Annotated in this window: 50 protein-coding genes, 1 pseudogene and 1 other annotated feature (2 of these 52 only partly in view); of the genes and pseudogenes, 29 read left to right on the forward strand and 22 right to left on the reverse strand. The window is 50.1% G+C overall.

Translation table 11 applies throughout. From position 1 onward, the window contains the following. Together VPR01S_RS02000 and VPR01S_RS02005 are read left to right on the forward strand one after the other, a co-directional pair. Positions 1–136 carry the 3' portion of a hypothetical protein gene (locus tag VPR01S_RS02000; RefSeq protein WP_021703624.1) on the forward strand. The gene continues 107 nt to the left of window position 1, outside the view, so only the last 136 of its 243 coding nucleotides appear in the window; its start codon lies off the left edge, out of view; it ends in the stop codon at positions 134–136. A 309-nt stretch (positions 137–445) separates the two neighbouring features. Next, on the forward strand, positions 446–1636 hold the full coding sequence (locus VPR01S_RS02005; RefSeq protein ID WP_021703625.1) for an amino acid aminotransferase: 1191 nt from the start codon (positions 446–448) through the stop codon (positions 1634–1636). A gap of 105 nt (positions 1637–1741) precedes the next feature. Here the strand turns inward: VPR01S_RS02005 and VPR01S_RS02010 are convergent, their stop codons facing one another. From VPR01S_RS02010 to VPR01S_RS02020, 3 genes are all read right to left on the reverse strand, one after another. After that, the gene (locus tag VPR01S_RS02010) at positions 1742–2377 is read right to left on the reverse strand and encodes an outer membrane beta-barrel protein (protein ID WP_021703626.1); all 636 of its coding nucleotides are present in this window, start codon (positions 2375–2377) and stop codon (positions 1742–1744) included. Positions 2378–2523: 146 nt separating this feature from the next. Then, positions 2524–2901, reverse strand: a complete 378-nt coding sequence (locus VPR01S_RS02015) for a hypothetical protein (RefSeq protein WP_021703627.1) — start codon at positions 2899–2901, stop codon at positions 2524–2526. 215 nt (positions 2902–3116) lie between these two features. Continuing rightward, positions 3117–5465: a helicase-related protein gene (locus VPR01S_RS02020; RefSeq protein WP_021703628.1), complete on the reverse strand. Its 2349-nt coding sequence runs from the start codon at positions 5463–5465 to the stop codon at positions 3117–3119. Positions 5466–5622: 157 nt separating this feature from the next. On the opposite strand from VPR01S_RS02020, the gene VPR01S_RS02025 reads away from it, so the two are divergent. The 4 genes from VPR01S_RS02025 to VPR01S_RS02040 all read left to right on the forward strand — a co-directional run bounded on the left by VPR01S_RS02025 (position 5623) and on the right by VPR01S_RS02040 (position 9506). Then, entirely contained in the window at positions 5623–7311 is a 1689-nt protein-coding gene (locus VPR01S_RS02025) for an NAD-dependent malic enzyme (RefSeq protein ID WP_021703629.1), read from the forward strand. Between the two features lie 146 nt (positions 7312–7457). After that, a complete protein-coding gene (locus VPR01S_RS02030; protein ID WP_021703630.1) occupies positions 7458–7781 on the forward strand; it encodes a DUF3392 domain-containing protein in 324 nt (107 codons plus the stop codon). A 47-nt stretch (positions 7782–7828) separates the two neighbouring features. Next, complete coding sequence (locus tag VPR01S_RS02035) at positions 7829–8521, forward strand: SanA/YdcF family protein (RefSeq protein ID WP_040902200.1); 693 nt, start codon at positions 7829–7831, stop codon at positions 8519–8521. A 157-nt stretch (positions 8522–8678) separates the two neighbouring features. After that, the gene (locus VPR01S_RS02040; protein WP_021703632.1) at positions 8679–9506 is read left to right on the forward strand and encodes a DUF2797 domain-containing protein; all 828 of its coding nucleotides are present in this window, start codon (positions 8679–8681) and stop codon (positions 9504–9506) included. A 36-nt stretch (positions 9507–9542) separates the two neighbouring features. Here the strand turns inward: VPR01S_RS02040 and VPR01S_RS02045 are convergent, their stop codons facing one another. Together VPR01S_RS02045 and VPR01S_RS02050 are read right to left on the reverse strand one after the other, a co-directional pair. Continuing rightward, positions 9543–10778: a cysteine desulfurase-like protein gene (locus tag VPR01S_RS02045; RefSeq protein WP_021703633.1), complete on the reverse strand. Its 1236-nt coding sequence runs from the start codon at positions 10776–10778 to the stop codon at positions 9543–9545. Further along, entirely contained in the window at positions 10762–11418 is a 657-nt protein-coding gene (locus VPR01S_RS02050) for a 2OG-Fe dioxygenase family protein (protein ID WP_021703634.1), read from the reverse strand. The genes VPR01S_RS02045 and VPR01S_RS02050 overlap by 17 nt, the downstream gene beginning before the upstream one ends. Before the next feature lie 413 nt (positions 11419–11831). Here VPR01S_RS02050 and trxB point away from each other — a divergent pair, with 413 nt between their 5' ends. The 3 genes from trxB (at position 11832) to cydC (ending at position 16407) form a co-directional block, all read left to right on the forward strand. Further along, positions 11832–12791: a thioredoxin-disulfide reductase gene (trxB, locus tag VPR01S_RS02055; protein WP_021703635.1), complete on the forward strand. Its 960-nt coding sequence runs from the start codon at positions 11832–11834 to the stop codon at positions 12789–12791. Positions 12792–12905: 114 nt separating this feature from the next. Further along, the gene (gene cydD / locus VPR01S_RS02060) at positions 12906–14693 is read left to right on the forward strand and encodes a heme ABC transporter permease/ATP-binding protein CydD (RefSeq protein WP_040902129.1); all 1788 of its coding nucleotides are present in this window, start codon (positions 12906–12908) and stop codon (positions 14691–14693) included. After that, positions 14686–16407, forward strand: a complete 1722-nt coding sequence (gene cydC / locus VPR01S_RS02065) for a heme ABC transporter ATP-binding protein/permease CydC (protein WP_021703637.1) — start codon at positions 14686–14688, stop codon at positions 16405–16407. Before cydD ends, cydC begins: the two co-directional genes overlap by 8 nt. A gap of 102 nt (positions 16408–16509) precedes the next feature. Here the strand turns inward: cydC and VPR01S_RS02070 are convergent, their stop codons facing one another. The 9 genes from VPR01S_RS02070 to VPR01S_RS02110 form a co-directional block, all read right to left on the reverse strand. Continuing rightward, positions 16510–17343, reverse strand: a complete 834-nt coding sequence (locus VPR01S_RS02070; RefSeq protein ID WP_021703638.1) for an N-acetylmuramoyl-L-alanine amidase — start codon at positions 17341–17343, stop codon at positions 16510–16512. A gap of 114 nt (positions 17344–17457) precedes the next feature. Continuing rightward, positions 17458–18390: a 23S rRNA pseudouridine(2605) synthase RluB gene (gene rluB, locus VPR01S_RS02075; protein WP_021703639.1), complete on the reverse strand. Its 933-nt coding sequence runs from the start codon at positions 18388–18390 to the stop codon at positions 17458–17460. Positions 18391–18494: 104 nt separating this feature from the next. Beyond that, a complete protein-coding gene (locus tag VPR01S_RS02080) occupies positions 18495–19115 on the reverse strand; it encodes an L-threonylcarbamoyladenylate synthase (RefSeq protein ID WP_021703640.1) in 621 nt (206 codons plus the stop codon). A 330-nt stretch (positions 19116–19445) separates the two neighbouring features. Beyond that, on the reverse strand, positions 19446–21896 hold the full coding sequence (locus VPR01S_RS02085; protein WP_021703641.1) for a beta-N-acetylhexosaminidase: 2451 nt from the start codon (positions 21894–21896) through the stop codon (positions 19446–19448). 88 nt (positions 21897–21984) lie between these two features. Beyond that, the gene (locus tag VPR01S_RS02090) at positions 21985–22614 is read right to left on the reverse strand and encodes a bifunctional 4-hydroxy-2-oxoglutarate aldolase/2-dehydro-3-deoxy-phosphogluconate aldolase (protein ID WP_021703642.1); all 630 of its coding nucleotides are present in this window, start codon (positions 22612–22614) and stop codon (positions 21985–21987) included. Positions 22615–22630: 16 nt separating this feature from the next. Beyond that, the gene (locus VPR01S_RS02095; protein ID WP_021703643.1) at positions 22631–23575 is read right to left on the reverse strand and encodes a sugar kinase; all 945 of its coding nucleotides are present in this window, start codon (positions 23573–23575) and stop codon (positions 22631–22633) included. A gap of 76 nt (positions 23576–23651) precedes the next feature. Continuing rightward, on the reverse strand, positions 23652–25175 hold the full coding sequence (locus tag VPR01S_RS02100) for a sodium:solute symporter family protein (protein WP_021703644.1): 1524 nt from the start codon (positions 25173–25175) through the stop codon (positions 23652–23654). 234 nt (positions 25176–25409) lie between these two features. Then, the gene (locus tag VPR01S_RS02105) at positions 25410–25802 is read right to left on the reverse strand and encodes a RidA family protein (RefSeq protein WP_021703645.1); all 393 of its coding nucleotides are present in this window, start codon (positions 25800–25802) and stop codon (positions 25410–25412) included. A 51-nt stretch (positions 25803–25853) separates the two neighbouring features. Beyond that, the gene (locus VPR01S_RS02110) at positions 25854–27299 is read right to left on the reverse strand and encodes an N-acyl-D-amino-acid deacylase family protein (protein WP_040902130.1); all 1446 of its coding nucleotides are present in this window, start codon (positions 27297–27299) and stop codon (positions 25854–25856) included. A gap of 178 nt (positions 27300–27477) precedes the next feature. On the opposite strand from VPR01S_RS02110, the gene VPR01S_RS02115 reads away from it, so the two are divergent. Together VPR01S_RS02115 and VPR01S_RS02120 are read left to right on the forward strand one after the other, a co-directional pair. Next, entirely contained in the window at positions 27478–28749 is a 1272-nt protein-coding gene (locus tag VPR01S_RS02115; RefSeq protein ID WP_021703647.1) for an amino acid deaminase, read from the forward strand. Between the two features lie 88 nt (positions 28750–28837). Then, the gene (locus tag VPR01S_RS02120; RefSeq protein ID WP_021703648.1) at positions 28838–29701 is read left to right on the forward strand and encodes a MurR/RpiR family transcriptional regulator; all 864 of its coding nucleotides are present in this window, start codon (positions 28838–28840) and stop codon (positions 29699–29701) included. 28 nt (positions 29702–29729) lie between these two features. On the opposite strand, the gene rnm is transcribed toward VPR01S_RS02120, so the two are convergent. Then, the gene (rnm, locus tag VPR01S_RS02125) at positions 29730–30578 is read right to left on the reverse strand and encodes an RNase RNM (protein ID WP_021703649.1); all 849 of its coding nucleotides are present in this window, start codon (positions 30576–30578) and stop codon (positions 29730–29732) included. Positions 30579–30669: 91 nt separating this feature from the next. Here rnm and trpL2 point away from each other — a divergent pair, with 91 nt between their 5' ends. From trpL2 to VPR01S_RS02200, 15 genes are all read left to right on the forward strand, one after another. Then, a complete protein-coding gene (gene trpL2 / locus VPR01S_RS02130; RefSeq protein WP_040902131.1) occupies positions 30670–30789 on the forward strand; it encodes a tryptophan operon leader peptide in 120 nt (39 codons plus the stop codon). Further along, positions 30736–30837: a sequence feature (Trp leader region), on the forward strand. Its footprint overlaps the gene before it by 54 nt. A 124-nt stretch (positions 30838–30961) precedes the next feature. Then, positions 30962–32527, forward strand: a complete 1566-nt coding sequence (locus tag VPR01S_RS02135; protein ID WP_021703650.1) for an anthranilate synthase component 1 — start codon at positions 30962–30964, stop codon at positions 32525–32527. An 11-nt stretch (positions 32528–32538) separates the two neighbouring features. After that, complete coding sequence (locus tag VPR01S_RS02140) at positions 32539–33126, forward strand: aminodeoxychorismate/anthranilate synthase component II (protein ID WP_021703651.1); 588 nt, start codon at positions 32539–32541, stop codon at positions 33124–33126. A gap of 24 nt (positions 33127–33150) precedes the next feature. Continuing rightward, entirely contained in the window at positions 33151–34149 is a 999-nt protein-coding gene (trpD, locus tag VPR01S_RS02145) for an anthranilate phosphoribosyltransferase (RefSeq protein ID WP_021703652.1), read from the forward strand. A 3-nt stretch (positions 34150–34152) separates the two neighbouring features. Next, the gene (gene trpCF / locus VPR01S_RS02150) at positions 34153–35568 is read left to right on the forward strand and encodes a bifunctional indole-3-glycerol-phosphate synthase TrpC/phosphoribosylanthranilate isomerase TrpF (protein WP_021703653.1); all 1416 of its coding nucleotides are present in this window, start codon (positions 34153–34155) and stop codon (positions 35566–35568) included. Positions 35569–35616: 48 nt separating this feature from the next. Further along, positions 35617–36807, forward strand: coding sequence for a tryptophan synthase subunit beta (gene trpB, locus VPR01S_RS02155; protein WP_021703654.1), 1191 nt, complete (start codon positions 35617–35619; stop codon positions 36805–36807). Further along, a complete protein-coding gene (trpA, locus tag VPR01S_RS02160) occupies positions 36807–37613 on the forward strand; it encodes a tryptophan synthase subunit alpha (RefSeq protein ID WP_021703655.1) in 807 nt (268 codons plus the stop codon). The genes trpB and trpA overlap by 1 nt, the downstream gene beginning before the upstream one ends. A gap of 340 nt (positions 37614–37953) precedes the next feature. Further along, on the forward strand, positions 37954–39210 hold the full coding sequence (locus VPR01S_RS02165) for a dicarboxylate/amino acid:cation symporter (RefSeq protein WP_021703656.1): 1257 nt from the start codon (positions 37954–37956) through the stop codon (positions 39208–39210). 232 nt (positions 39211–39442) lie between these two features. Further along, positions 39443–40591 (forward strand): acyl-homoserine-lactone synthase, encoded by a 1149-nt coding sequence (locus VPR01S_RS02170; RefSeq protein WP_052035714.1) that lies wholly within the window; start codon positions 39443–39445, stop codon positions 40589–40591. Further along, on the forward strand, positions 40584–43115 hold the full coding sequence (locus tag VPR01S_RS02175) for a hybrid sensor histidine kinase/response regulator (RefSeq protein ID WP_021703658.1): 2532 nt from the start codon (positions 40584–40586) through the stop codon (positions 43113–43115). The genes VPR01S_RS02170 and VPR01S_RS02175 overlap by 8 nt, the downstream gene beginning before the upstream one ends. A gap of 98 nt (positions 43116–43213) precedes the next feature. Then, positions 43214–43462 (forward strand): hypothetical protein, encoded by a 249-nt coding sequence (locus VPR01S_RS02180; protein WP_021703659.1) that lies wholly within the window; start codon positions 43214–43216, stop codon positions 43460–43462. Between the two features lie 87 nt (positions 43463–43549). After that, complete coding sequence (locus VPR01S_RS02185; RefSeq protein ID WP_021703660.1) at positions 43550–44089, forward strand: septation protein A; 540 nt, start codon at positions 43550–43552, stop codon at positions 44087–44089. 99 nt (positions 44090–44188) lie between these two features. Then, on the forward strand, positions 44189–44590 hold the full coding sequence (yciA, locus tag VPR01S_RS02190; RefSeq protein WP_021703661.1) for an acyl-CoA thioester hydrolase YciA: 402 nt from the start codon (positions 44189–44191) through the stop codon (positions 44588–44590). An 83-nt stretch (positions 44591–44673) separates the two neighbouring features. Continuing rightward, positions 44674–44970: a YciI family protein gene (locus tag VPR01S_RS02195; RefSeq protein WP_021703662.1), complete on the forward strand. Its 297-nt coding sequence runs from the start codon at positions 44674–44676 to the stop codon at positions 44968–44970. Position 44971: 1 nt separating this feature from the next. Then, on the forward strand, positions 44972–45367 hold the full coding sequence (locus VPR01S_RS02200) for a GspS/AspS pilotin family protein (RefSeq protein WP_021703663.1): 396 nt from the start codon (positions 44972–44974) through the stop codon (positions 45365–45367). Between the two features lie 40 nt (positions 45368–45407). Here VPR01S_RS02200 and metE read toward each other — a convergent pair whose 3' ends face one another. Further along, the gene (metE, locus tag VPR01S_RS02205; RefSeq protein WP_021703664.1) at positions 45408–47696 is read right to left on the reverse strand and encodes a 5-methyltetrahydropteroyltriglutamate--homocysteine S-methyltransferase; all 2289 of its coding nucleotides are present in this window, start codon (positions 47694–47696) and stop codon (positions 45408–45410) included. A 229-nt stretch (positions 47697–47925) separates the two neighbouring features. Between metE and VPR01S_RS02210 the strand changes: the two genes are divergently transcribed. Beyond that, complete coding sequence (locus tag VPR01S_RS02210; RefSeq protein WP_021703665.1) at positions 47926–48837, forward strand: LysR substrate-binding domain-containing protein; 912 nt, start codon at positions 47926–47928, stop codon at positions 48835–48837. Positions 48838–48855: 18 nt separating this feature from the next. Here the strand turns inward: VPR01S_RS02210 and VPR01S_RS02215 are convergent, their stop codons facing one another. From VPR01S_RS02215 to VPR01S_RS02230, 4 genes are all read right to left on the reverse strand, one after another. Continuing rightward, on the reverse strand, positions 48856–49056 hold the full coding sequence (locus tag VPR01S_RS02215; RefSeq protein WP_021703666.1) for a DUF4250 domain-containing protein: 201 nt from the start codon (positions 49054–49056) through the stop codon (positions 48856–48858). A 77-nt stretch (positions 49057–49133) separates the two neighbouring features. Continuing rightward, positions 49134–49814 (reverse strand): HI_1241 family integral membrane domain, encoded by a 681-nt coding sequence (locus VPR01S_RS02220; protein ID WP_021703667.1) that lies wholly within the window; start codon positions 49812–49814, stop codon positions 49134–49136. A 143-nt stretch (positions 49815–49957) separates the two neighbouring features. Continuing rightward, complete coding sequence (locus VPR01S_RS02225; RefSeq protein WP_021703668.1) at positions 49958–51064, reverse strand: M23 family metallopeptidase; 1107 nt, start codon at positions 51062–51064, stop codon at positions 49958–49960. Between the two features lie 142 nt (positions 51065–51206). After that, the gene (locus VPR01S_RS02230; protein WP_369384633.1) at positions 51207–51857 is read right to left on the reverse strand and encodes a DUF1294 domain-containing protein; all 651 of its coding nucleotides are present in this window, start codon (positions 51855–51857) and stop codon (positions 51207–51209) included. Between the two features lie 482 nt (positions 51858–52339). On the opposite strand from VPR01S_RS02230, the pseudogene VPR01S_RS02235 reads away from it, so the two are divergent. Beyond that, positions 52340–54562 (forward strand): annotated as a pseudogene (locus VPR01S_RS02235) (YgiQ family radical SAM protein); the annotation flags it as partial. 97 nt (positions 54563–54659) lie between these two features. Here VPR01S_RS02235 and serC read toward each other — a convergent pair. Both serC and VPR01S_RS02245 read right to left on the reverse strand, forming a co-directional pair. Further along, a complete protein-coding gene (gene serC, locus VPR01S_RS02240) occupies positions 54660–55754 on the reverse strand; it encodes a 3-phosphoserine/phosphohydroxythreonine transaminase (protein WP_040902132.1) in 1095 nt (364 codons plus the stop codon). Positions 55755–55867: 113 nt separating this feature from the next. Continuing rightward, positions 55868–57136, reverse strand: coding sequence for a DUF945 family protein (locus tag VPR01S_RS02245; RefSeq protein WP_021703672.1), 1269 nt, complete (start codon positions 57134–57136; stop codon positions 55868–55870). Positions 57137–57311: 175 nt separating this feature from the next. On the opposite strand from VPR01S_RS02245, the gene VPR01S_RS02250 reads away from it, so the two are divergent. Continuing rightward, positions 57312–57671, forward strand: the start of a protein-coding gene (locus VPR01S_RS02250; RefSeq protein WP_021703673.1) for an ATP-binding protein. Its footprint extends 1599 nt past the window's final position; 360 of the gene's 1959 nt are visible here — the first part of the coding sequence; the start codon lies at positions 57312–57314; the stop codon falls past the right edge of the window.

A 57671-nucleotide genomic window follows, 5' to 3' on the forward strand; every position in this document is an offset into this window, starting at 1 on the left:
GCATATTGCGGAAGATGCCACGGGCCTGCATGCCAAAGGCGACCTGGAGGTTAGTGCCGGAGATAAACCAACAAAAGAACACGCTCTGAACGCCATTTTGAAGCACATTAATCAATGGGCACATAAATCCAAGTGATCACGCCTGACACCGTAAGAGTTGCCTTAGCCCGGCAGTAAGATACCGGGCTTGTTGCTTCTGGCTTCCACGCCAGAGGAATACCCTTTCTCCTTCTCACCCTTTGTTGCTTGCTTAAACCAAAATACTGAGACATTTCCCTTCCGCAGGCTGCCGTTTTTATACTGAAAATCCCCAACTGATACAGCCAATGGCGAAAAATGAATTATTTTTTACTTTTCTGTTTTATTGCTGTTGTGTCCGGTTTCTCAGAAAGGTATAAATAACGGAGTTTTTAAAGCCCACCCTCAATTAACACGGATGAAGATTATGTTTGAAAAAGTTCTTGCAGCACCTGCTGATCCTATCCTTGGCTTAACAGAAGAGTTTAAGAAAGATACGCGTGCTGAGAAGATTAACCTTGGCGTAGGCATCTACAAAAATGAGAGCGGTGAAACGCCAGTTCTCAAGACTGTCAAAAAAGCCGAGGCAGCTCTGCTTGAAACTGAAAAAACCAAATCTTACCTGACCATTGAAGGGACGGCTGAATACGCGCTGGCGGTACAAAAACTGCTTTTTGGCGCCGATTCTGAAGTTGTGGCACAAAAACGAGCAAAAACAGCTCAGGCGCCAGGTGGTACAGGCGCCCTTCGCGTTGCCGGCGAGTTCATCAAACGCCAGTTGGGCGATGTAAAAATCTGGATCAGCAATCCAACCTGGGCAAACCACAACGGTGTGTTTACGGCAGCGGGTATTGAGACGGCTCAGTACAGCTACTACAACCCTGAAACCAAAGATAAAGACTTTGCCGCCATGTTGAGCGACCTTGAGTCAGCCAATGTGGGCGATATCGTGCTATTGCACGGTTGCTGTCACAACCCAACTGGGATTGATCCTACCGCGGAAGAGTGGGAAACACTGGCGAAGCTGGTCGCCGAGAAAGGCCTGCTGCCGCTGTTTGACTTCGCTTATCAGGGTTTTGCCAAGGGCGTTGAAGAGGACGCTGCTGGTCTGCGTACGTTTGCTAAGTACAATAAAGAGATCCTGGTTGCGAGCTCGTTCTCGAAAAACTTTGGTCTGTACAACGAGCGTGTAGGTGCATTCACTCTGGTTGCTGCTGACGAAAGTATTGCAACCACCGCGTTCTCACAAGTGAAGAGCATCATCCGCTCTATTTACTCCAACCCACCTGCACACGGCAGCGCGGTTGTGACCCATATCCTGAACAACACAGAGCTGCGTGCAGAATGGGAAGCTGAAGTAGCGGAAATGCGCGACCGTATCCAAGAGATGCGTGAGCTGTTCGCTGCAACACTGAAAGCCGAAGGCGTGGATGCTGACTTCAGCTTCATCGAGCGTCAGAACGGCATGTTCTCTTTCTCTGGACTGAGCAAAGAGCAAGTTAACCGTCTGAAAGAAGAGTTTGCGATTTATATTGTCGGCTCAGGTCGTATCAGTGTTGCGGGCATGACCAAGTCTAACATGAATCCGCTATGCAAAGGCATCGCCGCGGTTCTGTAATCACCATTCATCTGTGATTGAAATCATCAAAAAAGCCAGCGCGTTCGCTGGCTTTTTTATTGGTAGACTGTTCCGTCCTAAATAAGGTTGACACTAAAGTAGTGCTCAATACGCATAACGCATCGATATGCCACCTTCATTGGAGGTGTACTCTCCGGCATCACGGTAACTGTAAAAGCCACCGAGCGCAAAACGTCGAGTGACATAATAGTCGGCTCTGAGTTTGACGATCTCTTCCTCCAACGCATCGCTGCGACTGAGTTCACCGAGCGCTGTCAGCTCAAGTTTGTCAATCGGACTGTAACTGAGGCCCAGATCGATACCATAAATCAAATCACTGCTGTCAGATAATTGCTGATCCGTGTCATCCTCGGTAGTGACGGTGCGCAAATACCCGGCCCTGGCCCGCGAGTAGATTAGCCAGTCATCATTGAGATCCCATTTGTAACCCACCCCTGGGCGAAACGAGTAGATTTCCGTAGTGGTCTCGTCAGGTCGGATAAAACGCGCTTCATAGTCCGCAACCACTAACCAGTGTTCGGCAAACAGTCCACTGTAGCCCACCATCACACTCGTAACATTACCCTCATCGCCATTGTCAGCATCGAGAGAGCCCGCACTTACATCGGCGTACAAATAATCCTGATTCACTTTATGCACCCGGATCGGATCTTCTGCAAGTACCGCAGCTGATACTCCGATCAGCCCGATACCCAGGCTCACACGCCCAAACTGTGTCATCGACTGCCTCCTGCAAATGACTAACTTTCAACGCCTTGATAATAGTGTAAAGTCTCAGCCACAACAGAATTATTATCGTGAACTTTGGCAGGTCGCACAGCAACAAAAAAAGCAGCCATTAAGGCTGCTTGATTCACCAAGACTCGTTACAACACAATAACGATCTCGTCCCCTTGCTGACCCGCGATGCGCACGTGACTACGCGATTCAATTTTGACGATCTGATCTCTGTCGAGTGAATACGGCATCACCAGTTTGATTCGCTCAATCCCCTGCCCTTTGGCAATCTCAAATAAGGTGATCAGATTAGACTCATCACTTCTGTTTGTTGACAGCCTGCGCAGCGCCGCATCCCAAAGCCGATCCTCCGGTGAATGAAAGTTATCGGTTGCCTCTCGCCACACCACGCTAAAAATGGGTGCAAACGTGCTCATTGCCTCTAGAAAAGTCCATTTTTTGTCACACGAGGCGCTGAGGAAAGAGGTATAGTCAAAATTAACGCTGACGTGCTCTATGTGGTCCATGTTTTCCCCCGACTTGTACGCAGTACGATATCCTTACTATCCGTTATGCTCGACTATATAGCAACAGGATATAGAACAATCATCTTTTAGAACCAAATAAAAGGTTAAAACGCTATATAAAAACCAAATTCATAACAAACTCCGTACATGAGTGATCACATATGTGTCGGGTTGATTAATATTTAGGGCGTAGAATAAAAACACCTGTACGCAGATCATTTAACATCCACGATCCGGCTGGCTTTTTTATACTGTAACCGCCACCCTTGCCAACGCGGCAACTCCCAGCGTTTGGGGTCACCTTTACGTAACCCGCTCTGATAGACCACATGAACCAGCTTCTTCGCAGGGTAATATTCGACACTCAGGTTCAGATCACCGAGATTAAGCTCCAACGGATAGGTTTCAGCAAAGTCTGCATATTCCCAGTCGGGAACACCTGCAAAAGGAAAATCAGACTCATTGAACAGCGCCAGATCATCGACACTGTCCAACTCCAATAGGGTTAATTGTTCGCTGAACCAGGATTCAAACGATAAATCTTGTGATACGGATTCTGGTGTCATCCCCAATTGAGCGTAAATCTTCCAGTGGGTGATTTCCGCCTCTCGGCGTCTGGCAAACCCCGGCATCAACTCCTCAGCCATTACCGCCTCAACAATGGGTTTGACCGCCAAACTCCCCTGAGCTGCGACCTGGCGGGTTGCGACGATCCGCCCGGCAAACACAAGCTCCAGATTAGACAGCGCCTTCTCGCCGTCATACACGGTTTCTCCCTGCTGCCACTCACCCAACTCCAACCGCTCAAGCAGCGCCAGAGGAACCGGTAACATCACGGTTGCCAGATTGAGTGTTTGTTTCACGCCTCGTCCCGGGAGGCTGTGCGTATCAAGCACCAACGCCGCCTCCGCCGCCTCATTGAAACGGGTGTGGCGTGCTGGCATCACTTCGAGGTGTCCATTACCCAGCGCTTCCCGGCGACGCTCACGACGCACAAACAGCAACTCAGGATGCAAACCTGCAATCGCTTCGCACAGCGCTGCCCGATCGTAACGTGACGCCACCTCTAACATCGGCAACGCAAATACCTCGCGCATCTGCTCTGCAAGACCGCGAGCCTCAGCAAGTGCATCCGGCTCAGTGCGTACGCCAGGCAAGACAACGTCGCGTACCAGTTTGATATTGATTTCCGCATCACAGTGATGCGGCTCTTCTTGATTGAGCAACTCAAGCGCATCGGAATCTGGGCGATAGGAGTATAGGGCAGCAGGCACAGACAACGCCGCGGTTAAATCTATCATCGCTTCTTTGAGGGCTTTGCTTGGCATCCTGGTCACCAAATCAGCATACAAAGCATCAATGGGCAATGGATAGAGGGTGCGACCGTGCTCGGTGACCCGCCCTTTGTCATCCAACGCTTCCATATTTCGTAGCAGTGCATGTGCTGCGTCGAGCGATTTTTCCGGCAACTGGTCGAGCAGATCCAGCTCTGTTAAACAATAGCCACAAGTCGCTGATGTCAGCATCGGCTCGGTCAACGCTTCACGCTGCAGCTCTGGCGGGGTCACGTTCTCCAAGGCAGCATGTTCACCATACAAGCGGATACAGATCCCGTCCATAACACGACCAGCGCGGCCGCTACGCTGGCGGGCGCTGGCTTTTGAGATGTGAGTTAAGGTCAGAGTGGTACGGCCGTTACGCTGCACGGTGCGCCGCTCCAGACCGGAATCAATCACCGCAACGATATTCGGAATCGTCAGCGAGGTTTCTGCAACATTGGTGGCCAGTACAACCTTACGTTGCGATTGCGGGTTCAGCGCCAATTCGCGTTCTTTATCGCTCACCGACGCGTGTAACGGAACCACCAACCAGTCGTGCAATGCAGTCAGTGCGCTCTGACACAACGCAATCTCTTTGCGCCCTGGCAGAAAGACCAAAACATCGCCCTGAATATCGCTTGCGATCAATTGTTCAATTTCCTGCCTGACCCGAGACTCCAGCCCTCGGCTGTCCGGTAATTGGCGCGACTCCTTTGCGCGATAACACATCTCGACCTGAAACTGCCGCCCCTGCGCCTGCAAGCGCTGTGCACCGACATAACGAGCCAGTCGTTCCCCTTCCAGTGTCGCTGACGTGATGATCAAGCGATGATGTTGATGTGCTTTGAGCATCGCCACCAGCACATCGGTATCCCAGCGGCGTTCGTGGTACTCATCCACCATCACCACATCAAACTGCGCCAGCTTATCTTCTGCAAACCAGCGCAGCGCAACCCCCGGCGTGACAAATACCACTTGAGTGTCCGGCGTAAACCGATTTTCCAGTTTGATCGCATACCCAACAGACTGACCCAGTCGCTCACCACGTTGCATCGCCAGAAACTGAGCCAGAGACGTACAGGCGATACGTCGTGGCTCAACCACCAGTACTTTCCCCTGCTCTGCCGCCCACAGCGGTAACCGGGTAGATTTGCCGGACCCGGTCTCGGCTTCCACCACCAGATGGTGTCGGGAGAGTAAGGATTGTACCTGAGGCGCTAGGACGTCAATGGGTAATGAATGCATAGAAAATCAACAATTGGAAATCAGACAAACAATTATATCCTGATCGTTGTCGATAAACGAACAGGAACCCGTACGACGGGGTGGTCATTCTATTTACAACACGATAACTAAACCCTATCATTTTCGGGTTCCGTTCTATCCTTCACATAGGCTTCCAATGAATAACGACAAACGCCCTCTGTACATTCCATTTGCTGGTCCAGCATTATTAAGTACACCTCTACTCAACAAAGGCAGTGCATTTTCTGCCGAAGAGCGCGCGTCATTCAACCTCGAAGGTCTTTTGCCAGAAAGCACAGAGACCATTCAGGAACAGGTTGAGCGTGCGTATCAGCAATACTGTAATTTTGAAAGTGACATGGATAAGCACATTTATCTGCGCAACATCCAGGACACTAACGAGACCCTGTTCTACCGTCTGGTTCAGAACCATATCTCAGAAATGATGCCGATCATCTACACCCCGACTGTGGGCGCTGCGTGTGAGAATTTCTCGAATATCTATCGTCGTGGCCGTGGTCTGTTCATCTCTTACGCGAATCGCGATCGCATTGATGATCTGTTAAATAACGCCGCTAACCACAACGTAAAAGTGATCGTGGTTACCGACGGTGAGCGTATTCTTGGTCTGGGCGACCAGGGCATCGGCGGTATGGGCATTCCTATTGGTAAGCTGTCTCTGTACACCGCTTGTGGTGGTATTAGCCCGGCCTATACGCTACCGATTGTATTGGATGTCGGTACCAATAACCCGCAACGTCTGGCCGATCCGATGTATATGGGCTGGCGTCATCCGCGTATCACTGGCGCTGAGTACGACGCATTTGTTGAAGAGTTCATTCAGGCTGTTCAACGTCGCTGGCCAGAAGCACTGATCCAGTTCGAAGACTTCGCCCAGAAAAACGCCATGCCACTGCTGGAACGATACAAAAACCGTATCTGCTGTTTCAACGATGATATCCAGGGTACCGCGGCCGTCACGGTAGGCTCACTGCTGGCCGCCTGTAAAGCGGCGGGCAGCAAGTTATCTGAGCAGCGCATTACTTTCCTGGGAGCCGGTTCTGCAGGTTGTGGTATTGCTGAAGCCATCATCGCGCAAATGGTGTCAGAAGGCATTTCAGACGAAAAAGCCCGCTCACAGGTTTACATGGTCGACCGCTGGGGCCTGCTTCAGGAAGGCATGCCAAACCTGTTGGACTTCCAGCAACGTCTGGTCCAGAAAGTCAAAAACACCAGCAAATGGGAAGCAGAAGGAAACGGATACTCGCTGCTGGATGTGATGCGCAATGCAAAACCAACCGTACTGATTGGTGTCTCGGGCGCGCCGGGCTTGTTCAGCCAGGAAGTGATCGAAGAGATGCACAAGCATTGTCCTCGCCCGATTGTTTTCCCGCTGTCCAACCCAACCAGCCGAGTGGAAGCAACGCCGTCAGACATTCTGCGCTGGACCAATGGCGAAGCATTGGTGGCAACAGGCAGCCCGTTTGACCCTGTCATTCATGAAGGTAAGAGCTACCCGATTGCCCAATGCAACAACAGTTACATTTTCCCGGGTATTGGTCTGGGTGTGCTGGCAGCCAACGCGCGACGCGTAACCGACGAGATGCTGATGGAATCCAGCCGGGCACTGGCAACCTGCTCGCCTCTGGCAATCAATGGCCAGGGCGCGCTGCTGCCACCACTTGAGGCCATTCACTCAGTGTCGAAAAAGATTGCGTTTGCCGTGGGCAAAAAAGCCATTGAGCAAGGTGTGGCGCAGGAGATATCCGACGAGGCACTGGAGCAAGCGATTGACCAGCACTTCTGGCAGCCAGTCTACCGCCGCTACAAACGCACGGCATTCTAAGTGAAACAAACCCTGGCTTGGCCAGGGTTTGTTGTTTAAGGCTGCTGACAAAATGGTCGTTTAACACTTTTACATCTCGCGGGGCTTGATGACAGTGCCGCTCTTCGTGTTATTCTTCCTTTCTCAATACGGATATCATTCAGAAAATGTTAGACATACTCAATACGTTAGGTGACTACCTTCGCCCTTATCTCAGCGAAATATCAACCGCTCTGGTGGCCTGTGCCCTGGTGATGCTGGGCAACGAAATCAACGGATTCTTCCGCGGTTTACTGCGCAATCAGCATTTCACCATCCGGACACTGGTCTTCATTCTTATTAACGCCTTTGGTTACGGATTAGTTATAATAAAAGCAACACCTTACCTGACTCGGACACTAAAAAACCTCGATACAGGCATCATGTTCGCAGTAGTTATCTCGAGCTTTATAATCATAGGTGTATGGGCGCAAAGGAATCGGCAAATCTAGTGGTCAGTATTCACAACAAACAACGTTCAACCAAACTGAATCGGAAGATGATTGTCCGATGTCTGCGCATTCTGCTGCTGTTGGCGATTGCGGCGATGGTGGCCGTTGTTGTGATTGATCGTTGGGTGACTTATCAAACCCGGGACAATGTTTTATCCAGCCCGGAGCAAGTGGATAAATTCAGTGTGGCCGTGGTGCTCGGCACCAGTAAATACCTCGGCCGAACATTAAACGAGTACTATACCCACCGTATTGACGCCGCCATCGAGCTGTTCAAAAGCGGGAAAGTCGACAATCTGCTGCTCAGCGGAGACAACGCCCATCGTTCGTACAATGAGCCCTGGACGATGAAACGTGACCTGCTCAAAGCCGGCATTCCTGACGAGCACTTGTTTCTGGATTACGCAGGCTTTCGGACACTCGATTCGGTAGTGCGCGCCAAAAAGATTTTTGATACCGACAATTTTCTGATCATTTCGCAGCGCTTCCATTGCGAGCGTGCGCTGTTTATTGCCGATTACCACGACATCCACGCCAAGTGTCTGGCCGTACCCGGCCCGACCAGCCATTCCGGGTTTAAAGTTCGTCTGCGGGAAGTGTTCGCGCGTACCAAAGCATTTCTCGATCTTTACGTGATTGGCACTCAGCCGAAATTTCTCGGCCCAAAAGAGCCGATTATCAAGCCTGAAGACGAAGAACAGGCTGACGTGGCCGAGGCCCAGATCGATAATTCACTTTGACTCCCCCACCGCAAACCTCTGGTGAGTCTTCATCACACTATTCCTTTTTCTCTGAACAACGATTCGGCATTTGAACTCGAGAAACTCTGGCGCTGTTTTTGAAACGCGCCTGGGTTTGCTACACTGCGTCACAACATAATTACTAAAGAGCAATGTCATGTCTTTAATCGCGAAAGGTACGCTACGTAAAATGAAAGCGGACCTGAACGACACCGTTCACTACCGTTTGCCTGTCGGGGATGAGCTGGTGGATCTCAACCCTTTTATCGGGAAAACCCTAACCCTGACGCATACCGGTCATATTTTTTGCTGCAACTGCGGCAAAAAAACCAAGAAGAGTTACTCTCAGGGACACTGCTTTGTGTGCATGAAGAAACTCGCCAGCTGTGACATGTGTATTATGAAGCCGGAAACCTGCCACTACGCGCAAGGTACCTGTCGTGAGCCGGAGTGGGGGGAACAAAACTGCATGGTCGATCACTATGTATATCTGTCCAACACATCCAGCCTTAAAGTCGGCATCACCCGTCATACTCAAATTCCGACTCGTTGGATCGACCAAGGCGCGACACAAGGATTGCCAGTTTTCAAGGTCAAAACCCGTCAGATTTCCGGTTTGATCGAAGTGGAAATGGCGAAGCATATAGCCGACAAAACCAATTGGCGTACTCTGCTAAAAGGCGACGGAGAGCCACTGGCACTGGAAGAACATTTCCACCTTATGTTGCCATTGGTCGAAGACAAAATTGCCGAGATCAAAGCAGAATTTGGAGACGATGCCATCGAAGTCTTGAGTGAAGGGATCACGCCGATCGCCTACCCGGTCACCGAGCATCCGAGCAAAATCACGTCACACAACTTTGATAAGAACCCGGAAGTCACCGGCATACTGAAAGGCATCAAAGGACAGTACCTGATCTTCGACACCGGGGTGATCAACATCAGAAAATTCACGTCGTATGAAGTCGAAGTGTCTGACGCTTAAAAGAAATCAAGCCCGCGAATCGCGGGCTTGTTTGTATTAGGCTTGGAGCAGACGCTCCAGCGCGTCAAACAATCTATCCACTTCCTCAAGTGTGTTGTAATGCATAAAGCCGATTCGCACCACACCGCCGCTCTCTTCCAGCCCCAGCTGTTTCACTAAGCCGAGTGCATAAAAGTGGCCATTCCAGACACAGATATTCTGCTCACCCAGAGCACGCGCGACCAATTCAGGGGCGAACTGGTCAAACGTCAACGCAAACGTCGGCGTTCTTAACTGACTGTCCGCAACCGCACGTCCATAAAGTTGAACGCCATCCAAACTCGCCAGACGTGACAGAAAACGCTCCGTAATCGCCTGCTCGTGCGCATTGAACTGCACAAAACTTTGCTCTAAGCGTTCACGCAATGTCGCCTGAGGATCGCCCCACTGCGCTAGATAGCCCACCGCCGCGATAATACCGGCCAAGCCCTCAAAGCTTTGCGTTCCGGTTTCAAACCGCCCCGGCCCCACATTGGTCGCTGGTTCCACTTTGTACGGCTTGAGTGTGTGTAGCCACTTCGGTGCCACGTACGCAATACCGACATGCGGACCAAAAAACTTGTAGGCGGAACACGCCAGAAAATCACAGTTTAACTGCTGCACGTCAAGCAAATGGTGCGGCGCGTAATGAACCGCATCAACATAAACTTGCGCTCCGACACGATGAGCCGCGTCGACCACGGACTTAACATCGACTACAGAGCCGGTGGTGTTAGACGCGTAAGTCACCGCCACCAAACGCGTTTTTTCGTTCAACAGTGAGAAAAAGTGGTCCATATCCAGCGAACAGTCGGACTCGTCCACTCGCACTTGATGAACGATCACCCCTTTATCTTCCGCGGCTTGCTGCCAACTGGAGACATTGGAATAGTGATCCAATGCCGTGACAATGATTTCGTCGCCGGCTTGCCAGTCACGACTGATCGCCCGGCTTAACTGGAAGGTCAACGATGTCATGTTGGCGCCAAACACCATGTTGTCAGCCGACGGCGCATTCACCAGAGTCTGAGCCGACTCCCGAGCGCGACGCATCAGGTCGGTGGTCATCTGGCTGGAAAAATAGTGCCCGCCCAAGTTGGCATTGTAATGACCGAGGTAGTGAGTCATGGCCTCCAGTACACTGGCAGGCACTTGTGAGCCACCAGGCCCGTCGAGAAACACCACTGGCATGCCGTTGTGACGTTGCGCCAACGCACTGAATTGTGCACGAGCTGAATCAGGACTGAAGTGCATTGACACCACCTTTCGCCGTTAAAACAAATACATCCATGTGACCACGCTGCCCTTCCTCTAATGAGCGGATTGGACGCGCGTTGTGCCATAGCTTACTGTCTGCCAGCATGGCGACTTCGCCGTTACTCAACACTTTGCGATAGAACGGCGCTTCATCAAAATCTTCATACAACATGATCTCACCGCCGCTGATGTTATGACGGTCAATACCAATAATCGCAATGTGATCAAACCCGTCCTGGTGCACCCCCTCAGGCGCCACTTCCGTTTGCTCGTACACGGCAGATATACGGATCTGATGTATTTCAATTTCCTGTCCATCCGGCAGTTGATTGGCTTTGACAAACAGAGCACACATTTCTCGCATTCCCTCGCTGTCGAGGGTGGAAGGTAGAATAGACTCAAACTGGCGAGACACGTTGCCCTGAAAACGGTTGATGTCGGAACTTTGCATAAACTGGCGATGTTCCAGCTCCGTTACCATGCCGTTGACGAAACGCACCACTGAATAACGACGCAGACGATACTGACCATCTGCGTGCTCAGTGTTTGGTAACTTGGCAAACGAAGGCGAAAGTTGTTCCAGCGCTTTGTGGCTAAGTTGAGTGATATGTAGGGTGTTTGGATGGGAATGTAACATCATCTACTCCTTAATGAAGGTACACTATTATCTTGTGCTGTTAACATTTAATTTACACAAGAGAATACGCAGATATCTGGCAAACTCAACCCTTCACCATGCATAATTCGGTTTTAACGCCATATTTGAAAGTTAAATCTAATAAATGAACACAATTCAGTTATAGAATCTAAATTAAAAACACTGAACGCTGAAAAATTAGACACCTTCACTATAAAACTATCAAAACCAATATAAATCAATGCTTTATGGGGGAATATTTACGTCATCACCACTTACCAGCTCAATTTACGCTTCTGTAATAATCTATAACCAATTATTCCGTGAACGATTCTTGATACCGCTTTTATTGCCCCCATAATTTCCCTACAATCGAGGAAAACCAATTAAGCGACTTTGCTAATGGAGCGCGAATGAGCGACGTAAAACACTGTAAATTATTAATTCTTGGTTCGGGTCCTGCCGGTTACACAGCGGCAGTGTACGCAGCTCGTGCCAACCTGAATCCTGTGCTGGTCACTGGTATGCAGCAGGGTGGTCAGCTCACCACCACCACAGAAGTCGAAAACTGGCCTGGTGACGCCCACGATTTGACAGGCCCCGCCCTGATGGATCGCATGAAAGAGCATGCAGAACGATTCGAAACCGAAATCGTCTTCGATCACATCAACGAAGTGGACTTACAACAGCGTCCGTTCCGCCTTAAAGGTGACAGTGGTGAATACACTTGTGATGCTCTGATCATTTCTACTGGCGCGTCTGCCAAATACCTGGGTCTGGATTCCGAAGAAACATTTAAAGGGCGCGGCGTATCTGCTTGTGCAACCTGCGACGGGTTCTTCTACCGTAACCAGAAAGTCGCGGTAGTTGGCGGCGGTAACACGGCCGTTGAAGAAGCCTTATATCTGTCAAACATCGCTTCTGAAGTGCACCTTATCCACCGCCGTGACAGTTTCCGTGCGGAGAAAATTCTCATCAATCGCCTAATGGACAAGGTCGAGAATGGCAATATTGTGCTTCATACCGACCGTACCCTGGACGAGGTGCTCGGCGACGATATGGGCGTGACTGGTGTTCGACTCAAAGAAACTCAGTCCGATGCCACCGAAGAATTCGACGTTATGGGCGTCTTCATCGCGATTGGCCACCAGCCAAATACCGGTATTTTTGAAAGCCAACTTGATATGAAAGACGGCTATATTCTGGTGAAATCAGGTCTGGAAGGTAACGCTACCCAAACCAGTATCGAAGGTGTATTCGCTGCAGGTGACGTGATGGATCACAACTATCGTCAGGCCATTACTTCAGCCGGAACTGGCTGTATGGCGGCCCTGGATGCAGAACGCTACCTGGATTCCCTTTCAGATAAGTAAAAACATTTTTCATTTTTACTTCAAAACCCAAAAGCCCGGCGGTATTCCCGCCGGGCTTTATTTTGTATAATGCCAGGTTCTTACACACATAATAATTCTCATTAAGCCTTCGAAATGGATAAGAAAAAAAGACGCAGCTTGAACACCTGGCTCAAGCAGCAGAGCAAGCTTGCAAAGCGCTGGCTCGGCATTGCTGTTGGTCTCGGTGTGTTATCAAGCCTGTTTTTACTGGCGCAAGCCGCTCTGCTCGCTTCCATTCTTCACCAGTTGATCATTGAACAGGTGGACAAATCGGAGCTCATCCCCTATTTCCTCGGACTGGTTGGCGCTATCGCCATACGTGCACTATGCGCATGGGGGCGGGAAATCGCTGGCTTCCGTTGTGGTGAGCAAATTCGGGTTTACATCCGCCAGCTCATTCTGGATAAATTGCGCGAGCTCGGCCCGGCGTACATAAAAGGCAAACCGGCCGGCTCCTGGGCGACATTGCTGCTGGAGCAAGTTGAAGAAATGCACGACTTCTTCGCTCGTTATCTGCCTCAGATGTCGTTGTCAGTCCTGGTACCGTTTGTGATTTTGGTTGTGGTGTTCCCATTAAACTGGGCCGCGGGTCTGATTTTCCTTCTGACCGCGCCACTGGTTCCGTTATTCATGGCATTTGTTGGCATGAAGGCAGCTGATGCCAACCGCAAGAACTTCAAAGCGCTGCAGCGTCTATCCGGTCACTTTTATGACCGCCTGCAATCGATGACCACTATCCGTCTGTTTGATCGCACACAAGCAGAAACGGAAGTGATGAAAGGCGCTTCAGAAGTGTTCCGCACCCGCACCATGGACGTGCTACGAATCGCGTTTCTCTCGTCTGCGGTGCTGGAATTCTTCACCTCAATCTCTATCGCTATCACGGCAGTGTATTTCGGCTTCAGCTTTATTGGTGAGCTGAATTTCGGTACCTATGGTACTGGTGTGACCCTGTTTGCCGGACTGTTTATTCTGATTCTGGCTCCGGAGTTTTATCAGCCGCTTCGCGATTTGGGGACGTTCTACCATGCCAAACAGCAAGCCGTCGGGGCAGCTGAAAGCATTGTCGAATTTCTGCAAACCGACGTCAGTAAAATTCGCTCCGGTGAGCAGCAGCTTGCTGACAGCGGCGCAATCACCATCGAAGCAACAGACCTGACCGTTTTTAGTCCCGAAGGTAAGCCATTGCTCGGCCCAGTCAGCTTTGCGATCCACGCCAATCAAACAACCGCACTGGTTGGCCCAAGCGGTGCGGGCAAAACCAGCCTGGTCAATGCAATTTTGGGTTTCCTGCCTTATGAGGGGTCACTCAGGATCAACCAGAGCGAACTCAAATCACTGGATCTCGCGAGTTGGCGACAAGTCATCAGTTGGGTCGGCCAAAATCCGCTGCTGGTACATGGCTCAATCCGCGACAACGTCACGCTCGGTAAACATAATATTGCAGATCAAGACGTTCAACGCGTACTGGAGCAATCTTTCGCGGCTGAGTTTGTCGCAAAACAAGGGTTGGATTATCAGGTATCGGATCGTTCGGGTGGCCTTTCGGTCGGTCAGGCTCAGCGTCTGGCTCTGGCCAGGGCGATGTTGCAGGACGGGAGATTCTGGTTGCTGGATGAACCGACAGCCAGTCTGGATGCCCGCAGCGAACGCCTGGTAATGAAGGGGTTGTCAGAGCAGATCCAAGACACAACCACTTTGATGGTGACCCACCAACTGGCACCATTACAGGATGTGGCACAAATTCTGGTCATGCAAGACGGTGCAATGGTTCAGCAAGGCAATTTCGATACCCTGGCCAACACCGACGGCTTGTTCCGCGAGATGTTACGTGCCAATCAGGCCCTGAATCAAACCAATAAGGGGAACTTAGATGCGTGATTTACTCCCTTATCTGAAACTGTATAAGAAACATTGGTTTGGCTTGTCACTCGGCATGCTGCTCGCGTTTCTGACTCTATTTGCTTCGATCGGCCTGCTGACGTTATCCGGTTGGTTCCTGGCGGCCGCAGCCGTTGCCGGGCTAACTATCGCGCGGGAAACCTTCAACTATATGCTGCCCGGGGCTTTTGTCCGGGGGTTTGCAATGGGCCGCACCGCCGGTCGCTGGGGTGAACGAGTTGTCAGTCACAATGCAACGTTCAAGCTGCTGACTGACCTGCGTATTTTCTTTTTTGAAAAGCTGGCACCGCTGATCCCTGGTCGGGTGTCTAACCTGCGTGATGCAGACCTGCTTAACCGTCTGGTGGCCGATGTTGATGCCATGGACCATGTCTATTTGCGCCTCGTTAGTCCGATCATCGTGGGTGTGCTCGGTATCATCGGCTTAACGGCCTGCCTATGTTGGTGGGATATGGCCCTTGGTCTGACGCTGGGTGCCATTATGATGGCTCTGCTGCTGATCTGGCCCGTAGTGTTCTACAAACTGGGGAAACGCAACGGCACAGAGCTGACACAACATAAAGCGGCTCTGCGTGTGACCACGTTAGACTGGCTGCAAGGATACAGTGAGCTAACCATCTTCGGTGCAGAGAAGCGTTATCGTGAAGCGATTGTCGACGCGCAAAACAAACTGATTGCCAATCAGTTTGTTAACGCCCACTTCTCTGGCCTGGCGCAAGGTCTGCTGCTGCTGGCCAACGGCTGGACCCTGGCGTTGGTTTTGTGGCTGGCCGCCGATGGTGTCGGCGGACAGACTCCGGATCCAATGATCGCCCTGATGGCGTTTGCCACCATGGCGAGCTTTGAACTGCTGATGCCGATTGCCGGCGCATTCCAGTTCCTGGGACAAACATTAACATCGGCGCGACGACTGAATGACGTTATCCTGTCGGAACCCGACGTCACTTTCCCAGAGCAGCCTGTTGAGCATCACAAGGAGTTCAACATTCAATTCAAGGATATCACTTTCCGCTACCCTGACGGGCAACTGGACGTGCTCAATCAAGTATCTCTGGATATTCCAGCACGCCATCGGGTGGCGATCGTAGGCCAGACTGGCTCTGGCAAATCGACCTTGATGCAGTTACTGACCCGATACTGGGATCCGCAGCACGGTCAGGTCGCCATTGCGGGTCAACCGCTAAATGCATGGAGTGAAAGCCAGTTGCGCCGGGCAATGACTGTGGTCAGCCAGCGTGTGGACGTCTTGAACGGCACCGTGCGGGATAACCTGATTATGGCGGCTCCTGATGCCAGCGACGCCAAGCTAAGCGCCGCACTGGAAAAAGTCGGTCTGCAGAAACTTCTTCAGGATAACGGTTTGGATGCCTGGTTAGGTGACGGAGGACGTCAGCTTTCCGGTGGTGAAAAGCGCCGGATCGGCATCGCGCGAGCGTTGCTGCACAACGCCCCTATCCTCCTGTTGGATGAGCCGACTGAGGGTTTGGACAAACAGACGGAGCAACAAATCATGGCGTTATTTAGCGAGCACTTCGCTGAAAAAACCGTGTTGTTTATTACTCACCGTTTGGTAGATATGGACAAAATGGACGCCGTCTGTCTGATTGAGCAAGGCGAAATCGTTGAGTACGGACCACACCAAGAGCTGCTCGCACAGCAAGGTCGTTACTATCAGCTCACGCAAACACTCTAGCGTAAAAAAGCCGCTCTCCCTGAGCGGCTTTTTTGTGTCTTAGTGTTGCACCGTCCTAAATAAGGTTGACACTTTCCAACCCCATATCAGGACGGGTCATAGTTAACGTGAATACTGCGCCAGCAACACCTGTAATCTCGCCCAACTTTCAAGATCCGGTAGCCCGTCAACCTTGTCTGCTCGAAAATGTAACTGAAATGCACGCAGCACTTGCTGTGTAACCGGATCCCAGAGACCCGTTATCGGTAATGCGTAACCGTATTCCACCAACGCGGTTTGCCATGACAACGCGTCCTCCGGCGCTGACAAGCGCATCACTCGCGCGACTTCAAACTCGTCGGGCCAAGCTCCTACTCCATAAGTCTGATGCAAACGGCGCCACGGAAAACGCGGACCCGGATCTAGCTTCCTGCCAGGAGAAATATCACTGTGGCCAAGAATACGCTGAGGTGGAATTTGATACCGTTTGGCGAGATCCGTAATCAGCGCCGCCACGGTTTCAATTTGTCGGGTTTCGAACTCATCCCATTTCCGTTGCTCGATCGGAAGTTGTGCTTCGGCTTCAGGATACCCCAGATTGACGATTTCAATCCCTATCGAACTGGCGTTCAGTCCTGCTTGCCCACGCCACTGACTCTGCCCAGCATGCCAGGCTCTCTGGTCATCCTCGACTAACCGTAAGACTGGGCAGGGCGATGACTGGCACCCCTGCGGGATCAGATAATGGGCACTGACTCCTGAATCAGCGCGAGTCAGTATGTCGAGTGACGCCTGGTTATTCAGCGCAGTGTAATGCAGAACAATGCTGGAGATTCTAGGGCTGGAATTGGGTGAGTGGACAAGCTCCACACGATACGGCGTCACGGTACAGCCAGTAAACAACACACATAGTAAGACAAACAAACGGCGAGACAAATAACGAGAATAAACCAACATGAAAAACGACCGCAGATAAACGAATGGTGAACACGATCAATAATCTAAGCTGTCAAAGAGTGCAAATAAAAAACGCAGCCCGAGAGCTGCGTTTCTGATTAGCAATATGGCGTATTATTTTGTACGCGAACCTCGTTCACCCGTCGCTCGGTTACTTTTACGACGTGAAGGGTTATTACTGCGACCTTTTGGCGAATTGACTCGCTCTTCATGACGCTTCACCGCACGGCGGATCTTCTGGCTACGAGAGCGCTCACGTTTACGTGAAGTGTTCGCCTTATTCTCGTCCAGCAAAGTCTGTTTTTCCGGACGAAGTTCAACCAGCTCACGCAGGTAGTTCACTTCCTTCAGATCCAGCTCCATCCAACCACCACGTGGCAGTTTCTTGTCCAGGAAAATATCGCCGTAGCGCACACGCTTCAGACGACTTACCGTACATTCCTGAGATTCCCACAGACGGCGAACTTCGCGGTTACGACCTTCATTGATCACCACGTAGAACGTGTGGTTCATACCTTCACCACCCGCGTACACCACGTCTTCGAAACGTGCCAGACCATCGTCCAGCTCGACCCCTTTCACCAGGTTACGAACTTTCTGTTCTGTCACTTCACCGAATACGCGTACCAGATACTCACGCTCCACCTGACGGCTTGGGTGCATTAATCGGTTTGCCAGCTCACCATCCGTCGTGAACAACAGCAGACCGGATGTATTAGCATCCAAACGTCCGACAGAGATCCAACGTGAACCACGAATTTTAGGCAGACGGTCAAAGACAGTGCGACGGCCTTCCGGATCGTGGCGAGTACACAACTCCCCTTCCGGTTTGTAGTAAGCCAGAACTCGACAGACGACTTCTTCCTGCGCTTTAACAGAAACTGTGTGGCCGTCAATACGTACCACAGCATTCTCGTCTTCAAGACGCTCGCCAAGTTTAGCTACCACACCATTAACACTTACTCGTCCAGCTTTGATCAACGCTTCTAATTCACGACGAGAACCGTGACCAGCTCGTGCTAAAACCTTCTGTAACTTTTCGTTCATTTATCTACCTATGTGTCGTCTTCACAGACGTCGAATAAAAACTGCGGCCGCAAAATGCGGCCGCGTATTATCGCAAAAAAACTGGCAAAAAGCACCTATTTCGTTTACTCAAACGGCGCCGGATCGCCTGAGCCAAGTCGGACCAATACTGGCTCATCTTCACTGAAATCAATCACCGTTGTCGGCTTCTCTCCAAGATAGCCACCATTGAGAATCACGTCTACGGCATGTTCGAGTTTATCGCGGATATCTTCCGGATCCGACTCAGTGTAATCATTCCCCGGCAAGATCAGCGATGTCGACATCAAAGGTTCACCCAGCGCTTCGAGCAAATCAAGTGCAATACGGTTGTCAGGCACACGGATACCAATCGTCTTACGCTTAGCGTTCATCAGGCGACGAGGTACTTCTTTCGTCCCTTTAAAGATAAAGGTGTATGGACCCGGCGTGTTATTTTTCAGCAAACGAAATGCGGTATTGTCCACTCGAGCGTAAAGAGACAGCTCAGACAAATCACGGCATAACAGGGTAAAGTTGTGTTTTTCGTCCAGACGGCGGATTTGGCAAATGCGTTCCAGCGCTTGTTTGTTTTCCAACTGACAGCCAAGGGCGTAACCAGAATCCGTTGGGTAAACAATCACGCCGCCGTTGCGAATGATTGCTACGGCCTGACTGATCAAGCGCGCTTGCGGGTTTTCTGGGTGTACATAAAAAAACTGGCTCATTGTAATTCCTCACTTTCGAATCTTCAGACTCTCTTCGTCGAGTCCTATCGACCCAGTACATCGTGCAATCAATAGTTTAGATATAGAATAACATGGTGTAACAAAGTATGTACTGTTTCGTTGTCTCAGTGGCAAACTCGAGCGTGTAAAACTAAGCGGCCGAGCCACTGATTTTGTGAATTGAGTAACAACAAGATTGCGTCTGCAAAGATTTTTTTTTTTTGGGGGGGGGGGGAGAGCATAATGATCGGATCGGCAGGCAGGCAGGCAGGCAGGCAGAGATATTGTGCCAATCGCACCATCTGGGGAAACAGACGGTGCGAGGATTGCTCACTCTTTGAGTGTATAGAGTAACTGTTGGGTTGGTAACACGATAGCGACGATGGTCTCATCAATAATCACGGCATTCTCATTAATGATTCTCTGATATCTCTCGGCAGCATTCTGCGTGATAGGTCGCCCCTGCTTAGCCGCATCAATCAACTCAAGCCCTAACTCGGCGAGTTGCACTGCAGCCTCAGTGACCGACACCGTCTCGACGGAGGCAATATTCTCCGCAAAGATAGGTTTCGCCTGTTGGGCGGCCAGTTTGACGGTGTCATAATGCCTGGCCAAGGCGTCTAACGCAGCCTTATCACCCAGGGCAAACGCAGTCACTAAATCTTGCATCTCATACGCCGCCAAGCTCTCAACGGGCAATGCATCCGCAAAACGATTTAAGCGCTCATACTGATTGTACAGATCGCCTTTATTGGGCGTCGAAATCCACTTCTGCCAATGACGAGCGTAATACTGTGCCGGTTCGATGTATTTTGCAAGGGTTCGCAGCGGCGTTTCATCGCCACCATTGGCCAGACGTTTGAGCATCCTATTGGTATCTGCGTGATGACGCAGGCCAAGTGAAATTTCTGACCAGGTATCCATGACCTTCATGCGCTTGTACATGCTGCGCTCGTCGGTAAGGGTTTGGCTCGACCACAAACGCTCAGCTATCGCGTAGCTGCGCGGCCATAGACGCTGTTCGATGGTCATTGAATCCAGGTTCTCGCCCCAAATGGTCATTTCACCGCCTAAGATGAGCGATTGTTCTTTCTCGGTCAGCTCCGCCGGATAACCGCCATTGGGAGCCGGAATCACACTCCCGCTAATATCACTGCTTGCCACCAGTTGCCCAGTAGTGGGCCAGCGCACATTGCCAATCAACTGATAGCTGGTGTCTTTCAGCTTTCCGTCAGCAAACTCATAATTAAACTCGGTGTACGACATAAAATTATCGAAGTGCCCCCTGAACTTTACACCAGGAACGTATTCGATGATGTAAACCTCGTCGCGAGATTTGCCATTGTAGTCGGTAAACGCTCGATAATTGCCGTCCACCGCTTCGATGATGGTTAAATTGCCTTTGCGCGGGCCGCCTTTCGTACGCGGCTTCACCCAAACATAAGTCGCGAACTTCTCTCCAGTATGAAGCTTGTCATCGACCGTCATTCCTGTGGGCATCGGGTCATTACGATAGTGGTAGCTGGTGGGCTGTGGTTGATCTAAATAATAACCGGTCGAGAGAATGCCCTGATAACCCTCTTTAGCCGCACGACCAATGCTGTCATGGCCTTGCCAGCTTTGAATCACGATCGACGTAGGCAGATCTTTGTGCCAGATCTCATCCCAGCCGGACATCTTCTTACCGCGCTCTTCGAGCATCTGTTCAACTTTGGTGTTGAGATACGCTTGCAGACCGCGTTCACCATCAAGATTGTGGTCTTTAATAAACTGCTGAATCTTAGTGTTGTCGCGCCATTGCTGGTAATTGGGCTCGTCACCACCAATATGAACATACTCATCGGGGAACAGCTCGCTCACTTCATCAAACACACTGGCCAGCATCTTATAAAGTTCTGGATTGGTCGGATCCATTAAAGGTTCAAAAACACCCCAGCCACGTTGATGAGGATAAAACTGCTCTCCGGTGCCCGACATAAGATCCGGATACGCATGCGCTACCGCCGAAGCATGCCCGGGCAAAGAGATCTCCGGGATGACGCGAATACCAAGGTTGCGAGCGTGATTCACGACGTGGCGAATTTCATCCTTACTGTAGTACTCACCGTCCGCCGTGTCCTGCCATAATTTGGGATAACTATCTAACTGAATACGAATCGCCTGGTCATCCCAAATATGCCAATGGAAAACGTTCAACTTGGCCGAAGCCATCGCGTCCAACTGACGAAGAATCACCTCCACTTTGATGAAGTGACGAGCGGTATCATAAGAGACACCGCGCCAGGGAAAGCGTGGCTCGTCTTGAATGGATACGGCAGGCACAAAATAACCTGTCGCGTCCGTCTCGACCAATTGCAAGAAGGTTTCCAGGCCATGGAACGCCCCATACGGGCGTTCCGAGCGAATAAGGATCTGACCATTGCGCGATTCCAGTTGATAAGACTCATCACTGTCGATGTTCTGCACCTCTGTTTTAGGGGCGTGGCGAATATCAATCACTAATGTGGCGTCATTTTCAGACTTTGCTTGCCAATTCAACATCGGCACACCGGTTTGACGATACAGACGATCCATAATGCGTTTAGCATTAAATTGTACACGCGGCGAATCGTAGCCTTTGATGTAGATGCTGAACGCACTATTCAGCGGGATTTTGCCCTGCCCCAGCGCCACCTTTTTAGGATAAGGCATTAGGTTAAGGTCGGAATTAGGAGTCTTCGCCATTGTTGCCGGAATGGTAAGTAAACCTGAAATCAGTAGTGCTAATGTACCTTTGTTCATCCTTGATATCCTAGCGTTGTTATTATTATCCAGCCCAAGTCACGCCACTGCCTGAATAAGCACGACTTGGGGTTAAACCTGAGACGCGCTAAGCCACCAGCGCCACCGCTTCGCGAACCAGGTTGCCAATCTCGTCCCACTGTTCGTTTTCGATCAAGTCCGGTGCCACCATCCAGGTTCCGCCACAACAAACCACACGCTTGATCGCGAGATAATCGTTAACGTTATGTTTGCCGATCCCTCCGGTCGGCATCAGGCTGACATCGCCGTAAGGCGCAAGCAGAGACTTCACCATAGCCAGACCGCCACTGGCTTCTGCCGGAAAAAACTTAAGAAATGTCAAACCAAGCTCCAGTGCTTGCTCAACCTGACTGGGGCTGTTGACACCCGGTACGATAGGCATGTTCATATCCTGGCAGCAACGCACCGTATTCGGGTTCAAACCGGGAGCGACAATAAACTCAGCACCTGCCTCTTTCGCTTGAATAATTTGTTCTGGCGTCAAAACTGTCCCTGCGCCAATACACATTTCCGGATATGCATCGCGCATGGCTTTGATCGCTTCTACTGCGGCTTTGGTTCTAAAGGTTACTTCAGCCACTGGCAGGCCGTTTTCCACCAACACTTTTGCCAAAGGAATAGCGTGCTCGACACGGTTGATCTGGATAACAGGAATCACTTTAAATTGTGTTAATTGGTTGATCATGGTTTGGAACATAATAGGCTCTCACAAGTTATCGGATAAGGTGCGTCATGGCGTCATTAGGGATAATCGCTCCGGGATATTGAATGACCGTGGCCGCCAACGCGTGGGCAAGATGTGCAGCTTGCTCACAGCTTTGTCCGGTCAGCCGCGCTGCCAAGTAACCTGCGGCAAACGAGTCACCCGCCGCACAAGTATCCACAACGTTTTCGACCTTCTCTGCCGCCACATAAGTTTGCTGGATTGCATCACCTTGTCGCCAAAGCAGTTTGCATGGCTCGCAGCCCCGTTTGATCACGACTTCCTGGCAGCCCAAACGAAGGCTGCGCTGCTCTGCGCTTTCTTCCTTCCCCCAGACCAAGGCATCATCGTCTTCAGTAATCAAGGCAATATCGACCAATGGCAGAATTTGGTGATACCAGTGTCTGGCTTGTTCAGCAGACCAAAGCCGCGGGCGGAAATTGTTATCGAAAATGACTTTGCCACCGGCTTGCGAAAACTGATTGAGCGCTTCTTTAAGCCTTGTTTTACTGTCGTCATCTAGGATCGCAATGCTGATGCCGCTCAAATAGACATAATTGAGATCTTGTCTGGCAATCGCCGCTTCGAGTTTGTTTAACGAAGGTGTGACAAAGTAGTTTTTCACTGCCGCGCTATCACGCCAGTACAGAAAGCTTCGTTCACCCGCCTCATCGGTCTGCACCATGTACAAGCCCGGTAATTTAGCCGGGAAGATTTCGATCAAATCGATCTCGATACCTTCTTGTTTCCAGTATTCAATCAACTCGCGAGACAACGTATCGTCACCCAACCCTGTCGCATAAGCCACTTGAATGGGATGCGAAGCGGTTAAACGAGAGAGGTAGAGGGCAGTATTGAGCGTATCGCCGCCGAAACTTTTTCGGATTGGGTCACCGCTGAGTTCAATCATGCATTCACCAAAGAACGCAATCTTAGTGTAAGTCGAAGAGGTCATCGTTCACCTTGTTTGGCATGGATTCGACAAGGTGGCTCTCACGAAAGAGCCACCAAATTATTCGGCTCAGGGCTGTCTATGCGTTCTGATTAGCTGCCGCAGAGCGGTTACGCAGAGACGCGTCTTCGTCTAGCACGCCATGCTCCGACAGCTCCATTTCCATCAGGGCACGTTCATCATCGAGAATGGCGCGAGCCATTTCTGGTGAGACTTGATTCGCTGGCGTCACCAAGCTGACCAGCACACCGGCACTGAGTGCGACCAGGCATGACGGGATCACAGGGTTACCCCAGTAAACAGTCAGCTCAGGACTCAACATCACTGCGACGGAAGCACCAGACGCCCCCGCCAACGTTGCCAACGCCCCTTGCCAGTTGTAGCGGCGCCAGAAGCGTCCCAGCATGCCGCACACAAACATTCCAGACATAACCGTAGAAATCATCTTGGTGATGTAGCTGATAATGTCATTCGATGTCAGTGCAAACAACAACGCACAGCCAATCACGACAACCAGAGCCAGACGCGAGTAGTTCATCATCGATTCTTTGTTCGGGACGCGTCCTGTGAACATCACATACACATCGCGCAACAAGATCGACACACCCGCAATGGCATCAGAACTGGCGCTGGACATGGTGGCCGACAGACCCGCAATCATCACGATAAGTCCGACGCCGACCGGAAGCACCGTTGCGGCAATGTATGGAAACGCAAAGTTGGCGTTGTTCAACTCAGGATCAATGGCATGGGCTGCCATACCGATAATCGCAGGAATAATAGAAAAGAACAGATACAAAACACCAGAGCCGATAAACGAACGTCGAATCGTAGCCACATCTTTGCCCGAATAAATGCGTTGGCGGAACGACGGGGTGGCTAACACACCCACGCCGATCACAACCGCCAGCGATATCGCAGGAAGCAGACCAAGCTTATCAATGGCCAGGAAACTGACCGCAGCGGGGTCCATAGCAGAATACAGGTTGTCCAGGCCACCAATATGCTGCACCGACAGTACCGCCATAAGAATAAAACCGACAAAGAGAATCACGGCTTGAATTGTGTCCGTCCAAACGACGGCCGTATAACCACCGATGACCACATAGATGGTAAATGCTGCGGCAATGATCATTTTTGCCGTACTGAGGTCGATGTCTGCAATCCAAGCCAGATACATGCCACCACCGAGGATATGTGCGCCTAGCCAACCAATACACGCGATAAAAATTAATAGCCCAACGACATTTTTGACGATACGGTTTGCGCCAACATAATACGCCAGCTCCTCACTCATGGTCATGAAGTTGAGCTTGCGCACGGGCGCAAACCACAAAGCCAGAAGCAAAATACCGATTGCGCCTCCGATGCCATAGAGTGCCCCGGCCCAACCATTGGTGTAACCAAAACCCACCGCGCCCATGCTTGAGCCGGTCCCCACCATGGTGGCGACTGTCGTTCCTAAAACGAGGAATAAGGGTAAGCCACGCCCACCAAGTAGAAAATCTTCTCCTGATTTTTGATTACGGGATACAAACCATCCCAACCAAATTAAAAATAAGACATACACACCAAAACCGGTAAGAAAAAGTGTACTGTTCATTGAACACCTCTCATATCAAAATCCATCTTCCAGAGTGATATAATTTCAGTAATATGCGTTAGATTTCATTCCGGAAATCATTTAAAGTTATGGATATACCCTCAGTAAGGTATATTACGCACTACTGCTATATGAAATTATATTTATGTAGGGGGTGTGAGTGCCAAAAACACAATAACAGTAAGATACTTCTTTCTGGCACTCTATTTTATTTAATTAAATAAAATGTGATTTCTATCTACGATCTTCTCGGTAACAAGTGACATCAACTTCAACTTTCACGTCGACCACCAGATCACATACCATGCAAATACGTGCAGGTGGGTGCTCACCAAAGAATTCTTTAAATACTTTGTTGAAAGATTGGAAATAACGTGAGTCCGTCAGTACCACTTTGACGTGCACAACATCAGCGAGCGTGTAACCCGCTTCTTCCATGATGTCGACACAGTTTTGAATCGCTAAACGAGACTGGTCAACAATGCCGCCTTCAACAACTTCGCCATCAGTCATGGGAGTTTGACCTGACACATATAAAAAACCACCCGCTTCAGTGGCACGTGCAAATGGTAGATGCTGTCCGCCAGTACCAACGCCGCCTTCTACACCATAACGTTTAATTGACATAATATTCTCCAGAAATAAATTTTCACCTATTAAATAAATTTATTAAAATCGTCATTTTCGAGTATTGTTTCTATATATAAATACTCCACTTCTATTTTCAGCGACGTGTCCTTTAGAATAAGACAGTTCACCATTCACAAATACAGATTCAATACCTTGCGCGACAGAAATTGGATTTTCAAAAGTTGCGGTATCTTGAATTGTATTTGGGTTAAATAAAACCAAGTCTGCGTAAGCACCTACTTTTATTACGCCCCGATCTTTTAGTTGATAACGAGTTGCCGACATACCTGTCATCTTATAAATCGCTTCTGCAAGTGAGAACAATCGCTCTTCTCGACAGTAGTGGCCCAGAACTTTGGGAAACGTCCCCCACAGACGAGGATGTGGATGCGGATCGTTTGGTAAGCCATCCGAGCCCACCATGGTGAGTTTGTACTTGAGCACGCGCTTCACATCATTTTCATCCATACAGTGATACACCGCGCCAGCAGGTTGCAACGCTTTCGCCGCGTCCATTAACGGCAATTGCATCTCTTCGGCAATATCTTTGAGCATCTTGCCAGCATGTTCAGGCTTGCTGTCCGACCACGTTATGAAAATATCTATCTCATCCGTGACTTGTTTTAAATCCAGCGTTGAAGAGCTGGCTGAATAGGGGTAACAATCACAAGAGACATCCTGATGGCGAGACACGGTATCCATGAGATCCAACACTTCTACGGTACGTCCCCAATTCCCGGCGCCAGCGCATTTCAGATGAGAAATCACCACTGGCACTTTGGCATATTGACCGGTCTCAAAGGCTTCTTCCATTGCACTGATGATCTCTTCAAACTCGGTGCGCATGTGGGTGGTGTAAATACCGCCGTGATGACCTAAAACTTCTGCCAAACGCATGACTTCCTCAGCATTGGCTTGTTTCGCGCTGGCGTAAGCGAGACCGGAACTTAACCCCAACGCCCCTTCATCCATTGCTTGCGCCAGGGCTTGGCGCATCTGGGCAATTTCTTCATCCGTTGCCGTCCGTTGCAAATCCCCCATGACGTTATTACGTAATGTGGTGTGCCCCACCAATGCGGCCACGTTGACAGCGGGCTGAGCCAAGTGAACCGCTTTGGCGTAATCATTAAATGTCGGATACTTAAAATCTTCGCGTTTACCCAATAAGTTCATTGGATCTGGTGGATTGCCATTTAACACGGCCGGGCTTGCGCTGATACCACAATTTCCGACGATAACCGTAGTAACACCTTGACTGATTTTCGGCAGGCAATCGGGATAACGAATCACATTGGTGTCGTCGTGCGTGTGCACATCAATAAACCCCGGCGCCAATGCAAGGCCATCACCACAGATCACCGTCTTTGCGGCAACCTCACCCAACTGACCGATTTGCGCAATACGATCCTGACGAATAGCCACATCAGCGACAAATGGTGCTGCGCCCATACCGTCAAATACCTGTGCGCTTTTGATAATGGTATCGAACAAGATTCTTCACTCTCTTCGTCTGTCGTTTACATGATTTCATCTTAATAATTCTTAAAACTTAAACAGTGAAGAAACACACAAAAAAACCAATTAGTTTGATAGTTTCTAACATTCAATTTAATATAACTGAAGATAACCATCTAATATCAAAAACTTAAACTGTGTTAGAAGTAGGTACACCATGAAAAACAATCATCAAAAGTGTGATAAAAACTATCACAAAGAGTGTGTTATTACGCCAGGGTACGGAGAAAAAGCGCAACCTGTAACTGATAATGTTGAAGGGCCATACAGTCTGATCCACGAACAAATCTCTCTGCCAGCCGCGGTGATCAAATCGTCTTCACTCCGCAACAATCTTGATTGGATGCAACGATTTGCCGAACAACACAACGTGAAGCTGTCTCCACACGGTAAAACCACCATGACACCCGCGTTTTTCCGACAACAACTGGATCACGGTGCCTGGGGCATTACGGTCGCCACACCTGCTCAGGCAGAAATCGCGGCATTGGCGGGCGCGCGCAACATCATCATGGCAAATCAATTGGTTGGCCGGGCCAATATGACCTTGATCGCCCGCTTGATCGAAGCCCATGGACCCACCTTTTACTGTTGTGTCGATTCCAGTCGTAATGTCGAAGCATTGGAACGCCTCTTTTCCGAGCACCAATTGTCCCTGAATGTATTGATTGAGTTGGGTGTCGAAGGTGGCCGCTGCGGTTGTCGAAGCAAGCAAGAAGCTGTCGAATTGGCCACGCTTATCCACCAGCAGCCTCATCTGGTGTTAAAAGGCATTGAAGTTTATGAGGGCGTTATTCACAGCGAAAATGCAGAACAAGACATTCGTGACTTTCTCAACACGGCATTAAAACTCGCAGCACAACTGCACAGCGATAAGCTGATTGACGCCAAACCTATGGTCACCGGAGCGGGCTCAGCTTGGTATGATGTGGTCTCAGAATGCTTTGCCAACCTAGAAGAGTTTGACGCCATCATTCGCCCAGGATGTTACGCGATTCATGACACGGGCATCTATCTGGATGCACAAAACAAAGTCATGCAGCGAGCTGAAAACAACCAAGGTGCGGCGTGTGATTTAGGCGGTGATCTGGAATCGGCACTAGAGCTTTGGGCATACGTGATTTCTCGTCCTGAGCCCACCAAGTTGGTCGCGGGTTTTGGCAAACGCGATGTTGCCTTTGATGCCGGTTTACCAACACCTCAGCGCGCCTACCGCGATGGCGAGTCCATCTCAATTGATAGTGCAATAACCACGGCAGTGATGGATCAACACGCGTTCATCGAAGTGGACGAAAGCAGCGAACTGCAAGTGGGTGATATGATCGCGTTCTCCACCTCTCACCCATGCTTAACCTTTGATAAGTGGCGAGCGGTCGCCGTGTGTGATGACGAGTATCAGGTCACTCATTGGGTGAAAACCCGCTTCTGATGATGAGCTTAGTGAGGCTTTTCGTTATACTTCATGCCAAACCAATGGAGGCGGCAAGATAGCCTCCATGTCAAAATAGGAACACAGCTTGAGTTTAGACATCGATATTATTTCTCAAATCACTGAACGTTTTAGTGCGCTGCGCGAGGCCGAAAAAAAGGTCGCGAAATTGATCATGGACGATATCCAAACCGCTGCGAATGCCAGTATTACCCAATTGGCAGAAAGCGCGGAGGTGAGCGAAGCAACGATCACCCGATTTGCCAAAGCCATTGGCTGTAAAAATGTGCGTGATATGAAGATCAAACTGGCGCAGACGTTAACGGTTGGTCAGCGCTTTATCCTTGAGCCACCCGATCAAAGTGGTTACCAAGGCATCTATGAATCGATCAAACAAACGCTCGACATTAACCGTAGCCTGATTATTGAAGAAGATATCGACACTGCCGTGAACTGGCTTCACAACGCAAGACAGGTGATCACAGTAGGCATGGGAGGCGGCTCAACAATTGCTGCGCAAGAGATGCAGCATCGCCTGTTCCGTTTAGGATACCCCGTAGTGGCCTACAATGACGGCCTGCTCTCGCGGATGATTGCCGCCACAGCAGATGCGAACGATGTGTTGGTGATGATGTCGGCAACCGGTTATACACCCGCCATCGTAGAAACCGCACAGCTGGCGAAACAATACGGCGTGAAAGTCATCGTTATTACGCCCAAAAATACGCCGCTCACTGAACATGCAGATTTGATGTTACCGATTGAACATCAAGAGACAGATTTCATTTATAAACCCTCTGCCTCTCGTTATGCGATGTTAGCTTTAGTTGATGTGCTTTCAATGGCGTTGGCGGTCAATCACAAACGACGTTCGAGAGACAAATTACGTCGACTCAAAGTCGCGCTAGACTCCTACCGTGGTGGTTTAGAAAGACAGCCGCTGGGTGATTAACATACCAAATTTTTGAAGCCATAAGCGATTATGCTGTTTGACGCGTCAGGTTCCAGTCTTTCCAGACGGGTTCAACGCCGGAGGGTAACCAAAGGTTTCGGCCAAGCTCCATCCAAGGCGAGGGATAATGAAAATCGCTGCCTTGTGAAGCCAACAAGTTGTGTTGCATGGCATAGTCAGCCAAGTTTCGTCGCTCTTGCTGAGCTTGTTGCGGCTGAGCTACCTCCATCGCGTCCCCTTCGGCGTCAACGAATGCCGCGAGCAGGCGCTTAATCCATTTGGCGGTCAAATCATACCGCCCCGGATGCGCCAATACCGCCTGACCACCCGCCGCATGAATCGCGGCCACGGCTTCGGCCATCGAGCACCAGTTCGGCGGCACATAACCCGGATTGTTGCGGGTAAGGTACTTTTTAAACACTTGCTGCATGGTTTTTGCGTAACCATTTTCCACCAGCCAGGCAGCAAAGTGCGCGCGAGTGATCGGAGCATCACCGGCAATCTGCTGAACTTCCTCCAGCACTCCATCGCGTGTCGCTTTACTCAACCGACTGGCGATCAGCTCTGCGCGCCCCTGACGATGTTGCTTTTGCTGCTCAATGAGCGCCGTCAGTGCTGGCGATTTCGGGTCGATGTTTAACCCAACGATATGAATATCTTTGTTCTGCCATACAGTGGAAATCTCAATGCCGTTCACCAGTTGAATGGGCAGTTGCTCACTTTCAATGTAGTGTCTGGCCGGTGCCAGACCATCAATCGTATCGTGATCTGTGATGGCCAACACGTCAATGTCAAAGCCCAATGCTCTGTCAATCAAAGCTTGTGGTGTCAGTCGTCCATCCGATGCAGTCGTATGGCTGTGTAAATCTATTCTCATATTTCTGTTTTTTCGCTTTTTCGGGCTTGACTTTTCTCTCTCGCACTAGTTAACTAGTACACAAATACAAACACCCTGATGTGGAGCCCCCATGTTACAAGAATTTAACCAGAACCAGAACGACAAAGTGTCGGTTGATGCTCAAGCATCCGCTGAGCTGAACTGGTGGCGCACCTGGACAAGTTCTTGGTGGGCTAACGTGTACTTTTAATTCAGTCGAATATTGTCACTAAGCCCGCGCCAAAGCGGGCTTTTTTATTTTGTCGTATTGCTCATCACCCATTGTTTATTTCACCACCGAAAACAAGAAAAGCAGATTGGGTCACGCCACGCATTGTGCGAGTATGTACGACAGGAAGATACAAAATGATGAGGGATGTCTTGTGAACAAGGCCATAGAAATCAAAAAACTGGGTAACATTGAAGTCATTTATACTGCTGTACCTTATGCGCAGGATCCAACCCGTTTGTTTCACACTCTGTGTGAAAATAAAACCGACAGCCTGTTGCTCGAATCCGCAGAAATTGACTCCAAACAAAACCTCAAAAGTTTGCTACTGGTGGATTCTGCGGTCCGCATCGTTTGTCGCGGCCATCAGGTGTCCCTGACCGCGCTCACAGGCAATGGCCGTAACTTGCTGGCTCACTTAACTCACAATGTCCGCGATGATGTCGCCGCTCATTTCGATGGGCATGCGTTAACCCTGACGTTTGAGGCGCCCTGTGACACTCTGGACGAAGATTCACGTCTGCGTGAAGCCTCTTCTTTTGATGCGCTGCGTCTGATCCAGCACAGTTTTGATCTGACGGATCATGATAAACATGCCCTGTTTTTGGCCGGTTTGTTTGCCTACGATATGGTGGCAAACTTTGAACCTCTGGGTCAGGCAGAGAGCAATAACCAGTGTCCGGACTATGTCTTTTACGTCGCAGAGACCTTGCTGGTGGTTGATCACCAGAGCGAAAACTGTCAGTTGCAAGCGACACTCTTCAACGGCAATCACGCAGAAAAAGTCCGCTTGGACGCCCGGATAGCGGATATCAGCGCGCAGTGCGTATCTCCAAAGACGTTACCTCAAGCTCAAAAACTGGCTCGGGTCGACGTAGATGCCAGCGTCTCAGACACCGATTTCTGCCAGATTGTGCGCGATCTGAAAGAATACGTTGTTAAAGGTGATATCTTCCAGGTGGTGCCATCACGCCGCTTTACATTGCCTTGTCCCTCGCCATTGGCGGCCTACAAAGCGCTCAAAGAGAGCAACCCTAGCCCTTACATGTTTTACATGCAGGACGAGCTGTTTACCTTGTTCGGTGCCTCACCAGAGAGTGCTCTGAAGTACGAAACAGAAACCAATCAAGTAGAAATATACCCTATCGCCGGGACCCGTCGGCGTGGCAAACGGGCGAACGGTGAGATTGATTTCGACCTAGACAGCCGTATTGAACTCGAACTGCGCAGCGACAAAAAAGAAAACGCAGAGCACATGATGTTGGTCGATCTCGCACGGAACGACGTGGCGCGCATTGCCACTGCAGGTACGCGTCACGTGGCCGATTTACTCAAGGTCGATCGCTACAGTCATGTGATGCACCTGGTGTCGCGTGTGGTGGGCCAGTTACGTGATGATCTTGATGCGTTACACGCTTATCAGGCTTGTATGAACATGGGGACGCTCACTGGCGCTCCGAAGATCCGTGCCATGCAGTTAATTCGTGACGTAGAAGGCGCCCGACGCGGCAGTTACGGCGGTGCGGTCGGCTATCTGACCGGAGAAGGCACACTGGATACCTGTATCGTGATTCGTTCTGCATACGTTGAAAATGGCGTGGCTCAGGTACAGGCTGGTGCAGGCGTGGTCTTCGACTCCGATCCTCAGGCAGAAGCCGACGAAACACGTGGCAAAGCACAAGCCGTCATCTCTGCGATTCAGACAGCGCACCAGGCATAAGGAGTCTTCCCATGGCGAACATTGTATTTATCGACAACTTTGACTCATTTACTTACAACCTGGTTGACCAGTTCCGCTCTCTAGGTCATCAGGTCACGATCTACCGCAATCACATTGATGCAGCCGCTATCGATGCTGCTGTCCGTCAGTTGGATAACCCCGTTGTACTGTTGTCACCGGGCCCTGGCGCACCTTCCGAAGCCGGTTGCATGCCCGCTTTGATCCAGCGTTTAAAAGGTCACGTGCCGATGATCGGCATCTGCCTGGGTCACCAAGCCATTGTTGAGGCCTATGGCGGAACCGTGGCTGGTGCGGGCGAAATCATTCACGGCAAAATATCGATGATGGAACATGAACAGCACGCCACTTATCAGGGGCTGCCCTCACCTCTGGCGATCGCCCGTTACCATTCCTTAGTGGCGACTCAGGTGCCAAGCAGCCTGACGGTCACCGCGGAAGTCGATGGCCTGGTGATGTCCGTGGTTCACGAAGAGGACAAAGTCTGCGGCTTTCAGTTTCACCCGGAATCCATCATGACAACCTATGGTGCAACCCTGCTGGCCAATGCGATTGAATGGGCTCAGGAACAGCAACAATAAGAATAAGATTTAGGGAGAAAAATTATGCAGCACGTCATCAACAAATTATACGAACAAACGTCCCTTTCCCAACAGGAAAGTCAGGAACTGTTTGACGTCATCATTCGTGGCGAACTGGACCCGATTTTAATGGCGTCGGCGCTGACAGCACTGAAGATCAAAGGTGAAACACCCGATGAAATCGCTGGCGCCGCCAAAGCGTTACTGGCAAACGCTAACCCGTTTCCACGCCCGGACTATGACTTTGCGGATATTGTCGGCACCGGAGGCGATGGTCATAATACCATCAACATTTCAACCACGGCCGCGTTCGTAGCCGCCGCATGTGGCCTGAAAATTGCCAAACACGGAAACCGCAGTGTGTCCAGTAAATCCGGGTCATCTGATCTGCTCGATTCGTTTGGCATCAATCTGGCGATGAGCGCAGACGATACCCGTGCTGCTATCGATGATTTGGGCGTCGCTTTTTTATTTGCGCCGCAGTATCACCAAGGCGTCCGTCACGCAATGCCGGTACGTCAGACCATGAAAACTCGTACCATTTTCAACATCCTAGGGCCATTAATTAACCCGGCTAAACCCAATATCGAACTGATGGGGGTCTATAGCGAAGAATTAGTACGCCCAATCGCAGAAACCATGCTACAAATGGGGATGAAGCGTGCCGCTGTCGTTCATGGTAGTGGCTTGGATGAAGTGGCTATTCATGGTGATACCACGGTTGCTGAGATCAAAGACGGTCAGATTCACGAATACACCCTGACCCCAGAAGATTTCGGCCTGACACGTCATCAGCTCGACGGGATAAAAGGCGGCGACCCACAAGAAAACCGAGCCATCATCACCCGCATTCTTACCGGGGAAGGCACTGACGCCCAGCTCGGCGCCGTCGCTGTTAACGTGGCCCTGTTAATGCGCCTGTTCGGTCATGAAGATCTGAAAGCCAATGCGCAAACAGCGATTAATGCCATGAATTCAGGAAAAGCTTACCAGTTGGTACAACAACTGGCACAACGAGGTTAGGACATGAGTCAGTTATCGGAACATATTTCGCTACAGGAAACCCAGATGGCCAAGGTGCTGGCGAAAATTGTCACGGACAAATACACCTGGGTGGAAGCGCGTAAGCAGATTCAGCCCCTCAGTAGCTTTAAAGATGACTTAGTGCCTTCCGATCGCGATTTTTACGCCGCACTCAGTACTGGGAAAACAGCGTTTATTCTGGAGTGTAAAAAAGCGTCGCCATCAAAGGGACTCATCCGAGATCACTTCGATCTGGACTACATTGCTTCGGTTTACAATCGGCACGCCAACGCCATTTCGGTGCTGACGGACGAAAAATATTTTCAGGGTAACTTTGAGTTTCTTCCTCAGGTTCGCCGTATCGCCAAACAACCGGTGCTGTGTAAAGACTTTATGGTTGATACCTATCAGGTCTATTTGGCTCGTCACTATCAGGCGGACGCGATCTTACTGATGCTGTCGGTGCTAAACGACGATCAGTATCGTGAACTGGCTGACGTCGCTCACGCGCTGGGCATGGGCATTTTGACGGAAGTCAGCAACGAAGACGAGCTTGCTCGTGCAGTCGCTCTGGATGCCAAAGTGATAGGTATCAACAACCGTAACCTACGGGACCTGTCAACTGACCTTAATCGCACCAAGCAGTTGGCCCCACAAATACGTCAATTGGCGCCCGATGCGATCGTCATTTCTGAGTCCGGCATATACACCCACCAGCAAGTGCGTGATTTGTCCTGTGATGCGGATGGCTTCTTGATTGGTAGCTCACTGATGGCAGAAGACAATCTGGAACTAGCCGTACGTCGGGTGACGCTGGGCGAGAATAAAGTGTGTGGCCTGACCCAACCAGATGACGCTGCCAAAGCTTATCAGGCTGGGGCTGTCTACGGTGGTTTGATTTTCGTTAATGCTTCAAAACGAGCCGTCAGTCCGGAAACCGCCCGCCTCACCATGAGCGGTGCCCCGCTGCAGTACGTTGGCGTGTTTCAGAACCACGACAACGACACTATCTACTCACTGGCGACCGAACTCGGTTTAAGTGCGGTGCAATTGCACGGTGAAGAATCTCAGCAGCAAGTTGATGCACTGCGCGCCCGCTTGCCAGCCAAGATTGAAATCTGGAAGGCTTACGGAGTCACTGACGCGATGCCAACGCTGCTGGACACCAACGTTGATCGTCACCTACTGGATGCCAAAGTCGGCAGTCAATCCGGAGGAACGGGTCAGGCTTTTGACTGGAGTCTTCTTACAGATACGCGCCAAATCATGCTGGCCGGCGGTCTCAATGCCGATAACGCCAGGCAGGCCGCCCAATTGGGTTGCTTGGGGCTGGATCTCAACTCTGGCGTAGAAAACGCCCCTGGAAAAAAAGATTTGATAAAGCTGCAACAAGCATTTGCAGCAATCCGAGATTACTAATATTACAGGCACGGCCCGCCGTGCCAGATAAGTGAAGGAATAGGAATTATGGCAAAACTTGATGCCTACTTTGGCGAATACGGCGGTCAGTACGTCCCGCAGATTCTGGTCCCGGCTTTAGAACAATTGGAACAGGCGTTTATCGACGCCCAGGATGCTCCAGAGTTTCGCAGTGAGTTCATGACTTTGCTGCAAGAATACGCAGGCCGTCCGACGGCGTTGACCCTCACACGCAATCTGACCAAAGGCACCAAAACCAAACTGTATCTGAAACGCGAGGATCTACTTCACGGTGGTGCTCACAAGACCAACCAGGTGCTGGGTCAGGCGCTGCTGGCCAAGCGCATGGGCAAAAACGAAATCATTGCGGAAACGGGCGCTGGTCAACATGGCGTCGCAACAGCGTTAGCTTGTGCCCTGCTGGGACTGAAATGTCGTGTCTATATGGGTGCCAAAGACGTTGAGCGTCAAAGTCCGAACGTGTTTCGTATGAAGCTGATGGGCGCAGAAGTTATACCGGTCCATTCGGGGTCCGCAACCCTCAAAGACGCCTGTAACGAAGCGCTACGTGACTGGTCAGCCAGCTATGAAGAAGCGCATTATCTGCTGGGTACGGCAGCAGGCCCTCACCCATTTCCGACCATCGTACGTGAGTTCCAACGCATGATTGGCGAAGAGACCAAAAACCAGATCCTGGCGCGTGAAGGCCGTTTACCCGATGCGGTGATCGCCTGTGTGGGCGGTGGTTCCAACGCCATTGGAATGTTCGCTGATTTTATTGAAGAAGAGTCGGTACGCTTAATCGGGGTCGAGCCTGCTGGTAAAGGGATTGACACTGACCAACACGGCGCACCTTTGAAGCACGGCAAAACCGGTATCTTTTTTGGTATGAAAGCACCACTGATGCAGGATTCAAATGGTCAGGTTGAGGAGTCTTACTCCGTCTCTGCCGGTCTGGACTTTCCGTCTGTCGGCCCACAGCATGCCTACCTCAATGCGATCGGTCGTGCCGAATACGACAATATTACTGATGATGAAGCCTTGGAAGCCTTCCAGCTATTGGCTCGCAACGAAGGGATCATCCCGGCTCTGGAATCCTCGCACGCGCTGGCCCATGCCTTGAAAATGGCGCAGGCCGAACCTGAAAAAGAGCAATTGCTGGTGGTTAACCTGTCTGGCCGGGGTGACAAAGACATCTTCACCGTACACGATATTCTGCAAGAGAAAGGAGCACTTTAATGGATCGTTACCAAGCTATGTTTGAGCGCCTGAACAGCCACAACCAAGGCGCATTTGTTCCTTTCGTTACTGTCGGCGACCCAGACGCTGAGTTGTCATTACAGATCATGGAAACCCTGGTGGAATCAGGCGCCGATGCACTGGAACTGGGTATCCCGTTCTCAGATCCATTGGCTGATGGCCCAACCATTCAGGGCGCTAACATCCGCGCACTGGATTCAGGCGCCACGCCAGATATCTGCTTCGATCTGATTGGCCAAATCCGCGCCAAGTATCCACAATTGCCGATTGGCTTACTGATGTACGCAAACCTAGTTTATTCGCGTGGTATCGACCATTTTTACGCGCGCTGTGCTCAAGCCGGGATTGATTCTGTATTGATTGCTGATGTGCCGACCAATGAGAGCGCTGACTTTGTTACTGCGGCCAAAAAGCACGGAGTGCATCCGATTTTTATTGCCCCGCCAACAGCCAGTGACGACACATTACAATCAGTCGCCCAACTTGGTAGTGGGTACACATACCTGCTCTCCAGGGCTGGTGTCACGGGTGCCGAAACCAAAGCCAATATGCCGGTTGGCGATATGCTGCAACGTCTGAATCAATATGATGCGCCACCTGCCCTGCTCGGATTTGGGATTTCAGAACCACAGCAAGTCAGACAAGCTCTGGAAGCCGGTGCCGCGGGCGCCATTTCAGGGTCTGCAGTGGTAAAAATCATTGAAACACATGTGACGCAGCCGGAAACCATGTTAGAACGTCTGGCGACATTCGTCTCTTCCATGAAGGCTGCAACACAAAAGTAACACATTAAGCTTGTGCCACGTATGAGATCGGTTTCCTAAACGTTATTGGAAATCGATCTTTTTGTTAACACACCTCCTGAGTTTTCTCCTCATCTCTGGCCTTAACAAAAAAACAATCCAACCCGCAAAACACATTCACAACATCAAAAGCAAACGTTTGCTTTTGATGTTTTTTGCTGCCCTACATCAATAAAAATAGAAATAATTGGCTCAACCAGTGGGTGGGCATATTGATAATTGTGAAAGATACGTGTAAAAAGCGATCCGAAATATTTATCTACTGAACAAATATCAATCAGTCGGTAATTCTGGGATATTAATTGTATTTAGCACAGAGGTTATGGAAGTGTTAAAAGAAAAGAGTTTACTAAACAACATTGGTGTTCAGGTTGTGATCGCCATGATCGTCGGCACAGCCGTTGGTGCCACAATGGGTCATGATGCATCCATGTTTGCACCACTTGGCGCCATCTTTATCAACCTGATCAAAATGCTAGTGATTCCATTGGTGGCCGTTGCCCTGATCTCCGGCGCAGCTGGTCTGGGGAACAGCCAATCAGCAGGAAAAGTTGGCTTTGTCACACTGGGCTATTTTGGCCTTACATCCGCTCTGGCCGTCGCACTGGCGCTGATCATGGGTGAAGTCTTTAAGCCAGGAATGGGCATCGACGTGTCTGGTGTCGAGGGCATGTTCTCATCCGAGTATGCTTCAAAAGGCGAACTACCTTCTTTCTGGGCAACCATTACCGGTATGATCCCAACCAATGTTTTCCAATCCCTGAATGACGCTAATATTCTGCAGATCCTGGTGTTCTGCATGTTCTTCGGTATTGCGATCTCAAAACAAGCGAAAGAGCGTCGTGAACCCATCATCAACGGCGTGAACTGCATCGTTGATGCGATGGTCTGGATGATCAACAAAGTCATGGTCATTGCTCCAATCGGCGTATTTGGTCTAATGGCGGAAGCCGTGGGTACGTTCGGTTTCGGCGCTTTGATGGTGGTCTTCAAACTGTTTGTCGTATACGTGGCCGCTATCCTGATTTTCGGTTTTGTGGCTTACCCTCTGATGGTGCATCTGTTTACTAAGACTTCAGCCAAGAAATTCCTGGTAGCAATGAAAAAGCCTCAGGCCGTGGCACTATCGACGGCTTCGTCAATGGCAACACTACCGGTTACCATGAACACTTGTGAGAACGAACTCGGCGTTAGAAACTCAACCGCTTCGTTTGTATTGCCTCTGGGCGCGACCATCAATATGTCAGGTAACGCGATTTACTACGGCCTGGTTGCGATTTTCTTTGCTCAGTTGTTCAATATCGATCTCGGCATGGGCGCCTACATTGCGATCATCGTGACCTCGACACTGGGTGCCGTCGGTCAGGCGGGCGTACCAGGTCCTTCGTTCCTGGTGGTTGCGGTATTGCTGGCTGCCGGTATTCCAATCGAAGGCTTACCTCTGCTGTTCGCTCTTGACCGTATTTTCGACATGATTCGTACCGCATTGAACATCACCGGTGACGCCGCATGTGCCGTGATTGTGGATGCGCTGATCGAAGAAGAGCAACAATCTGAGATGCAAAAACAACAAGCTTAATCGTTAATTTGTATCGAAAAATACGAAAAGCCACCTGAAAAGGTGGCTTTTTTTGTGGTTTAGTGACGTATTTTACATAAACCGGAAATCATATGCAGCAATATTGGCATACAACCAGTTTGTTAAGCTAGATTGGTTTTAACAACGATTATTATTAACAACGTCAGTAAATTAAATTATGAATCTGGAATCACAACTAAAGGATCTAGTGTATTCAGAATCACGTGTTGACATGTCCATCAGCCAACTGTTTGATTTTGTTCTTCACTTTACGCACTCATCCGCAAACTCATCGTTCATGCCTTTACTGGCAGAACGCCATAAGCAACGTATTCTCCAAACCTTTCCTCATTTATCCGACTCAAATCTGGCTACGATTTTCAGCCACTCGAGTGACATCGATCATGAGTCACTCTCCCTGACTGAACTTTCCGAAACAGAACGGTCTATAGAGCGTCTGGCGCTCACACACTTTCAGCACTGGCTTGAATTCTGGTGTGAATTGGAAATTTATCAGATCAAAGCGCGTTACAAAGATGCATCCGTGGTGTATTTGAACAATCAGAAAGTGTCTTATAACGATGAGGATTATCATTGTGAGCTGATCGCCAACATTGCCGAGTGTGAACAACGTTATATGACGTTGCATTTTGAAACACCGATGCAATTGTCCGATGCCGTTGCCCTGATCAATCTGGAATTGTTTGTTCGCGGCGAGTCCTGGTTTGAAATGCTCAGTTGCCTGGATTTATCGCGCCAGGGTCAGCATCTAGTGATCACACAAAAAGCAGAACCCGGCTTGCCACCGCTGTTGGTGTGTACCGGGTTGATTCAGGACTGGCAAGTGCGTCATCACTGGCTGAGTTATGATAAGCCGTTTCAGAGCAAACCCTGGAATATGTGTTGGTCACCTTATGCAAATGAATGCTTTAAAACTGACGAATTGGTGGTACAGTTACCCACTGTAACATGTGAGACTGCTTCGGAGTTTGACCAAATGTTTGCGCGCTCGCTTGTCAAGCCAGAGCGTATTTGCGAGTTTCTCCGCCTGACCGTCAGTGGCACAAGCCAGCAAAAGCTTTACTATCTGTATCTGGGGCAAAAACTGTCGGCGCAGCGGTTATGTGAACACGGTTATGCGATTGCGCTCACCATTATTGAACAACCGTTTATTCTGGATTATTACAGAGTGATTGACGAAGCCGCTTATACCACCTTGTGTTACTGCGATATTAACCATGATGGTGTTATCACCTACCGGGGATTCTGGAACGTAAAGAACATGCATGCTGAAATGAAAAAGCTCGATTTCCGCAGCTATAAAAAACTGGTTAAGCAGTCTCGTTTACAGCAAGCCCGCGAAGGACTGGCTGATGCTTGATATTCTGCCGTTTGTCTCGATGCTCAACCCAAAATCAGTGACCCTGCTCACTGTCATCGCTATCATTCTGGTGTGGTTAGGCTATTACTGCCTCAAACTCAAACAAAAAGGGGTGGCTGTCTTTGGCAGCTACCATCTGCCTTACATCGCGTATTCGGTCTGCATCGTTTTCTGGATTCTGAGCAACTGTTACTTCCACACCGATCTCTTGGTGACCTCCGGTAAAACCATGGGAATCTACATGGCCAGGTTTGCCAATCTGGCGTCGTACTTTGCGTTCGCATTTGCTTTTTACTTTACCTGCAGCCTGACAGCGATGCAGCAAAAGCGGCCTATCTACACCTGGCAGAAGCTGGTGTTCTTCGGTTTTTCTGGCTACTCCCTCTATATCAATGTCTTCACCGATCTCACGGTTCAGGATATTACTGTGTATGCACCCAGCCAGTTTGCACTCGCTTTTGGCCCGCAAACCTCGCTGTTTTTCACTGTTGTGTTCGCTTTGGTGGTACTCACTCTGGTCAATCTGCTCACCATGCGTGGGGACGGATCACGTCTGCGACTGACTCGCCGCAACTACATGATTGCCGGCATCCTGATTTTTATGTTCTCAACAGCCGCCATCCATATGGGCGTGACGTATTTCTTCGACGACTTCTCGCTTACCTGGCTGCCACCGGCATTATCAATCAGCGAAATGCTGTTCGTCGGTTACGCGCTGATCACCTCACGTTTTTACAGCAGTAAATACCTGTTCTTTCTGGCACTGACCACCACGGTAACCAGTGTCTTGTACCTGTTGCCACTGTCCGTCGCACTCGACTACAGTTTTTACCAATTTGAACTGATCGTGCTGTATACCGCCATTCTGGGGCTCACTTGGCAACGCGTGTTCAACAGCGTGAAAAAATACACCAGCCTGATGGTGTACAACTCCCCTTTGCCGCCAACAGAACAGATTTACTCTCTGGTAGAAGAGTTTCAGTCTTCGCCCTCTCAGGCCATTCAGAAACTGGCCAAACTGCTTAACGTGCCAAGCAGCAAAATGCAACTGGTCAAAAGCTCGCCAGATGCGGAGCTGTATACCGATTACTTGTCTGAAAATCATGAAGCGCTGGTCTTCGAAGAGATTGAAGACAAACTGGATAATGCCATGAGTCAGGACGCCCTCGCCGCGTTGCACCATAAAATGAGTCAGAACGACGCCGCCATCGTCATGCCATTGTTCGACAGCGGGCACATGATTTCGCATCTGCTGATTTCAACGCACAAACAAGACGGGCGTTTGTTTTCAAACGAAGAAGTGGTCGCGTTGGAGAAGGTGCTCAAGCAAGTGCAGGGGTACATCAACTCGGATCGACGCATCCGGCAATCTCAGGCACTGGCCAATTCGATTGCTCACGAGATGCGCAACCCGCTTACCCAACTACAGTTGCACCTGGAAACACTGCAGATCCAGGCGCAGACGCACGCCGAACCTGATGTGCTGATTGGCGAAATCGAAAAAGGCAAAGCCGCGATCCGTCGGGGCAAGCAGTTGATCGACATTATTCTGCGCGAAGTCAGCAACTCGTCGCTCGATCAAGAACCAATGATGATATCATCGATCAAACGCCTCCTGTTGCAGGCCATGAACCAATACGGCTTTGAAAGCGATCAAATTAAAAACCGGGTACAGCTTAACGTCGACAAAGACTTCTCCGTTCGGGTGAACGACACCTTGTTTAACTTTGTGGTGTTTAACCTGTTGCGCAATGCGATCTACTATTTTGATTCCTACCCTGAGAGTCAAATCGAAATTTCGACCCGCGCTAGCTTCCATGAAAATCTGGTCATTTTCCGCGATACTGGCCCCGGCATTCCGGAAGACATCCGGACACAAATTTTTGACGACTTTTTCAGTCACAATAAGAGCGGTGGCAGCGGGCTTGGGCTTGGCTATTGTCAGCGCGTGATGAGTTCGTTCGGCGGCAGTATTCAATGTCATTCAAAGTATGGTCAATACACGGAATTTCATCTTATTTTCCCGACGCTTTCCGTCGAAGGCCCCACTTACGACGAGCCACTGACCACAAAAACGGTCGCGCCAAGCATGTCATCCATCGCCCAGTCGCTCCACATGAACAGCGTCACGCAGAACGTCCCTCAGGCTGACAAAACCATTCTGGTCGTGGACGACAAAGAAGTGCAGCGTGCTCTGGTGAAGCTTTATCTGGAACAACTCGGGTTCGATGTGATTCAGGCCAACAATGGCAAAATTGCGGTTGATATTTTCCAGAATAACCCCATCGACCTGGTGATCATGGACATTCAAATGCCGGTGATGAACGGCTTTGAAGCTGCCACCAAGATCAAACAGTTAAGTCCCACCACCCCAGTGATCGCCTTGTCTGGTGAGTCCGGAAACCGGGAGTTAGAACTGATTAACAGCTTAATGGATGGGCGACTGAGCAAACCGACCAATAAAGCGGATCTGGCCGCGATTCTCAATCAATCCCTGTTCGCCAATCGCTCACCTGTCGCTTAAAACGCTCAATGCCAGCGAAAAGCTGGCATCTTATATGCTTTATTTCGTAGGAACTGACCGCGTGCATTTTTTGCCGCCCATGCGAAAGGAGCATTACCATGGAACTGGATCGCACCACGTATTATGACCTGATTCACCACGGCGTAACGTCCCTGCTAGCGGAACGCTTTGGCCACCACACTGACGTGGATTATCACCACTACCTCAGCCTCACGACAGGCAAATCCTGCTGTTTTGCGATGAGTGATGAGGAACTGCGAAGCGTTGTCGATGAGCTGAAAAACGAAGGCTATCTGGAAGATATCAAGCGTCCGTTAGGACTAAATTCGTCGTCAGCCTGTCAATAATTTGTTTCGTTTTGTCTCTAACGGTTTTGCTGCCGGTAAGTTTTGGTTAGACTGGGGGCAATTCATCATTAGGAACGTATTGAAGTAATGAAGCAACTGATTGATTTTATTCCACTGATTATCTTTTTTGTACTGTACAAGATGCAAGATATTTATGTGGCAACCGGCGCTCTGATTGTCGCCACAGCCGTACAAATCGTTGTAACCTATCTGCTGTACAAGAAAGTTGAGAAAATGCAGTTGATCACGTTTGCTCTGGTCGCCATTTTTGGCTCCATGACCATACTGCTTCACGATGACAACTTCATTAAATGGAAAGTGACGATTGTCTACGTGGTGTTTGCATTGGGTCTGAGCATCAGCCACCTTATCGGCAAATCCGCCATTAAGAGTATGCTTGGCAAAGAAATTACCTTACCAGATAGCGTTTGGAGCCGTATCAACTGGGCTTGGGTTGGCTTTTTCAGCTTCTGCGCAGCGCTCAACATCTATGTTGCCTACGAATTACCACTGGATGTGTGGGTCAATTTCAAAGTGTTTGGCTTACTGGCAGCCACACTGGTATTTACCCTGTTTACCGGCGTGTATATCTATAAGCACCTGCCAAAAGATCAACAGAAACAGTGATGCACTGGTCGGTGATGAATTCTCCGGCTCTTTTGATATAATCCTCGATTATTTTTCAGCGGCCCTTTTGGCCGCTGTTTTGTTTAATTGGATGTCAAAATGAGTCAGGAAATTCACTCTCCAAGAGGCCAACTACTACTACGCACTTTAGCGATGCCCGCTGATACCAACGCAAATGGCGATATCTTTGGTGGCTGGATCATGTCCCAACTGGATCTCGCGGGCGGTATTTTAGCCAAAGAAATCTCCAGCGGGCGTATTGTCACAGTGTCTGTATCGGACATTACGTTCAAAAAGCCCGTACGCGTGGGTGATGTGGTGTGCTGCTATGGCGAATGTACCAAGATTGGCCGCACTTCCATGTCGATTAATCTGCAAGTTTGGGTCAAACCCGTCAAAGAACACGGCGTCGGCGAGCGCTTTATGGTGTGTGATGCGACGTTCAATTATGTCGCCATCGATACTGAAGGGCGCCCTCGCCCGATTCAGAACGCGAACTAGTCTCACTATTTGCACCCCAATGGTGGAAAATCCTCTGAGTTAGAGTAAATTAGAGAGACTTACACCTTATAAGGACAGCTAATATGTGGTACGTGATTTTTGCACAAGATATTGAGAACTCATTGGACAAGCGAATGAGTGTTCGTCCCCAGCATCTTGAGCGATTACAAGCACTTCAGGATGAAGGTCGCCTCCTCACCGCTGGGCCTATGCCGGCGATCGATTCCGATAACCCCGGTGAAGCCGGTTTTACCGGTTCCACTGTGATCGCAGAATTTGATTCGCTGACTGACGCTCAGTCCTGGGCCGAAGCAGACCCTTATGTCGAAGCCGGTGTCTATGCTAATGTCATCGTAAAACCATTTAAAAAAGTATTCTAAAATGAAAAATTATATTGTAGCCGCGTTGGCTGGCTTGGTTTTAATGGGCTGCTCGTCCAGTTCCAAAGAGCAACGTCAATTGGAGCTGATCGCCAGTAATCGTGCCAACCTGATCATGGCCGAGTTGCCGATTGAGCGTGGCCCGCTGACCATCATGCGTGCCAGCGCCAAAAAGACCACCATCGAAATCATGATGATTTACAACCAGGACGCGCCGGGTGCGAAGCCAATTAAACAGGTTCTGGCACACAGCATGAACAGCTACTGCACCAACGACAGCGTAGCCGCCAACCTTGAACTTGGTATCGATTACCGCATTAAGATGCGCAGTAGCCGTGGCCAGTTGATGGTCGATCAGATGGTTAATCGTGATACGTGTAACGCACTGAATAAATAGTAAAAATGCCGCTTTAAAGCGGCATTTTTTATGGCTGAATTCAAGCATTTTCAGCCCATTCGCTACGCAGCACTTTCGCTGCCGAGACTAAGTTCGCCAAGGCGGCTTCTGTCTCGCTCCAATTACGCGTCTTCAGACCACAATCCGGGTTAACCCACAAACGTTCGGCCGGAATTTTCTCAGCTGCCTTACGTAACAACCCTTCAATCCATTCTTCGCTTGGGATGTTTGGCGAGTGGATATCATACACACCCGGACCAATCTCATTCGGATAGTTAAACTCTTCAAACGCTTTGAGCAATTCCATGTTAGAACGCGAGGTTTCAATCGTGATCACATCAGCATCCAGTTCTGCCACTGACTCGATGATCTCATTGAATTCGCTGTAACACATGTGGGTATGGATCTGCGTCTCTGGTTTCGCGATAGCGGCCGAGATCTTGAACGCTTCCACCGCCCACTTCAGATACGTTTGATGATCGCGTTTTTTCAGCGGTAAACCTTCGCGAATGGCTGGTTCATCAATCTGAATGATGTTGATTCCTGCCGATTGCAGATCGTGGACCTCATCACGCAGGGCAAACGCCAGTTGCTGAGCGATCTCTTTGCGACTGATATCTTCACGCGGGAAAGTCCAGCACAGAATGGTGACCGGGCCTGTCAGCATCCCTTTCATCTGCTTTGAGGTCAAAGACTGTGCATAGGTTGACCAGGCCACGGTAATCGGCTGTTCACGTTCAATATCTGCCACGACAATCGCGGGTTTCACGCAGCGCGAGCCATAACTTTGTACCCAGCCAAATTGAGTCGTCTGGAAACCCGCCAGATTTTCGGCGAAATATTCCACCATATCGTTGCGTTCGGCTTCACCGTGAACCAGCACATCCAAATCCAGCGCTTCCTGACGCTTCACCGTGTCGGCGATATGCGCCTGCATTGCCTCAATGTATTCTGCTTCAGACAATTGGCCGGCACGATAGGCGCTACGCTGGGTGCGGATCTCGCCAGTTTGAGGAAATGAACCAATCGTAGTGGTTGGCAATAGGGGCAGGCCTAAGACTTCATTCTGATGAACCGCTCGCTCAGCGTACGGCGCACTACGTTGAGCCAGTGCGGCCGTCAGTGTGTTCAAACGAGCTTTCACAGCAGGTTTGTTCACATGGGAGGCTGAACGGCGAGCTAAGATCGGCTGGCTGTAGGTATCGCACGCTAAGATAGCCTCCTGATCCCCATCCAGCGCTTTGCCCAATAGCGCTACTTCCGTCACTTTCTGTTTGGCAAACGCAAACCAGTTTTTAACTTCATCGCTCAGTGCCGGTTCCAGTTCCAGGTCAACAGGGCTGTGCAACAGTGAGCACGAGCTGGCGAGCCACAAACGTTCTCCGAGTTGTTGTTTTATCGGCTCCAGGCGCTCACGCCATGCCGCCAAATCCGCGCGCCACACATTACGGCCATTCACCACCCCAGCAGACAGCACCCAATCCTGTGGCAATTTCTCAACGACTGCTGCCAGTTGTTCAGGCGCCGCCGACAAGTCAACGTGCAAACCCTGAATCGGCAGCTCGACAATACGCTCAAGCGTGTCTTCCACCGAATCGAAATAAGTGGTCAACAGCAGTTTGACTTCACCCTGAATCACCTGATAACCCAGCTTAAACGCATCCAGCCAGGCTTTGTCCAGTTCAAGGGCCAGAATAGGTTCATCAATTTGTACCCATTCAATGCCGTGATTCGCCAGTTTACTCAAAATGCCCTGATAGGCCGTCAGAAGACGTGGCAACAGAGACAGACGGTCGAAGCCTTCATCCACTTCTTTTCCCAGATACAGGTAACTCAGTGGGCCCAGTAGCACCGGCTTCACCTGATGTCCAACAGCGACGGCTTCACCGACCTCTTCAAACAGCTGAGGCCAGCTCACTTCAAAACGGTCATCCCGGCTGAACTCAGGCACGATATAGTGATAATTTGTGTTAAACCATTTGGTCATGTCAGATGCCGCGCTACCACTGCAACCACAGTCTGATTGTGATTGACCACGACCAACGCGGAATAACGTGTCCAGATCCGGAGCACCGTTTCGATGACGCTTAGGAACATGACCAAGCAATAGCGTGGTCGTTAACACATGATCGTACCAAGCAAAATCGCCAGCAGTAACGTAACTCAACCCCGCATCTGCCTGCGTGTGCCAGTGTGTTTGACGTAAATCCGCTCCCACTGTTTTCAATGCCTGCTGATCAATTTCACCGCGCCAGTACTTCTCTAACGCGAATTTTAGTTCTCGTTTTTCACCAATGCGCGGATAGCCAAGAATGTGCGTTGTTGTCATATCGTTTCCCTTACTGTTGAATTCTCACCGACAGACAAAAGATGTCTGGATGGCTAAAACTATCGCGCCGTTCCTCAGCTCGTACAAGCGCCAATTATTCAACTTGTTTATTAGTTTTCTTCATAGTGAATAATTTAACACCAACAGACGTCTAGACGTTTACAACCCCAAACATTCAGAGTAATGTTAAAAGGCTTCATGGAGAGGGGAATTAAAATGAGAGGATTTCATGATTGAGCTAAAACATTTACGGACGTTGACGTCTCTGCGTGATACCGGGTCGCTGACCGCCACCGCGACGGCGCTGCACTTAACGCAGTCCGCCCTTTCTCATCAGCTCAAGGATCTCGAAGCTCGCATTGGCGGACAGTTATTTTTACGTAAAACCCGCCCGGTCAAATTCACCTCAGAAGGTGATATTTTGTTGCGGGTGGCAGATGAAGTCCTACCCCGCCTGGCCAAAGCTGAAAATGAGCTTGCCAGCCTCAAAGAAGATGTAAACGGACGACTGCATATGGCGATTGAATGCCATTCTTGTTTTCAGTGGTTGATGCCAGCCCTCAAAGAGTATCAAGTCGCCTGGCCGAGTGTTACTTTGGACTTCTCATCAGGTTTCGGTTTCGAACCTTTGCCAGCGCTGCTGGCTGGCGACCTCGATCTGGTGATCACCTCCGATATCCAGCCTCGTTCTGAAGTGCACTACGAACCTTTATTTGATTTTGAGATGCGACTGATTACCGCCACACATCATCCGTTAGCAGACAAAACCTGTATTGAACCGCAGGATCTGGCCGACCAGACCATGCTGTCCTATCCGGTACAAAAGCAGCGACTGGATGTGGTGAAACACTTTCTGCATCCCGCTGGTGTGGAACCCGCGAAATGGAAGCAAGCCGACAACACTCTGATGTTGGTTCAGATGGTCTCAGCCGGTCTTGGTGTCGCCGCCTTGCCAAACTGGGCAATCAGCGAATTTTCTCGTCAGGGGTTGATTGCCAGCCAGCCTCTGGGGAAAGGCTTATGGCGCAGGTTGTTTGCCGCAACGCGTAACGCCGACAAAGAGAAGCGTTATTTGCAGGCGTTTTTCTCCACCGCACGCCAACAATGCAAAAGCCACCTTGAGGGGATCAAGATGGCTTAAAAACACATACAACGGCGTTTAACGCTGATAAGCTTTAAACTGGTTGGTCAGCGGATCGTATTGATAACCAAGCATGTCCAGCTTACCAACCACAGCTTCCACGTCCATCTCATACATGCTGACCAGCTCTTCAAAACTGTCGCATTCCAGACGCAACTTTTCATTCACAATCCCCAGCAGAATAATACTGTCCAGATTGTTGACGTTGCTTAAATCCATGGGCCACGCTCCTGTACCAAGTGACGGTCACTCTTTCAAGCGTAGCTGTTAATCATGGATTGAACAGTGAACCTGCTCTAAAGATGAAACAATCCGCTGTTGATGTAAGCACTACCAATCACGCACACCAGTGCGACAGCCAGTTGCACTTTGTTGACCGTTTTGCTGGTAAAGATGTGCCAGCACCAGACAATGATCGCCGTTAACATCACCGCAAAACCGACCAGTATTTGCTGGGTGGCGACTGCCAGCGCCTGTTCATCGAGTGAATAGGCGTGCAATAGTACGATGAGAGCAATCAACATCGCCGCTACAACGCCTGAAAAAGGCAAAATACGATGAAATGCCTGCAGACGCGTGCGAGCGACGGTTAACAGAAGATGAGCAAATGCACCACCAAGCAGCAGTACCATCGTCAACATCGCCAACATGCCCGCTCCTGTTGCCTGTCCGGCAATCTGTGCTCCGACAAAGCCAGCAGCCAAACCATCGGCCAGATACATGACCCACATCGGCCCGCGTTCACGGGTTTTCTTGGTCTGAACCTGGGAATAAAAATAAAACAGGGCAAATACGACGAGAAAAGCCTGGATTTGAATTGACGCAATCGCCAACCACAGGATGGCTAGCGCCGGAAGAAGTTTGTGGATACGCCCACGCTGACCCGGACAGATTTCACCTTTGGTCAGCACCAGAGTCAGCACCAGTTGCGCTCCCAACAGCATTGGAGCGAACAGTGTCAGTAGAGATTGAATCATAGTATGTAATATTACAGTCCAGTGTTGGGGCGGATGATACCAGACTGAAAAAAATCCGTCATGCTAATGACCGGATTAACCACTCATCCAACGCAGAACATACGGCCTCCGGTGCGACCCTTTTTGCAGCGGAGGCTCGAGAGCTACAAGGTAGGATTATCTACCCGGCGCCACAAACAGACTTTCTGCTGCGAACGCTGGTCAAGCAACCAGGTATACTGACAGTTGTTGTCGTAACTGTAACGGCCTGTCTGAACCTGATAAGGCCCTAAACTGCTTCCCTGCAACGACTGGAAACGCCCCTGGTACAAGAGCGAAAAGTGCAAGTGAGGCCCGGTTGAAGAGCCCCCTTCACATAACGCCGTTGAGCGCTGGCTGGCGTACACACCCAATTTAGTGTCTTTGGAGACCCACTGATTATTGGCAACCTGAATGCCATCCATGTGGTAATAATTCGTTGCCCAACCATTAGGGTTGGTTACCCTGACTTGGCAACGTGACATCACGGTGACATAGCCATCATGCGCTGCGGTGACGCTGTATGTCGGCGCGCCCCACGCGGGCCAGTCGTAAGAGACGTCGATCGAAGACAACGGGAAGCCGGAGCCACTGTGGGCATGGGGGCCGTTAGGGATCCAGGAATAGCCCTGACGCCAAGGCCACTGCATGAACCCATACGCTGGCGCGAACCCTGTGCTACGTAGCGCCTGCTGCGGTGCGGTTTCTGGCTCTGCGACATCCGGCGAACCAAACCAGGCCTGATACTGATCCTGCCAGCGCTGCCAATCCCCTGGAGATTGCAGTTGACGAACAATCGCCAGCGTTGCGGCATTGTGCTGCTCTGCCGTTAAATTGTCCTGATAATGATAAAAGCGCTGCGACAATTGGTTGGCAACGTCTTTGACCTGCTGAGCAGACGGCACCGTTTCCGCCACCTCATCGGTGAGCACGGCCATGGTGGTTAATATCACGCGCGGATCCACTCCGGTCGCGCCCGCCCAATGATTGACGGACTCAGCCAACTCTTGCCAGTCCGGCCGATGTTGCTGCAAAAAGGTGCGAATATCGAATGGATGAAAATACGGACGGTACACAAACCCTGAATCCGAAATCAGTCGGTCAGGTACCTGATCAGCGACGAGCGTTTCCGGGTCCCAATTAGGCGTATCCACTTGCGGGTACAACTGGTGAGCATACAACCCACCACTGAAGCAAAGCAAAGCCAATCCCAGAGATGTTTTTGAATTCATCTTCCTCTCCAATATTTATGAGCAAAAATGCATATTGAAGTATGGTAAATTTTCCTGTTTCGTTGGTATCACACTTTGGTTCTGAGAGCCATATAGCAGGCAAATGTAAGGAATTGAAAGTGTTAACATGCTCAATGGCGAACTAAAGTTTAGTCATCCAGTTAACTAGTTGTACCTGTATTGTATGTCCTGCTTCCTCCAACCACAGCGGGCCGTACGGTGTAATTGTCCAGAGATACACAGCAATATTGCAGACAATCGTCAGCCACAAAAGCGTTTTAAATGGCTGTTTCTGCGATTTATGACGCAAACGGTGCTGTGCAACCAGCGCTCCGGGCCAGCCGCCCGTAACAGCCAAAAAATGGAGCGTATTTTCAGAGACACGCCAGTCACCCGCGATCGCGGATCGCTTATCGGCCTTGTACACCAAATACGTCAGCGGGCTCAGGCCAAGATAGAGAGAAAACCACAACCAACCTGTGCCATTTAGCCCCGTGATTATACAGACCAGCAGCAAAAAAACGCCACTCAACTGCACCGAAAACGGTATCGCTTTCAGCCCAGCCAGAGAGACGTCTTTGGCATTGATACGGCCCTGCTTATCTTTCTCTGCTTTAAACGATACCCTCGTATTCACCTTTGGCCACATTGTTCCTCGGTTAAACTGAGAGATATGCACAAAAACCCGTGATTTACACTGCGGTGATACGATAAATCCATACCCTTTCTCATCATTCCATTCAGTAATCTTGCCTTTCAAATCCCGTCCTCGGTTGGCTGCGCGTTCTGCCAATCTAAATGTGTATTCGCGTATCGGTTAAGCGTGTGTTGGTTGACGCTGTCAGAGGTAACTAATTAAAAATCAAACCATTAAGGAAAAAAAACGAATATTACGGCGTAGTCTACTCCAATCTCATGATGCGTTCTCAACAACATTTTGCCTTTTGGTTACAGAAATTGATGTACTTGAGCAATTACATGTTAAACTCCACCGCTATTTTATCAGGCGGATTATTTTCACCTAATATTACTACGGGTGTTCAGCCACGTTTGCGCGCCACCCACTGTATATTCCGTGGCAATCTTCGCCTTGAAGTGCACCATACCGACACTTGCAGGATGCTAGTTGCGAGTCATTAATACGGTGACAACGCAAACCGGTTGACCGGAAAGGGGCGCAGGAAAAACAGCCACAAAGAAACAGCAGCGAACCTGCTAACAATAAACGGTTGTGTAGCCTGATGCGTCCGAGTGAAGTGAGCAAAATTTAAGTTTATGAATACCAAAAACATTAGCGAATACAAAAAGTACTGGGCGGAATGCTTCGGTACTGCACCTTTCCTGCCAACCAGCAGAAAAGAGATGGATGCCCTGGGCTGGGACAGCTGTGACATTATTATCGTCACCGGCGATGCCTACGTCGATCATCCAAGCTTCGGTATGGCCATTATTGGCCGTCTGCTGGAAGCGCAAGGGTTTCGTGTCGGCATCATTGCTCAGCCAGAATGGCAGAATAAAGACGCATTTATGCAGCTGGGTAAACCCAACCTGTTTTTTGGCATCACCGCCGGCAACATGGATTCCATGATAAACCGTTACACCGCAGATAAAAAGCTGCGCCATGATGATGCCTACACCCCGAACAATGAAGGGGGTAAGCGTCCTGATCGTGCCACACTGGTCTACTCACAGCGTTGCCGTGAAGCCTACAAAGACGTACCTATCGTACTGGGTGGTATTGAAGCCAGTCTGCGTCGTATTGCTCACTACGATTACTGGTCAGACAAAGTACGTCGCTCTGTGCTGTTTGATGCGAAAGCTGACATTCTGTTGTTTGGCAACGCGGAGCGCGCATTGGTCGAAGTCGCCCATCGCCTAGCAGACGGTGAAAACATCGCTGATATGACCAATATCCGCGGCACAGCTGTCAACCTGCCAGCCGTGCCGGAGGGCTATAAAGTCGTTGACTCTTCCCGGATTGAAAAACCGCGTAAAGAAGCGTTCATTCCGCCGAACCCTTACGAAGTGGAAACCAAATGCGATACCAAGAAGGATGCGACTCAAGCCACACCGATAGCGATTCGTCCTTCACGTCATGACGCGGCGAACACCGCCGTGCGTTTACCGCCGTTTGAAAAGCTGAAAAATGATCGCATCTTGTATGCGCACGCCAGCCGTATCATGCACCTGGAAACGAACCCGTATTCAGGACGTGCGCTGCTACAGCGTCACGGCGATCGTGAGCTGTGGGTAAACCAGGCTCCGATCCCATTGACGACCGAAGAGATGGACTACGTATTCGGTTTGCCTTATGCACGCGTGCCACACCCTAAATATGGCAAAGCGAAGATTCCGGCGTACGACATGATCAAAACGTCAGTCAACATCATGCGTGGCTGCTTTGGTGGCTGTTCATTCTGCTCCATCACAGAACATGAAGGTCGGATTATCCAAAACCGCTCTCAAGAGTCGATCATTAACGAATTGGAAGAAATTCGTGACAAAGTACCGGGCTTTACCGGCACAATCTCTGATCTTGGCGGCCCTACTGCGAACATGTACCGCTTAGGCTGTAGCGATCCAAAAGCCGAAGCCAACTGCCGACGTCCATCGTGTGTATTCCCAGGTATTTGTAACAAACTCAATACCGATCATAAACACACCATCGACTTGTATCGTGCAGCCCGAAACGTTGACGGCATCAAGAAAGTGATGATAGCTTCCGGTGTCCGTTACGATTTGGCCATCGAGTCACCTGAGTATGTGAAAGAGCTGGTAACGCACCATGTCGGTGGCTACCTGAAAATCGCCCCGGAACACACAGAGAAAGGTCCACTTGATCTGATGATGAAACCCGGTATGGGCACCTATGATCGTTTTAAAGAGATGTTTGAGCAGTACAGTAAAGAAGCCGGTAAAAAACAATACCTGATTCCTTACTTCATCTCTGCCCACCCTGGAACCGAAGACGAAGACATGCTCAACCTGGCGTTGTGGTTGAAGAAAAATGAATTTGAATGTGATCAGGTTCAGAACTTCTACCCATCACCCATGTGTAATGCGACCTCGATGTATTACTCAGAGACCAACCCGCTTAAACGGGTCAAATACAAGCAGCGTGAAGATCTGCCAGTGGCTAAAGGTGAGCGTCAGCGCCGCCTGCACAAAGCGCTGCTCCGCTACCATGATCCAAACAACTGGCCGATGATCCGCGAAGCGCTGATCAACATGGGCAAAAAACATTTGATTGGTGACAAACCAAGCTGTCTGGTTCCTGCTGAAGACGGTGATGTGCTGACGCCGGCGCAACGCCGCAAATCCGGCCGCCATGGCGCGAATCGTTTCGCGACCAAGCACACGAAGAATCAGCCAGGTTTTGGTAATGACAAAGGCACTGGTGGTTCACGCCCCGGGGCGAAAAAACCTGACGGTAATAAAGGCCGACCAGGCAGCAAGCCTCCAGCAGGCGCGAAACGTGGCAATAGCAGCAACAAGAAGCCACGCCACGCCAGAGCTTAACCAATACAAAAAGGCCCAGTAGTGATATCACTGGGCCTTTTCTTTTGATGGTTCTTTTCTTTGTTAACGGAGCCGTTTACGCAAAATCACGCTCAAATTCGCGCATAAATGCCACCAATGCTTTCACACCCTCTACAGTCATTGCATTGTAAATCGACGCGCGCATCCCACCAACTACGCGATGACCTTTTAGTGCGACCAGACCGCGATTTTCCGCCAGTTCCAGGAACTTCGCATCCAGTTCCGGCTTTTTCAGTTGGAAAGGAACATTCATCAACGAGCGGTTGTCCTGGTGAACATTGTTAACGTAGAAGTCTGACTCATCAATGTAGTTATACAAAATTGCGGCTTTCTCGCGATTGATCTGCTCCATCGCTTTTACGCCGCCCTGAGCTTTAAGCCATTTAAAAACCAAGCCAGATAAATACCAGGCAAAGGTTGGCGGGGTGTTGTACATTGAATTTTTTTCGGCCAGCACTTTGTAATTCAGAACGCTTGGTAACAGGTCATTGGCCAGTTCCAGCAAATCGTCGCGAACAATCGCGATGCAGATACCTGCCGGTCCAATGTTCTTCTGAGCACCCGCATAAATCACACCGTATTGCGACACGTCGATTTCGCGTGACAAAATCGTGGATGACATATCTGCCACAATCGGCTTATCTGTCACAGGCAGATCATTGATTTCGATTCCATCAATGGTTTCATTCGGACAGAAATGGACGTAAGCGGAGTCAGACGCCACCGGCCATTCCGCCGCAGGCACCACTGCCGTCTTACCATCTTTTTCACACTTCGCGACGAAAACATCCGCTTCACAATATTTATTCGCTTCTTTAATCGCGCTTTCAGCCCAGTAACCAGCGTCGATATACGTGGCCTTCGAGGCCCCACCTAATAAGTTCATCGGCACAGCTGCAAATTGGGCTCGTGCTCCACCCTGACAGAACAACACTTTATAATTGCCTGGAATATGAAGGAGATCGCGTAAGTCTTGCTCGGCCTCTTCGGCAACTTTGATGAACTCTTTGCTGCGGTGGCTGACTTCCATCACGGACACACCCAGTCCATTCCAGTTGATCAGCTCTGCCTGAGCTTGTTCCATGACGGCTTTCGGCAGACCAGCCGGTCCGGCGCTAAAGTTAAAGACGTTATTCGGGGAAGGTTCCATGCGTATCATTGCTCCTGCGATGTCAAATATATTCGATTAATACCACTTTTCTACGCCGATAAAAAGCAAGAAAAGAGGTCTTTCGACCTCTTTTCTTAGAGAGTGATTATTTTTTAACGCTTTTGCATCATCATCGGCAGTAACAGCGCCATTAACGGGACTTGATGGCCATTTTCAAATACCACATTGCCGTTTATCAGCTCAGCGTTAATCGTATAGCCCTTGTCGCTCTGAGTGATCATTTCCATCACGATCGCCTCATCAATGCTTTCGCGGATAAACGGATACTCCGCCACCAGCTCGTTAGAGAAAAAGGTATTCAGATGTCCGGTTAACGCTGGAACAATCAGCGCCGGGTTCTTCGAAACATTGTTCGTCCCTTCCGGCACATTCAGTTTCCATTGAGATTCAAACTCACCGCTGCCTAACGTCATTTTCATCTGATTCATCGATAGATAAAAACCTTTTGAAAACAGCGTTTCGATATATGGAATGGCCTGCTGAATGTCTCTGTCCGTCAACTGTGGGCTGTTGCGATACAGATTCATCAGTTTGAGGAAGGACACACTGTCCAGATCGCCCAGCGCAAAATCAACATTGAAGTCATTGACGTTGCCGTCAGGCATCACCACTTGTTGGGCTTTGAGTTGATGCACGCTGTTCAAACGCTTTTGCTGCACATCCTCCGACGAGTTAAAGTGATAGCTGGCTTGCTTTAGTTCAAATTTCGCTGTGTCGTCATTCTCAGTGAGCATCAGGTTGCCTACCTGAATGGTCTGATCGCCCAGCCAAAACCCTTCTTGTTGCTTGCCGTCACCTTCGCCCTTCACGTCGGTCAGGGTGATTTTTTCACCCGAGGCAAAGTCCAGTTCAACCGAAGGTACATCTAATGTGTATCCTCCCAAACCCAACACGGTCGCATGCCCTTTCAGGTATGCAGGCGTGGTAGAAACCGTAACCGGATTCTCACCGCCACTGGTGAAGTGCCAGGTGTCCAGATTCAGTTCAAACTGAGTGTTGCCGTTCAATTGAGTCTGCGTGTCGAGCGTTAACGGGATCTCTTGTTCTCCTTCCAGCACCGAATGCGCACTCAAGCTGATCACGCCATGTTCGACGTCACTTTTCACAGTGAAGTCCGTTGGCAGACCATCGGTTTTGAGTTGCTGGATTAATTCAGGGTCAATCACCGTAAAATGCGTTTCAACCTGAGAAGTGAGATAACCCCGCTCGTATTTTACAATTTCCGCTTTCAGTGATGCGTTATTGAGTTTTTTTACGCCATCATGGATCACATTGTGGCCAATCTGACCAACGGCGAGGGGCCAACACAGGGCCAGCGAGATAGCGCCACCAATGGCACCCAGTTTCTTAAGCTGATTCATAATACTCTTAAAGTCCGGAGTTTTTTTCAGTCTACAACAATATACTCAAAACATTGAGTTAAATCAGAGTATTGTCGTTATTTTGTCATAACGTGAAGATCTCGTACTCAGCTCTCAGCATCGTAGAACAGGCCCTGCTACTGTGTAGTTGGAGAAACTTTAAACAGAGGTCAACGTGCACGCTTTTGCCATCTTGTGTCTGGACAGTAATCCGGTCAGCGCTGAGCAGCTGCGCCATGAACTAACGCCGTTTTGCAGCCGATTTGATCTGCACACGGCAGATAGCCTGGAAGATGCTCAGTCTGCGCTGGAGTTCTGTCACGCCCGGGAACAAGCTGTCGCACTGGTGATCGCCAGCCACCATGAACAGTTCAACGGTGCCGACTTCCTGATACAGCTTGATAAATCGCCTCACACTCAAAGCGCACGAAAAATCCTCATCAGTTGCGGGCAGGACATCAATGCCATCCTCGCTGCCGTGAATGAAGGCCGGCTCGACCATTGCCTGACCAAACCGCTGCAAGATCAACTGGTG

This window comes from Vibrio proteolyticus NBRC 13287 (assembly GCF_000467125.1).
Classification (GTDB): Bacteria; Pseudomonadota; Gammaproteobacteria; order Enterobacterales; family Vibrionaceae; genus Vibrio; species Vibrio proteolyticus.

Coding starts and splice junctions, on each gene's coding strand:
- serC (WP_040902132.1), bottom strand. CDS start 55,754: ATGGAACCTTCCCCGAATAACGTCTTTAACTTTAGCGCCGGACCGGCT.
- VPR01S_RS02005 (WP_021703625.1), top strand. CDS start 446: ATGTTTGAAAAAGTTCTTGCAGCACCTGCTGATCCTATCCTTGGCTTA.
- VPR01S_RS02140 (WP_021703651.1), top strand. CDS start 32,539: ATGGCGAACATTGTATTTATCGACAACTTTGACTCATTTACTTACAAC.
- trpD (WP_021703652.1), top strand. CDS start 33,151: ATGCAGCACGTCATCAACAAATTATACGAACAAACGTCCCTTTCCCAA.
- VPR01S_RS02090 (WP_021703642.1), bottom strand. CDS start 22,614: ATGTTCCAAACCATGATCAACCAATTAACACAATTTAAAGTGATTCCT.
- cydC (WP_021703637.1), top strand. CDS start 14,686: ATGCGTGATTTACTCCCTTATCTGAAACTGTATAAGAAACATTGGTTT.
- VPR01S_RS02170 (WP_052035714.1), top strand. CDS start 39,443: ATGTCCATCAGCCAACTGTTTGATTTTGTTCTTCACTTTACGCACTCA.
- VPR01S_RS02100 (WP_021703644.1), bottom strand. CDS start 25,175: ATGAACAGTACACTTTTTCTTACCGGTTTTGGTGTGTATGTCTTATTT.
- VPR01S_RS02225 (WP_021703668.1), bottom strand. CDS start 51,064: ATGAATTCAAAAACATCTCTGGGATTGGCTTTGCTTTGCTTCAGTGGT.
- VPR01S_RS02210 (WP_021703665.1), top strand. CDS start 47,926: ATGATTGAGCTAAAACATTTACGGACGTTGACGTCTCTGCGTGATACC.
- VPR01S_RS02080 (WP_021703640.1), bottom strand. CDS start 19,115: ATGAGCCAGTTTTTTTATGTACACCCAGAAAACCCGCAAGCGCGCTTG.
- trpB (WP_021703654.1), top strand. CDS start 35,617: ATGGCAAAACTTGATGCCTACTTTGGCGAATACGGCGGTCAGTACGTC.
- VPR01S_RS02030 (WP_021703630.1), top strand. CDS start 7,458: ATGTTAGACATACTCAATACGTTAGGTGACTACCTTCGCCCTTATCTC.
- VPR01S_RS02200 (WP_021703663.1), top strand. CDS start 44,972: ATGAAAAATTATATTGTAGCCGCGTTGGCTGGCTTGGTTTTAATGGGC.
- VPR01S_RS02050 (WP_021703634.1), bottom strand. CDS start 11,418: ATGTTACATTCCCATCCAAACACCCTACATATCACTCAACTTAGCCAC.
- VPR01S_RS02015 (WP_021703627.1), bottom strand. CDS start 2,901: ATGGACCACATAGAGCACGTCAGCGTTAATTTTGACTATACCTCTTTC.
- trpL2 (WP_040902131.1), top strand. CDS start 30,670: ATGTTACAAGAATTTAACCAGAACCAGAACGACAAAGTGTCGGTTGAT.
- VPR01S_RS02245 (WP_021703672.1), bottom strand. CDS start 57,136: ATGAATCAGCTTAAGAAACTGGGTGCCATTGGTGGCGCTATCTCGCTG.
- trxB (WP_021703635.1), top strand. CDS start 11,832: ATGAGCGACGTAAAACACTGTAAATTATTAATTCTTGGTTCGGGTCCT.
- VPR01S_RS02115 (WP_021703647.1), top strand. CDS start 27,478: ATGAAAAACAATCATCAAAAGTGTGATAAAAACTATCACAAAGAGTGT.
- VPR01S_RS02215 (WP_021703666.1), bottom strand. CDS start 49,056: ATGGATTTAAGCAACGTCAACAATCTGGACAGTATTATTCTGCTGGGG.
- VPR01S_RS02175 (WP_021703658.1), top strand. CDS start 40,584: ATGCTTGATATTCTGCCGTTTGTCTCGATGCTCAACCCAAAATCAGTG.
- VPR01S_RS02070 (WP_021703638.1), bottom strand. CDS start 17,343: ATGTTGGTTTATTCTCGTTATTTGTCTCGCCGTTTGTTTGTCTTACTA.
- VPR01S_RS02105 (WP_021703645.1), bottom strand. CDS start 25,802: ATGTCAATTAAACGTTATGGTGTAGAAGGCGGCGTTGGTACTGGCGGA.
- rluB (WP_021703639.1), bottom strand. CDS start 18,390: ATGAACGAAAAGTTACAGAAGGTTTTAGCACGAGCTGGTCACGGTTCT.
- cydD (WP_040902129.1), top strand. CDS start 12,906: ATGGATAAGAAAAAAAGACGCAGCTTGAACACCTGGCTCAAGCAGCAG.
- VPR01S_RS02010 (WP_021703626.1), bottom strand. CDS start 2,377: ATGACACAGTTTGGGCGTGTGAGCCTGGGTATCGGGCTGATCGGAGTA.
- VPR01S_RS02045 (WP_021703633.1), bottom strand. CDS start 10,778: ATGCACTTCAGTCCTGATTCAGCTCGTGCACAATTCAGTGCGTTGGCG.
- metE (WP_021703664.1), bottom strand. CDS start 47,696: ATGACAACAACGCACATTCTTGGCTATCCGCGCATTGGTGAAAAACGA.
- VPR01S_RS02095 (WP_021703643.1), bottom strand. CDS start 23,575: ATGACCTCTTCGACTTACACTAAGATTGCGTTCTTTGGTGAATGCATG.
- VPR01S_RS02020 (WP_021703628.1), bottom strand. CDS start 5,465: ATGCATTCATTACCCATTGACGTCCTAGCGCCTCAGGTACAATCCTTA.
- VPR01S_RS02195 (WP_021703662.1), top strand. CDS start 44,674: ATGTGGTACGTGATTTTTGCACAAGATATTGAGAACTCATTGGACAAG.
- rnm (WP_021703649.1), bottom strand. CDS start 30,578: ATGAGAATAGATTTACACAGCCATACGACTGCATCGGATGGACGACTG.
- trpCF (WP_021703653.1), top strand. CDS start 34,153: ATGAGTCAGTTATCGGAACATATTTCGCTACAGGAAACCCAGATGGCC.
- VPR01S_RS02180 (WP_021703659.1), top strand. CDS start 43,214: ATGGAACTGGATCGCACCACGTATTATGACCTGATTCACCACGGCGTA.
- trpA (WP_021703655.1), top strand. CDS start 36,807: ATGGATCGTTACCAAGCTATGTTTGAGCGCCTGAACAGCCACAACCAA.
- VPR01S_RS02220 (WP_021703667.1), bottom strand. CDS start 49,814: ATGATTCAATCTCTACTGACACTGTTCGCTCCAATGCTGTTGGGAGCG.
- VPR01S_RS02025 (WP_021703629.1), top strand. CDS start 5,623: ATGAATAACGACAAACGCCCTCTGTACATTCCATTTGCTGGTCCAGCA.
- VPR01S_RS02035 (WP_040902200.1), top strand. CDS start 7,829: ATGATTGTCCGATGTCTGCGCATTCTGCTGCTGTTGGCGATTGCGGCG.
- VPR01S_RS02085 (WP_021703641.1), bottom strand. CDS start 21,896: ATGAACAAAGGTACATTAGCACTACTGATTTCAGGTTTACTTACCATT.
- VPR01S_RS02165 (WP_021703656.1), top strand. CDS start 37,954: ATGGAAGTGTTAAAAGAAAAGAGTTTACTAAACAACATTGGTGTTCAG.
- yciA (WP_021703661.1), top strand. CDS start 44,189: ATGAGTCAGGAAATTCACTCTCCAAGAGGCCAACTACTACTACGCACT.
- VPR01S_RS02040 (WP_021703632.1), top strand. CDS start 8,679: ATGTCTTTAATCGCGAAAGGTACGCTACGTAAAATGAAAGCGGACCTG.
- VPR01S_RS02185 (WP_021703660.1), top strand. CDS start 43,550: ATGAAGCAACTGATTGATTTTATTCCACTGATTATCTTTTTTGTACTG.